At 66.7% G+C, this 44,559-nt stretch carries 66 protein-coding genes and 1 pseudogene (1 of these 67 running past the window's edge); 20 read left to right on the forward strand and 47 right to left on the reverse strand.

The window, feature by feature from the left end; all coding sequences use genetic code 11:
- Nucleotides 1-89, forward strand: the 3' portion of a protein-coding gene (locus IE307_RS38635) for a hypothetical protein (RefSeq protein ID WP_191304430.1). Its footprint begins 160 nt before the window's first position; only the last 89 of its 249 coding nucleotides appear in the window; the start codon falls outside the window, past its left edge; it ends in the stop codon at nt 87-89.
- Here the strand turns inward: IE307_RS38635 and IE307_RS38640 are convergent.
- The 42 genes from IE307_RS38640 to IE307_RS38845 form a co-directional block, all read right to left on the reverse strand.
- Complete coding sequence (locus IE307_RS38640; RefSeq protein WP_229905497.1) at nt 86-1,480, reverse strand: phage terminase large subunit; 1,395 nt, start codon at nt 1,478-1,480, stop codon at nt 86-88. The two genes, IE307_RS38635 and IE307_RS38640, sit on opposite strands and share 4 nt — an antisense overlap.
- 10 nt (nt 1,481-1,490) lie before the next feature.
- Nucleotides 1,491-2,054 (reverse strand): hypothetical protein, encoded by a 564-nt coding sequence (locus IE307_RS38645; protein WP_191304431.1) that lies wholly within the window; start codon nt 2,052-2,054, stop codon nt 1,491-1,493.
- A 310-nt stretch (nt 2,055-2,364) separates the two neighbouring features.
- The gene (locus IE307_RS38650) at nt 2,365-2,616 is read right to left on the reverse strand and encodes a hypothetical protein (protein WP_191304432.1); all 252 of its coding nucleotides are present in this window, start codon (nt 2,614-2,616) and stop codon (nt 2,365-2,367) included.
- A gap of 41 nt (nt 2,617-2,657) precedes the next feature.
- Nucleotides 2,658-2,825: a hypothetical protein gene (locus IE307_RS38655; RefSeq protein WP_191304433.1), complete on the reverse strand. Its 168-nt coding sequence runs from the start codon at nt 2,823-2,825 to the stop codon at nt 2,658-2,660.
- On the reverse strand, nt 2,822-3,028 hold the full coding sequence (locus tag IE307_RS38660) for a hypothetical protein (RefSeq protein ID WP_191304434.1): 207 nt from the start codon (nt 3,026-3,028) through the stop codon (nt 2,822-2,824). Before IE307_RS38660 ends, IE307_RS38655 begins: the two co-directional genes overlap by 4 nt.
- A complete protein-coding gene (locus IE307_RS38665; RefSeq protein ID WP_191304435.1) occupies nt 3,025-3,459 on the reverse strand; it encodes a hypothetical protein in 435 nt (144 codons plus the stop codon). The genes IE307_RS38660 and IE307_RS38665 overlap by 4 nt, the downstream gene beginning before the upstream one ends.
- Nucleotides 3,456-3,986 carry a hypothetical protein gene (locus IE307_RS38670; protein ID WP_191304436.1) on the reverse strand — a complete coding sequence of 177 codons (531 nt, stop codon included), beginning with the start codon at nt 3,984-3,986 and terminating at the stop codon, nt 3,456-3,458. Before IE307_RS38670 ends, IE307_RS38665 begins: the two co-directional genes overlap by 4 nt.
- Before the next feature lie 230 nt (nt 3,987-4,216).
- The gene (locus IE307_RS38675) at nt 4,217-4,459 is read right to left on the reverse strand and encodes a hypothetical protein (protein WP_191304437.1); all 243 of its coding nucleotides are present in this window, start codon (nt 4,457-4,459) and stop codon (nt 4,217-4,219) included.
- Entirely contained in the window at nt 4,456-4,767 is a 312-nt protein-coding gene (locus IE307_RS38680) for a hypothetical protein (protein WP_191304438.1), read from the reverse strand. Before IE307_RS38680 ends, IE307_RS38675 begins: the two co-directional genes overlap by 4 nt.
- Before the next feature lie 423 nt (nt 4,768-5,190).
- Nucleotides 5,191-5,670, reverse strand: coding sequence for a hypothetical protein (locus IE307_RS38685; protein WP_191304439.1), 480 nt, complete (start codon nt 5,668-5,670; stop codon nt 5,191-5,193).
- On the reverse strand, nt 5,667-6,722 hold the full coding sequence (locus tag IE307_RS38690) for a hypothetical protein (protein WP_191304440.1): 1,056 nt from the start codon (nt 6,720-6,722) through the stop codon (nt 5,667-5,669). The genes IE307_RS38685 and IE307_RS38690 overlap by 4 nt, the downstream gene beginning before the upstream one ends.
- A complete protein-coding gene (locus tag IE307_RS38695; RefSeq protein WP_191304441.1) occupies nt 6,719-7,027 on the reverse strand; it encodes an immunoglobulin domain-containing protein in 309 nt (102 codons plus the stop codon). Before IE307_RS38695 ends, IE307_RS38690 begins: the two co-directional genes overlap by 4 nt.
- A complete protein-coding gene (locus IE307_RS38700; RefSeq protein ID WP_191304442.1) occupies nt 7,027-7,596 on the reverse strand; it encodes an HAD domain-containing protein in 570 nt (189 codons plus the stop codon). Before IE307_RS38700 ends, IE307_RS38695 begins: the two co-directional genes overlap by 1 nt.
- Nucleotides 7,596-7,838: a hypothetical protein gene (locus IE307_RS38705; protein ID WP_191304443.1), complete on the reverse strand. Its 243-nt coding sequence runs from the start codon at nt 7,836-7,838 to the stop codon at nt 7,596-7,598. The genes IE307_RS38700 and IE307_RS38705 overlap by 1 nt, the downstream gene beginning before the upstream one ends.
- Nucleotides 7,835-8,107: a hypothetical protein gene (locus IE307_RS38710; RefSeq protein WP_191304444.1), complete on the reverse strand. Its 273-nt coding sequence runs from the start codon at nt 8,105-8,107 to the stop codon at nt 7,835-7,837. The genes IE307_RS38705 and IE307_RS38710 overlap by 4 nt, the downstream gene beginning before the upstream one ends.
- Complete coding sequence (locus tag IE307_RS38715) at nt 8,107-8,541, reverse strand: hypothetical protein (protein WP_191304445.1); 435 nt, start codon at nt 8,539-8,541, stop codon at nt 8,107-8,109. The genes IE307_RS38710 and IE307_RS38715 overlap by 1 nt, the downstream gene beginning before the upstream one ends.
- The gene (locus IE307_RS38720; protein ID WP_191304446.1) at nt 8,541-8,897 is read right to left on the reverse strand and encodes a hypothetical protein; all 357 of its coding nucleotides are present in this window, start codon (nt 8,895-8,897) and stop codon (nt 8,541-8,543) included. Before IE307_RS38720 ends, IE307_RS38715 begins: the two co-directional genes overlap by 1 nt.
- Nucleotides 8,897-9,223, reverse strand: a complete 327-nt coding sequence (locus IE307_RS38725; RefSeq protein ID WP_191304447.1) for a hypothetical protein — start codon at nt 9,221-9,223, stop codon at nt 8,897-8,899. The genes IE307_RS38720 and IE307_RS38725 overlap by 1 nt, the downstream gene beginning before the upstream one ends.
- Before the next feature lie 67 nt (nt 9,224-9,290).
- Nucleotides 9,291-9,500 (reverse strand): hypothetical protein, encoded by a 210-nt coding sequence (locus tag IE307_RS38730; protein ID WP_191304448.1) that lies wholly within the window; start codon nt 9,498-9,500, stop codon nt 9,291-9,293.
- The gene (locus IE307_RS38735; protein ID WP_191304449.1) at nt 9,500-9,940 is read right to left on the reverse strand and encodes a hypothetical protein; all 441 of its coding nucleotides are present in this window, start codon (nt 9,938-9,940) and stop codon (nt 9,500-9,502) included. Before IE307_RS38735 ends, IE307_RS38730 begins: the two co-directional genes overlap by 1 nt.
- Complete coding sequence (locus IE307_RS38740) at nt 9,937-10,932, reverse strand: hypothetical protein (RefSeq protein WP_191304450.1); 996 nt, start codon at nt 10,930-10,932, stop codon at nt 9,937-9,939. Before IE307_RS38740 ends, IE307_RS38735 begins: the two co-directional genes overlap by 4 nt.
- A complete protein-coding gene (locus tag IE307_RS38745) occupies nt 10,929-11,273 on the reverse strand; it encodes a hypothetical protein (RefSeq protein WP_191304502.1) in 345 nt (114 codons plus the stop codon). The genes IE307_RS38740 and IE307_RS38745 overlap by 4 nt, the downstream gene beginning before the upstream one ends.
- Nucleotides 11,270-11,770 carry a WDGH domain-containing protein gene (locus IE307_RS38750; protein WP_191304451.1) on the reverse strand — a complete coding sequence of 167 codons (501 nt, stop codon included), beginning with the start codon at nt 11,768-11,770 and terminating at the stop codon, nt 11,270-11,272. Before IE307_RS38750 ends, IE307_RS38745 begins: the two co-directional genes overlap by 4 nt.
- A gap of 88 nt (nt 11,771-11,858) precedes the next feature.
- Complete coding sequence (locus tag IE307_RS38755; RefSeq protein WP_191304452.1) at nt 11,859-12,515, reverse strand: hypothetical protein; 657 nt, start codon at nt 12,513-12,515, stop codon at nt 11,859-11,861.
- 1 nt (nt 12,516) lies between these two features.
- Complete coding sequence (locus tag IE307_RS38760; RefSeq protein WP_191304453.1) at nt 12,517-13,014, reverse strand: hypothetical protein; 498 nt, start codon at nt 13,012-13,014, stop codon at nt 12,517-12,519.
- Nucleotides 13,014-13,349 carry a hypothetical protein gene (locus IE307_RS38765; RefSeq protein WP_191304454.1) on the reverse strand — a complete coding sequence of 112 codons (336 nt, stop codon included), beginning with the start codon at nt 13,347-13,349 and terminating at the stop codon, nt 13,014-13,016. Before IE307_RS38765 ends, IE307_RS38760 begins: the two co-directional genes overlap by 1 nt.
- 247 nt (nt 13,350-13,596) lie before the next feature.
- Nucleotides 13,597-13,836: a hypothetical protein gene (locus IE307_RS38770; RefSeq protein ID WP_191304455.1), complete on the reverse strand. Its 240-nt coding sequence runs from the start codon at nt 13,834-13,836 to the stop codon at nt 13,597-13,599.
- On the reverse strand, nt 13,833-14,090 hold the full coding sequence (locus IE307_RS38775) for a hypothetical protein (RefSeq protein WP_191304456.1): 258 nt from the start codon (nt 14,088-14,090) through the stop codon (nt 13,833-13,835). Before IE307_RS38775 ends, IE307_RS38770 begins: the two co-directional genes overlap by 4 nt.
- Nucleotides 14,087-14,365, reverse strand: coding sequence for a hypothetical protein (locus IE307_RS38780; protein WP_229905498.1), 279 nt, complete (start codon nt 14,363-14,365; stop codon nt 14,087-14,089). Before IE307_RS38780 ends, IE307_RS38775 begins: the two co-directional genes overlap by 4 nt.
- A 405-nt stretch (nt 14,366-14,770) precedes the next feature.
- Nucleotides 14,771-14,998 (reverse strand): hypothetical protein, encoded by a 228-nt coding sequence (locus tag IE307_RS38785; RefSeq protein ID WP_191304458.1) that lies wholly within the window; start codon nt 14,996-14,998, stop codon nt 14,771-14,773.
- Between the two features lie 14 nt (nt 14,999-15,012).
- Entirely contained in the window at nt 15,013-15,543 is a 531-nt protein-coding gene (locus IE307_RS38790; RefSeq protein WP_191304459.1) for an NUDIX hydrolase, read from the reverse strand.
- Nucleotides 15,533-15,886 carry a hypothetical protein gene (locus tag IE307_RS38795; protein ID WP_191304460.1) on the reverse strand — a complete coding sequence of 118 codons (354 nt, stop codon included), beginning with the start codon at nt 15,884-15,886 and terminating at the stop codon, nt 15,533-15,535. Before IE307_RS38795 ends, IE307_RS38790 begins: the two co-directional genes overlap by 11 nt.
- Before the next feature lie 460 nt (nt 15,887-16,346).
- Complete coding sequence (locus IE307_RS38800; protein WP_191304461.1) at nt 16,347-16,694, reverse strand: hypothetical protein; 348 nt, start codon at nt 16,692-16,694, stop codon at nt 16,347-16,349.
- The gene (locus tag IE307_RS38805; RefSeq protein ID WP_191304462.1) at nt 16,691-17,056 is read right to left on the reverse strand and encodes a hypothetical protein; all 366 of its coding nucleotides are present in this window, start codon (nt 17,054-17,056) and stop codon (nt 16,691-16,693) included. Before IE307_RS38805 ends, IE307_RS38800 begins: the two co-directional genes overlap by 4 nt.
- Nucleotides 17,049-17,495 carry a DUF6221 family protein gene (locus IE307_RS38810; protein WP_191304463.1) on the reverse strand — a complete coding sequence of 149 codons (447 nt, stop codon included), beginning with the start codon at nt 17,493-17,495 and terminating at the stop codon, nt 17,049-17,051. The genes IE307_RS38805 and IE307_RS38810 overlap by 8 nt, the downstream gene beginning before the upstream one ends.
- Nucleotides 17,488-17,751 carry a hypothetical protein gene (locus IE307_RS38815; protein ID WP_191304464.1) on the reverse strand — a complete coding sequence of 88 codons (264 nt, stop codon included), beginning with the start codon at nt 17,749-17,751 and terminating at the stop codon, nt 17,488-17,490. The genes IE307_RS38810 and IE307_RS38815 overlap by 8 nt, the downstream gene beginning before the upstream one ends.
- Entirely contained in the window at nt 17,744-18,034 is a 291-nt protein-coding gene (locus tag IE307_RS38820) for a hypothetical protein (RefSeq protein ID WP_191304465.1), read from the reverse strand. The genes IE307_RS38815 and IE307_RS38820 overlap by 8 nt, the downstream gene beginning before the upstream one ends.
- Entirely contained in the window at nt 18,027-18,470 is a 444-nt protein-coding gene (locus IE307_RS38825) for a hypothetical protein (protein WP_191304466.1), read from the reverse strand. Before IE307_RS38825 ends, IE307_RS38820 begins: the two co-directional genes overlap by 8 nt.
- The gene (locus IE307_RS38830) at nt 18,467-18,706 is read right to left on the reverse strand and encodes a hypothetical protein (RefSeq protein WP_191304467.1); all 240 of its coding nucleotides are present in this window, start codon (nt 18,704-18,706) and stop codon (nt 18,467-18,469) included. The genes IE307_RS38825 and IE307_RS38830 overlap by 4 nt, the downstream gene beginning before the upstream one ends.
- Nucleotides 18,707-18,771: 65 nt before the next feature.
- Nucleotides 18,772-19,041: a hypothetical protein gene (locus tag IE307_RS38835; protein WP_191304468.1), complete on the reverse strand. Its 270-nt coding sequence runs from the start codon at nt 19,039-19,041 to the stop codon at nt 18,772-18,774.
- Entirely contained in the window at nt 19,034-19,240 is a 207-nt protein-coding gene (locus IE307_RS38840) for a hypothetical protein (protein WP_191304469.1), read from the reverse strand. The genes IE307_RS38835 and IE307_RS38840 overlap by 8 nt, the downstream gene beginning before the upstream one ends.
- Before the next feature lie 6 nt (nt 19,241-19,246).
- Nucleotides 19,247-19,423 (reverse strand): ribbon-helix-helix protein, CopG family, encoded by a 177-nt coding sequence (locus IE307_RS38845; RefSeq protein WP_191304470.1) that lies wholly within the window; start codon nt 19,421-19,423, stop codon nt 19,247-19,249.
- Nucleotides 19,424-19,531: 108 nt separating this feature from the next.
- Between IE307_RS38845 and IE307_RS38850 the strand changes: the two genes are divergently transcribed.
- The 4 genes from IE307_RS38850 (at nt 19,532) to IE307_RS38865 (ending at nt 21,122) form a co-directional block, all read left to right on the forward strand.
- Nucleotides 19,532-19,864, forward strand: coding sequence for a DUF6011 domain-containing protein (locus IE307_RS38850; protein ID WP_191304471.1), 333 nt, complete (start codon nt 19,532-19,534; stop codon nt 19,862-19,864).
- 41 nt (nt 19,865-19,905) lie between these two features.
- The gene (locus IE307_RS38855) at nt 19,906-20,448 is read left to right on the forward strand and encodes a hypothetical protein (protein ID WP_191304472.1); all 543 of its coding nucleotides are present in this window, start codon (nt 19,906-19,908) and stop codon (nt 20,446-20,448) included.
- Nucleotides 20,449-20,531: 83 nt separating this feature from the next.
- Nucleotides 20,532-20,756 (forward strand): hypothetical protein, encoded by a 225-nt coding sequence (locus IE307_RS38860; RefSeq protein ID WP_191304473.1) that lies wholly within the window; start codon nt 20,532-20,534, stop codon nt 20,754-20,756.
- 81 nt (nt 20,757-20,837) lie between these two features.
- Entirely contained in the window at nt 20,838-21,122 is a 285-nt protein-coding gene (locus IE307_RS38865) for a hypothetical protein (RefSeq protein WP_191304474.1), read from the forward strand.
- A gap of 77 nt (nt 21,123-21,199) precedes the next feature.
- Here the strand turns inward: IE307_RS38865 and IE307_RS38870 are convergent, their stop codons facing one another.
- Complete coding sequence (locus IE307_RS38870; protein WP_191304475.1) at nt 21,200-21,415, reverse strand: hypothetical protein; 216 nt, start codon at nt 21,413-21,415, stop codon at nt 21,200-21,202.
- A gap of 516 nt (nt 21,416-21,931) precedes the next feature.
- On the opposite strand from IE307_RS38870, the gene IE307_RS38875 reads away from it, so the two are divergent.
- Both IE307_RS38875 and IE307_RS38880 read left to right on the forward strand, forming a co-directional pair.
- The gene (locus tag IE307_RS38875) at nt 21,932-22,891 is read left to right on the forward strand and encodes a tyrosine-type recombinase/integrase (protein WP_191304476.1); all 960 of its coding nucleotides are present in this window, start codon (nt 21,932-21,934) and stop codon (nt 22,889-22,891) included.
- The gene (locus IE307_RS38880) at nt 22,884-23,585 is read left to right on the forward strand and encodes a hypothetical protein (protein WP_229905499.1); all 702 of its coding nucleotides are present in this window, start codon (nt 22,884-22,886) and stop codon (nt 23,583-23,585) included. The genes IE307_RS38875 and IE307_RS38880 overlap by 8 nt, the downstream gene beginning before the upstream one ends.
- Nucleotides 23,586-23,776: 191 nt before the next feature.
- Here the strand turns inward: IE307_RS38880 and IE307_RS38885 are convergent.
- Nucleotides 23,777-24,943 (reverse strand): annotated as a pseudogene (locus IE307_RS38885) (IS3 family transposase).
- A 492-nt stretch (nt 24,944-25,435) separates the two neighbouring features.
- Here IE307_RS38885 and IE307_RS38890 point away from each other — a divergent pair.
- The 4 genes from IE307_RS38890 to IE307_RS47535 all read left to right on the forward strand — a co-directional run bounded on the left by IE307_RS38890 (nt 25,436) and on the right by IE307_RS47535 (nt 29,498).
- Nucleotides 25,436-26,560: a hypothetical protein gene (locus tag IE307_RS38890; RefSeq protein ID WP_229905500.1), complete on the forward strand. Its 1,125-nt coding sequence runs from the start codon at nt 25,436-25,438 to the stop codon at nt 26,558-26,560.
- Between the two features lie 1,410 nt (nt 26,561-27,970).
- On the forward strand, nt 27,971-28,606 hold the full coding sequence (locus IE307_RS38895; protein WP_191304477.1) for a hypothetical protein: 636 nt from the start codon (nt 27,971-27,973) through the stop codon (nt 28,604-28,606).
- A 21-nt stretch (nt 28,607-28,627) separates the two neighbouring features.
- Complete coding sequence (locus IE307_RS47695; protein ID WP_191304478.1) at nt 28,628-29,038, forward strand: restriction endonuclease; 411 nt, start codon at nt 28,628-28,630, stop codon at nt 29,036-29,038.
- On the forward strand, nt 29,010-29,498 hold the full coding sequence (locus IE307_RS47535) for an FtsX-like permease family protein (protein WP_308436435.1): 489 nt from the start codon (nt 29,010-29,012) through the stop codon (nt 29,496-29,498). The genes IE307_RS47695 and IE307_RS47535 overlap by 29 nt, the downstream gene beginning before the upstream one ends.
- A 41-nt stretch (nt 29,499-29,539) precedes the next feature.
- Here IE307_RS47535 and IE307_RS38910 read toward each other — a convergent pair whose 3' ends face one another.
- The 3 genes from IE307_RS38910 to IE307_RS38920 all read right to left on the reverse strand — a co-directional run bounded on the left by IE307_RS38910 (nt 29,540) and on the right by IE307_RS38920 (nt 32,457).
- Entirely contained in the window at nt 29,540-30,772 is a 1,233-nt protein-coding gene (locus IE307_RS38910) for a hypothetical protein (protein ID WP_191304480.1), read from the reverse strand.
- A gap of 16 nt (nt 30,773-30,788) precedes the next feature.
- Nucleotides 30,789-31,619: a protein phosphatase 2C domain-containing protein gene (locus IE307_RS38915; protein ID WP_191304481.1), complete on the reverse strand. Its 831-nt coding sequence runs from the start codon at nt 31,617-31,619 to the stop codon at nt 30,789-30,791.
- A 121-nt stretch (nt 31,620-31,740) separates the two neighbouring features.
- On the reverse strand, nt 31,741-32,457 hold the full coding sequence (locus tag IE307_RS38920) for a vWA domain-containing protein (RefSeq protein ID WP_191304482.1): 717 nt from the start codon (nt 32,455-32,457) through the stop codon (nt 31,741-31,743).
- Between the two features lie 102 nt (nt 32,458-32,559).
- Between IE307_RS38920 and IE307_RS38925 the strand changes: the two genes are divergently transcribed.
- The 9 genes from IE307_RS38925 to IE307_RS38965 all read left to right on the forward strand — a co-directional run bounded on the left by IE307_RS38925 (nt 32,560) and on the right by IE307_RS38965 (nt 44,546).
- Nucleotides 32,560-35,016 (forward strand): ATP-binding cassette domain-containing protein, encoded by a 2,457-nt coding sequence (locus tag IE307_RS38925; protein WP_191304483.1) that lies wholly within the window; start codon nt 32,560-32,562, stop codon nt 35,014-35,016.
- 186 nt (nt 35,017-35,202) lie between these two features.
- Nucleotides 35,203-35,391: a hypothetical protein gene (locus IE307_RS38930; protein WP_191304484.1), complete on the forward strand. Its 189-nt coding sequence runs from the start codon at nt 35,203-35,205 to the stop codon at nt 35,389-35,391.
- A 115-nt stretch (nt 35,392-35,506) separates the two neighbouring features.
- Nucleotides 35,507-37,621, forward strand: coding sequence for an ATP-binding protein (locus tag IE307_RS38935; RefSeq protein WP_191304485.1), 2,115 nt, complete (start codon nt 35,507-35,509; stop codon nt 37,619-37,621).
- Nucleotides 37,622-37,669: 48 nt separating this feature from the next.
- Nucleotides 37,670-40,441 carry a toll/interleukin-1 receptor domain-containing protein gene (locus IE307_RS38940; RefSeq protein ID WP_191304486.1) on the forward strand — a complete coding sequence of 924 codons (2,772 nt, stop codon included), beginning with the start codon at nt 37,670-37,672 and terminating at the stop codon, nt 40,439-40,441.
- A 681-nt stretch (nt 40,442-41,122) separates the two neighbouring features.
- Nucleotides 41,123-41,572, forward strand: coding sequence for a hypothetical protein (locus IE307_RS38945; RefSeq protein ID WP_191304487.1), 450 nt, complete (start codon nt 41,123-41,125; stop codon nt 41,570-41,572).
- 35 nt (nt 41,573-41,607) lie between these two features.
- Entirely contained in the window at nt 41,608-42,291 is a 684-nt protein-coding gene (locus IE307_RS38950) for a Crp/Fnr family transcriptional regulator (RefSeq protein WP_191304488.1), read from the forward strand.
- Nucleotides 42,292-43,369: 1,078 nt separating this feature from the next.
- Nucleotides 43,370-43,894, forward strand: a complete 525-nt coding sequence (locus IE307_RS38955) for a YbaB/EbfC family nucleoid-associated protein (RefSeq protein ID WP_191304489.1) — start codon at nt 43,370-43,372, stop codon at nt 43,892-43,894.
- Nucleotides 43,891-44,190 (forward strand): hypothetical protein, encoded by a 300-nt coding sequence (locus IE307_RS38960; RefSeq protein WP_191304490.1) that lies wholly within the window; start codon nt 43,891-43,893, stop codon nt 44,188-44,190. The genes IE307_RS38955 and IE307_RS38960 overlap by 4 nt, the downstream gene beginning before the upstream one ends.
- A 44-nt stretch (nt 44,191-44,234) precedes the next feature.
- Nucleotides 44,235-44,546, forward strand: coding sequence for a hypothetical protein (locus tag IE307_RS38965; protein WP_229905502.1), 312 nt, complete (start codon nt 44,235-44,237; stop codon nt 44,544-44,546).
- Nucleotides 44,547-44,559 lie beyond the last annotated feature (13 nt).

Here is a 44,559-nt window from a genome sequence, read left to right on the forward strand (position 1 = left end):
AACCGCTGGCCCTGTCGATGCACGAAGCGACCGAGTTCCAGAAGAAGATCCGCCAGGCTGTCGTGGACGCGTCCCAGCGCCAGTTCTAGATGAACCGCACCCGCGTGCGCACGCCAACTTCCAGCTCGACCACGAGATACCGCTTGGCGTCACAGCCGTGGTCGTTCATCTTCAACGGCTCCTCGCCCTTCTTCTTCGACGGATCCCAGATGTAGCCGGGGATCTCCTCTGCTGTGCAGCACGGCTTCTTCGCGTCTTCGAGCGCCTTGTCTCGATACAGCACCGAGTCTCGAAGGATCATCAGCCGCGGCTTGCCCGGCTTCTCGCCTACGAGCTTCAGCCTGGACTGCACCGCCTGGATGCCGTCGGACACGGATTTCTTCGCCGCAGTCGTGCCCATGTCGAGGTGCCGTTCGAGGGTGGCGCGGTCCTCTGCGTCGTGGTCGCACACGATCAGCCTGGGCTTGGGTTCGGTCCACTCGCGGCGGCCGGCGCGGACGTCGTCGCGGAGTGCCTTCGTCGTCTCGTAGTGAGGCTCTGGTGTCTTCCCGGTCCACTTCGTGACGGCCTGGAGGATGTCCAAGGCGTGGTCCTCGACGAGGCGTTGAGTGCGGTAGAGCTCGCGGTACAGGTAGAGGCGGCCGTCGCCGTCTTCGGCCCAGCACTGGAGGACGAACGGGTTCGTGTATCCGAAGTCTACTGACCAGTAGCGTGTCCACTCCTTGGGGATGTCGAAGCGGTCGATGAGGTGGACGTCGGCGCTGTCCCACGTCTCGTAGATCTGCCCCTCGGCGGCGACCCACTTGCCGTGTCGGAGACGCAGGTTCCGGACACCGGTGAGGGCGTCGAGCTTCCCGATGTACTGCTCACCGACCGGGGTCTTCGCGCCGTCGCTGCCGTAGAGGACGGGGTTGTCCTCGTGCCGGGACTCCAGCATGGTCGTGGTGCCCTTGTCGGAGCGGACCTTTAACCAGTGGGTGGGGACGTCTGGGTTGCAGTCGGCGATGATCTGCTGGAACGACACCTTGCCGTTACGCAGACGGGTGGTGCACTTCTCCCAGTCGTCCTCGGTGAGCTCGGTGGCCTCCTGCACGTAGATCAGGTCGTACTCCGACGACATGACCTTGGTGGGGTTGTCCATGCCGCCCACGACCAGGCGAGCACCGTTGGTGTAGCGGTAGGACGCCGGCTCGCGCGCTGACCCGCCGAAGAACTTCACGTGCCCTGCGGCGATGGCTTCCTTGGCAACGTGCTCCTCGTAGGTGACAAGGCCGGTGCTGGTGAGCGACACGAGCGTCTTGCGGACCACCAGCGCGCGCATGCCTGGGTTGAGCAGGCACATCAGGTGCACCTTCTCCAGGCACGCCCGGGACTTGCCCGTGCCAGCCGGGCCGGACAGCAGCACCTCTGGTGCCCGGCACTCCATGACCCGCTGTGCAGTGCCGCGCGGGTGGTAGCGGTGCTCGACAACGGTGGTCACGGGCCGAGGCTCACTTCATGGTGTCGGTGTCCACACCGACCACTGTGTACTGGACGTCCGCGTTCACGGTCAGGTCCGTCTTCACTGGCGCGTCCAGGCCGAGGAGCTTCGCTCGCCGCGTCTCGATCTTCAGGATGGTGTCGATCGCGCTGAGCTTCGGCGCATCGTCCAGCATCGGCGACCCCGCGCCCTCCCGGATCACAGCCTCACCGGTTTCCTCGTCGATCTCCGGCTCGCCCACCCGCACAACCCGACCGTGCGACACCAGCACGTGGTCACGGCCGAGGACAGCACGGGCCTCACGCAACAGCCAGTCCAGGCGGTCCTCCTGCTCGCGCCGGTACTCGGCGACCTCGTAGCCGGGGATCTCCTTCAGCAGCTCCGTGTAGCGGCGGTGGGCGTACTGCTTCGAGAAGCCCAGCTCAGCGCCGATCTGCTCGAACGTCGCGCCGGTGCGCCGGAGCCTGATGATCTGCGCATCGCGGTACGCAGCGACTTCTTCCGGCGTGAGCGTGTCAACCGCCTCAGGGTCAACTGGACGGCGGGTGGCCTCTGGGAGGTCCGGGGTGCTCATGGTTCCTCCACGAGGTCAGGGGATTTACAGGACGATCCAGGCGGTGGCGAGTACGCCGAGCAGGCAGATGGCGCCGATGAGGGCGGCGAGCGCTAGCGCGAACAGCAGGCCCGGCGGAAGCCCGCCGCCGTTCACCGCGACCACCTGTGCACGAAACGAGCAGAGCGCCAGGTTTCGTGGTCACCGCCGTGGTTGAGGCGCAGGGTGCAGTGGTACGAGGTGGTGGTGTCCTCGGTGCCACATCTCCTGATCGGCAGAAGCGGTGTCAGCGGGGCTACCACCCGGAGCGGCCAGAGAGCTCGTCTGATGCTCATGGCAGGTACCTGATCTGGGAGTCGCTGGCGATCGAGCGGCCGTACTGGTCGGTTGCCGTCCACCAGGTGTAGACGAACGGGTCGCCAACGTACGGGGCGAGTGCCCAGGCGCGGTCCTTGACGAGTGCCGCGCAGTCGAGTCGGTCGGGGTAAACGGACGGCTCGGTGACGAACCGCACGCGGTGTGGCACGGGCACGAGGTAGGTGTTCTGGGTGCCGTGCGTGAGCCAGTCGAGCAGGTGCGTCATGCCTCGATACCAGGGGTGCCACTCCAGCGGCGCGGGTGGCGTCACGACGCACCCACGAAGCAGAAGAACCCGGAGCACCACAGCACGAGGAACCCGGCGATGCCCGCGGCCGCGCGGGTGCCGCGGTCTGCGGCGAAGCCGAGCCCGAGGCTGAGCAGGGCGGCCGCGCAGAGGACGAGACCGGTGATCCAGAGGACCCACTGGTTCATGGTTCGGTCACCACCTTGTTGAGCGGGACGAACACCGCGCTCGTCAGGTCGACGCGGGCTTGGAGTAGCGCCTCCTTCGCCTCTGCGACCGACTCCCAGTCCTTGAACGGGCCGTAGACGACGGGCACGGCAGGCGCGGTGGCGGGAACGAAGATGACGAGCTCCTGGGAGCCGCTGATCTGCAGGTACATGTCGTTGCTCACGGCAGCTCCGTTCCGGGGTAGTCCTGGACGCCGAGCACGTAGCCCAGTCGGGAGAGGCGCGCCCAGTTCCAGCACGTTGCGTTGAACGCGTCGACCGTGTTCTGCAGCACGAGCTCGCGCGGCGTTGGGTATGAGCACGCGGCCCACAGGAGCCGCAGCCACTTGGCGTCGACGCGGTCGGGGCCGTGCGGGTGGTAGCTGCCGCCGTGCCGCGTCTCGCCGACTTCGAGCGAGGGCGGGCAGATCAACTCGACGAGGCCGCCGGAGTAGCGGGCGAGCAGCAGGTCGCACCGCGGGTGTTCAGCGCGGTGTTCGGGCAGCAGGCTGAGGGCGGTGGCCTCGTCGCGGACGTCGCGGGAGCCGTGGATGAGGCGGGAGGTCTCGATCGCGGGGTCGTGGCCGAGGCACAGGAAGCTGAAGGTGCTGCTCATCTGCTGCCGCCGGCGTGGACTCTGGCCATCGCGGCCGCGGCGTTGGACTGAGGCGCGGGCTTCGCGGTGACGCTGTCGAGGAACCGCTCCGCCTCGTCGTCGGCGAACGTGCGCAGGCGCCGATCACCGTGCTGCGCGTGGCCTTCCGGCAGGAGGGCGACACGGAAGTCGCCGAGGCGCTCGATGCTCTCCCACCGCCGCGCCCACCGGCCATCGCGCGCCCGCACCAGGACAGCGATGCGGTCGTTGCCGCTGGCGGGGTTGATGGTCACGACCCAGGCGCGGGCGCCGCGGTCTGCGACGGCCGTGGACTCGAGGTACGTGCACTGGATGACTTGCCTGTCACCGGTCACGACGACCTGCCTTTCGTGCCGGGTCGCGCGGCGGTGTGCCTGCGCGGCGGCGAGTCTGATCACTGAGGGGGAGAGCGCCATGCCGGTGGCGCGGGTGTTGCGGCCGAACCATTGGCCGGTTGCGGGGTGGTGGACGCGGGCGCCGCCGCAGGGGCAGCGTTCGAGCCAGAGCATGCCGGTCTCGTTGGTGTGCCAGGACTGTCGCCAGCACTCGTGGTCGGAGGCGGGGACTGGTGCCTGGTACCAGGGGACGTGTTCGAGATGTGCAACGCTTGCGGGGCAACAGGTCTCGACCGTGCTCATGCGCGATTCCACCCTCCGAAGAACGGGGTGGACTCCTAGCTCGTGGCAGCCCCCACGATAGAGCGCGCGGCGGGATCGCCTGTGGCGCAGCGCCGTCACGGTCATGTCGGCACCTCGGTGATCCGCTCGTAGATGCGCCAGTCCTCGCCGTCGTTGCGGACGAAGCGGTAGCGGTAGAGGCCCTCGGTGTCGAGCCGCAGCGTGCCGTCCGGCTCGACGGCGTCGACATCCAAGTCGTCGGCGCGGAGAAGGTCGGTGGACACGCGGATGACGGTGCTGGCCTGGGTGACGACGCGGGTGCCGTCGCTCAGACGCTGGATGGTCACGGTTCCGGGTTCGGTCACGTGGTCACGCTCCTGCAGCAACCGTCGCAGCTGTGGATGCCGAAGCCCCATGCCTTGTCCTTGCCGAGAGTGCGGCGCTTGAACGCGAGGTCGTCAGGGTCGGGGTGACCGATGCCGTGCGGGCAGACGCGTTCCATCGTGATGGTGTCGGAGCGCCAGTTCAGCGGGGCGGTGTCGAGGGCGTGCGTGCTCGGGTTGTGGATGCAGCACGTCTGGCCTTCGCACGCGGCGGGCAGGTGGACCACCATCGTGCGCCCGTCGTGCAGGCCGATGATGTCGCTGCTCAGGCTCGTCGGTTCCTCAGTCACGCCAGCCACCTCCGGGCGCGGTAGTAGGTGCGCCTCCACCAAGTCCACGGGTGACGACCAAGGAGCGTCACGCGGTGGGCGTTGCGCCCGCCCGCGTGCTCGGCGCGCCAGCGGCGGGCAATGCGCTCGTACTCCGAATCGGAGAGGGTCCGAGGCATCGCAAGGATTCGGCCAGGCTGTACAAACAGAGCATGGGCGTCGGGCTGGTGACACACGTCCGAGCGGTCACCCGCGACCTCAGCTGGCCACAGGACGCACCAGCAGTTGGCTGAGTGCTTGCGACACAGCCCGCAGTCGGTGTGGTTGCCGTAGCTCACGATCCGATCACCGCCGACACGATGACGATCGTGAGGATGCCCAGCACGGCGAGCGCACCGAGCGCGTAGGCGGTGACGGTGCACCAGGCCTGAACCCTGCGACGGTTCATCGCATCTCCAGCGGAGCCCACTCGGCGACTTCTTCGTCGGTAAGGAGGGTGACCGTGAACTGCCCGTTCGGGGTGTCCACGGCGTACCAGCGCTGCTCGCTCTCGTTGTCCCACACGCTGATCGCGATGTGGATCCGGAAGGCGACGCGGCCGTCCGGTGCGAGACGCGCCTCGGTTGGGTTGGTGGGCTGCGTCCAGGGCAGCGGCACGGTGCGGCGCAGCATGAGCCCGCCCTGCTCGGCGTAGCTGCGCGCCGGGCCGTCCAGGTTCGCCGGGAACTGCGGCCGGTACCACTCGTGGGTGGCGGGCGTCTCCTGCGGCACCTTGTAGAACTGCGAGGTGGCTTCCTTGTCGCAGCCGGTCTCAGGGCAGGGCATGACGTGTGGCGTGGTGCCGTCGTCGCCGTTGCGGGTCCACGTCGTGTGGCCGTCGGGGCACACGTACGCGTTGACCATCCCCGCTTCCTCGGTGTTCACAGGTCCATCCACCTTTCGAGGCAGGGGGTCGATGAGTCGGGGTGGTGCACGAGATGCACTGGGCGGGACACCATCTGGAAGATCTCGCCGCCTTGTTCGAGGAGCTGATCCCAGTTGTCGGGCAGGGTGAACCAGAGGACGCGCGACATGCGCTCGATCTGCTGCTGGGTCAGGTACAGCGGATCCCTGCGGAGGGTTCCGCGGTGGTCGAGCTGCGTGACCCCTCGGAACGCCTGCTCGAACGTGAGCGCCCAACCCTCGGCGTGCGGGGTCGACTCCTCGACCGTCAGCACCTCGACCACGGGGATGCCGTCGAGCAGGAACGCGGTCGGTGTGAACGGCCGCTCGTCCGTGTCGACCTTCGGGATCTGGTCGATCTGCTCGCGGGTCAGCTTGAACGGCTCGGTGCGGCGAGGCGGGCGCGATGGGCCGAGCATCTTGTTGTACGCGGCCATCACGGTCTCGAAGAGATTGTCGCTGGGCGGCAACGGATCGGGGTCGGGCAGGTTGAGGCATGCGGTGACAGCTCTGTCCAGCGCGTCTCCGAACGCGTCGCGGTCCCGTTGCAGTTCTTCGGCGCTCCAGCGTTCCCAGGCGTGGCGGTGCTCGGCCTGGTCGACTGTGCGAGAGGTTCGGAGGTGGCCGCCGAGCACGTCCATGCTGCCGGGCAGCCGGGCCTCGGCTGCGGCCGCACGGACGAGCGGCACAAGCTCGCGGGTGATGCGGTCATCCTCGATCGCGCTCCGGTTAGGAGGAACCGAGGATGACGGCCGGCGCAGCGCTGGCGGGGGCGTGCTGGTCGGGCGAGCCGATGCCAGTGCCATGCGGACCGGCGAGACGCCTTGGAGGTCTAGTTCGTCTGCGAGCCACGGGGAGACGTCCACGCCGAGGATGCCCAGCGGCTTCCAGTCGACGACGTTGCCGAAGTAGCGGTCCATCGCCGCGTCCATCGCCTCGGCGTAGTGGTCGAGCAGGAGTTCCTCGACCCAGGTGGGCGGGTGGCCGTGGTCCTCGGTCCAGGCCTGCTGCAGGCGTGCGCGGAAGTCGGTCATCTGAGCCACCCCCGCACGCGGTTGTAGGCGCGCTTCCACCACGGCAGCGGGGCCTGTGGTGCCAGGTGGATCACGTGGGTGAGCTTGCCGCCGTGCTCGGCCTGCCAACGCGTCATCGCGGGAACCCCCGGATGGTCGGGCAGCACGCGGGCTGCGACATCGACGAGGCGGTCGTACTCGTGGGTGCGGTAGCCCCACTCGCGCATGTGGTACGCCTGGGCGCGGAGCTTGCGGGCGAGGTGCGGGTCGACGGGCGCGACAGCAGCTGCGGCGTCGTCGAGCAGCAGGCAGGACGGCGGGGGCATCAACCGTCCCCCTTGCGCGCTGTCCACCCGGTGGCGTCCTGGACCCGCTTCGGCGTGAGACTGGTGGCGTTGGCCCCGCCCAGGGAGTACTTCCACGCGGCGACCGTGTGGAGGTCTTGGGCGGTAAGGCCGACGCTGGGGCTGATGAGGTGAAGCAGCGTGGGTGTGTCGCCGCGCTGCTCGTCGAACCAGGCGCGTTCCTTCGGGAACAACGGGAAGTCGTCGTCGAGCCACGCCAGCGGGCGACCGGCGGCGTACTCCAGGACGGCGTTGAACTTCCACTGGTGCGCGGTGAACCCGAACTCGATGACGGGCAACTCAGGTAGGCCGATGTGCGGGCCGATGCACACGTTGGCGTCGTGCTCCCACGTCGTGCACCACACGAGCTCGACGTCGTGCTGGTCGGCGAAGTCAAGCAGCACGCGCCCGTGGTCGTGGTTGAGCCACACGTTGAACGTCTGCCCCATGCTCGGCTGCTTGTGCATCGTGTACCCAGGCGGCTTGGTCGCCCGGAACGGGTTGAGCGGCCCGTCCACGTCGAGCAGCAGGAGCGGCTTGCGGTCGCCCATCAGTCCTCCTCGTTCGGCCAGCGACGTCCGGCCAGCAGGCGGGCCGCCCACTCGCGCAGGTCCCACCAGCGCTCCAGTGCGCGGTTGCGTGCGCGCCGCCACGTCCATGGCACGGGCGTCACCACGCGGGGCGGGTGCTGGCAGTGGTTCTCCCCGGTGCTGTCGGTGAGGTAGCAGCACGACACCGGTATGAACCCCTGCAGCTTGCGCGCCCTCAGAGGTTGGGCGGAGCGCTCGTTCACACGCTCACCCACCCCTCGTACGGGGTGACTGGGTGGTGCGGAGCTGGCTCGGCAAGCACTGGCGCGTCAGGCGGCGCGGCACGCCGAGGCTTCGCCCTGGGCTGGTCGTCGACACCCGGCACCCAGCAGAAGAAGTCGCCCGGCAGGTGGAACCAGACGTCCGGGTTCGGCCCTGGCTTGCCGTCGCGGTAGTAGGGCTCGAACACGATCGGCTTGTCGCAGGTCGCGCAGTCGGCGCGTGTGCCGCGCCGCCACTTGGGCTCGGTCATCAGGGCCGCTCCTTGCCGAGCAGGTAGGTGCGGCGCCCCTTGGCGTGACCGGAGAACGACGTCGTCTCGACGAGCTGGTCGCCCTCGCGACGCAGGATGCCGCCGAGCTTGCCGTTGATGACGATCGACAGCGTCTGGTCGCCGAGCACTTCCTGGATGCGTCGGGCAAGCTGGTCAACCTGCTCGTCGTTGGCGTCCTCGCGGGACTCGAACACGATGACGTCGCCGGGCCGCACGCCGACAATCGCGACGCGCTCGACGATGTCGAGGTCGTCGCGGTCGCCCTTGCTCGCCCAGTGCGTGCCGCAGTCGCACTCGTGGTCACCGTCGTGGTTCGGCTCCCTGAAGCAGATGCACGGCAGGTCGTTGTGCTGACGCTGCCCAGCGGCCGGGCGCGCCTGCGCCTCGCACACGGGCTCCATCACGATGGACATCACGCCACCTCGCTGTCGCGCGCGGCCGTGGTGAGCCTCCACCAGGACCACCAGGAGTCCGTCGGCTTCTCGACGAGGCCGCCGGCGGTGACGGCGTCGTCTTGGGATAGGCGTTCGACGTGCCCGTCGAGTACCAGGTCGTTGAGCATCGGGTCGAGCTGGTCCCAGTGCTCCTGCAGAGACCAGGCCGGGTAACGGTCCTCGCGCAACCGCCAGAACATCTGGTCCTTGTTCAGCGGACGCTCACGGAGGAGTTCGAGCGTGCGCGCCCGCAGGTCCCATCCGCAGGCACGCGCCTCGTTCCAGCGGCGCCGGATCGGGTGGTTGTTAGCAAGCCGACTTCCCCAGGGGTACATCACGCCTGCCTGTCAGCGTCGGGCGAAGCCTTGGCGAGGACGGTGAGCAGGACGCGCGCGATCTTGCGGTCCGCTTCCGCGGCGTCGCGGCATGCCTGCGCCGCACCCTGCGCGTCCTCGTGCACCAGGCCTGCCGCGGCCAGCGTGTCGAGGATCTTCGCGGCGAACTCGTGGAACAGCGGTCGGATGAGGATGCGCTCCTCGTCAGTTTCGGCCGTGACCCTGTACATCTCGGCCGGGGTCACCCCACTGCGACGAACCAATGTTCCGTCGGGCTTGGGCTCGCTGCGGAGCTCAACGAGATCAGCGCGGATGTCGAACTGCATGGTGTCTCCCGTGGACCCGCGACGGCCGCTGTACGCGCGGCCGTCGCGAACCTGTTGGTGGTCGGAGTTACCAGGAACTGGAGTCGCTGGAGGACGACGAGCCGCTGTCGAAGGACGAGCTGGACGGAGAGGTGTCCGGCACGTAGTAACTCTCGGACTCGGTGTAGGTCTCGGTGTCCCAGTACGGCTCGTAGGTGAAGCCGCCGGAACCGTTGGGCACCTGGCGCTGCTTCTGCACGCGGCGGGTCTTCTGCACCTGGCGGGTCTTGTACCCCATTACCGGGTCTCCTTCGTTTCGGTTTCTTCGCGGGACGAGGTCACTGCCTTAGCGGGCAGCAACGGGATGGACAGGCCGAAGACGCGGCAGGCGATCCACCAGGCACCACCTTGGGGGAGCGGCGTGCCGGGCTCCCATGAGCAGGTGTCGGCGCGCGCGTCGCGCTCAGGCACCGAACGGGGCTGGACGGCCTGCAGCGACCACTTCACGCCGGAGTGGGTGAGGATCGTCCGCTGCTGCCGGGCGACCTGCAGGACCGCGATCTCGCTCACGTGCCGCGCGAGGGTGTCGAGGTCCGCCACCTGGCTTGCCACGCCCTCGGGGACGAACTGGACCTCGTGCCACGGCTCGGCCTGACGCCACGCCAGCTCAAGTTCGGTGAGGGCCGTGTCGGGGATGGCGACCATGAGGCCGTTGTTCCAGGTGGCGTAGCGGTTCACGGTGTCTTCTCCTCGATCGTGGGGATGGACCAGCCGGACATGCGACACACCAGGCGGTAGAGACCGGCGACGTCGGCGCCGAGCTGGGCGGTACTCGGCGACTCGCGGGGGAACAGCCGCTCGTGCTTGTCTTTCTGCTCAGGCGGTTCGCCAGCCGAGTACGCACGGACCGTCCACTGAGGTCCGGTACTCGTCAGCACCGCGCGTCCGTCCCGCTGCAGGAGGTCCTCGACCTTGAAGGCGAGCTCACGCTCGGCGCGGTCGAGCAATTCGGGGTGTGTCAGGGAGATCTCGCCGTCGACAGGCACGAGCACGTGCCACCGCTTCCGCTGCGCCCACGCCTTGTCGAGGCGGTCGAGCAGTTCGTCCGGCAGCACCGGTTCGGTGAGGGCGCGGGCTTCGCGTAGCTCGCGGAATGACGGCGGTGCCGACGCTGTCTCGCCCTCGACCGGCACGAGGTCGCCCTCGATGCGGAACCGGATCTTGTCCGCGTTGAAGGCCTCGTAGGAGTCGCTGATCGAGGTGCGGAGGTTCGCGATCCCGCGCCCTTCGAGCGAGAACCCCAGCTGCTCCAGCACCAGCGCGAGGTCGGCTGGCCTGTTGATGCGCTGGGCGATCAGCCCCCGGTCGAGGAGCGCGGCGAGGAGCCTGCGCGTGGCGCGCCCGGCGCCCGCGGTCGGTTCCTCGGCGGCCACGCGGTCAGCGATGTCCAGCGCCTGCTGTTCGGTGGCCGCGGTCAGGTTCGTGAGGGCGCACGCGTTGTCCGGCAGCAGCGCCTCGTCCCCGATGGACAGGACGGCTTTGCGGTTGCCGTCGATCTCAAGGAGCGCGCCGGGCTGGAACGCTGCGGGCGCGGTGGCGTCCTGGCCCAGGGGCACGGCGATGCGGTCCAGGTAGTAGTCGAGCAGCACGGTGCCGCACCACGCGCAGCACTGCCTGGTGCGTTGGCCCACGTAGGTGACGGTGCCGACGATGTGCACGAGCGCCGTCACGAGACACGCTCCGGCCAGTGCCAGGTGCCGCTGGCGTGGTTGGTCTCGTCGTGCTTGCAGGCGTGCCGAGAGGATCCGGTCGGGTGCAGCACGGTGAGCGTGACGGCGTCGTCGTAGAACCACTGCTCGACGTGCCGGATGGGGCGGCCCTCGCTGCGGCTGAAGCTCTCGGCTTCGATCGTGGCGACCGCGATCCACGCGCCGGCCTCGGAAACTATCGCCGCGCGGCACTCTGATGGGAAGACCTGCGTGCCGTCCTCGCGGATGGGGGAGCCGTGGCTTACATAGTGGACGATGCGCCCGACACTGGGCCGCTGGACTACCGGATGCTGATCGGTCATGACGTGGCCGCCTGGACGAACGCGCGAACGCGGCGGTACTTCTCCTCTGTGTCGTGGCCGTCCCACGCGACCGGGTGCTGGGGCATGTGCCACGACACCTGTGCGTCCGGCAGTTCGATGTAGACGACTGGCCACTCAGGCTCGTTAGGGTCGATGCGGATGCCCGCGTCGTAGCCGACATCACGCGCCAAGCCGGCGGCCTGCCACACCAGGCGATAGCGAACGTCGTAGTTCTGGTCGTGCTCTTCGATCTGCGCCAGCACACGCACAAGTTCCCTCTGTGCGATAACCGCAGGCCCGACAGCGCCGTCTCGCGACGTCAGCAACCGGTCCAGCGGTCCAGCGAGTGCCCGATCATCGGGTATCGAGTCGATGAGCTCGGCCGCGAAGACGCGATACATGTGCGCGACACTGTGCACGGGGGTTGGCAGGTGGCCGAACTCGAAGTCCCGTGCGAGCTCTTGGATCTGCGGGCTGCGACCCTCGGCGTTGATCACGACGCGGTCACCCACTCGCAGCCCGGCATGATCTCTCGCGTGATGCAGCGGCGGTCGTGGTCGCGAACGAACACAGTCGGGATCTTCTTCATCGCCCTCTCATCTCTGCACGCTCGGCCTGGTACTTCGCGAACAGGCGCTCGCGCTCGGCCTTGACTTCTTCAGGCAGTCGAAGGCCACGGCCGCTGTAGGCCATGGTCATTTGCATTGAGATCAGCAGGTCGGCCAGCTCTGGCTTGATCACCAGGTGCGGGCGAACTGCGACAAGTAGCGCCGCCAAGCGCGGGCCCTCGCACGGCCACTGGTAGACCTGCAAGTGGTGCGCGCGCGGCTTCTGGGCAGGAACTGCGGTGCCGCCGAGGCGGACCTGCAGCCACGCAATGACCCGCAGTGAGGTGTTGGCGATTCGCAGGATGCACCTGAAGTGCAGGCCTCCTCGGCTGTCCTTCTTGCGGTAGATCAGCAGGCAGCCCTCGCCATCGATCAGGCCCGCGATATACGCCAGTTCCGCCGCAGACAACGCAGCAACGCTCGCATCCGGCTCCACCTCGGTGCGCGCTGGAAGTGACTGCCCGACGGTTTGCCCCACGCGGAGCGTGATGCCACGGGCGTCCAGAACGCGGCGCACGGTGGAGCCGCCGACGCCGAAACGAGTGGCAATCTGCCGTGCTGAGGCGCCCCCTGTGTAAGCCTCGACGACGGCGTCCTCGTGGGGTGCGAGGACAGATGCAGGCTTCTTGCGCACGTCAGCTCTCCTCGCTGGGGTACACGTAGTTGTGGATCACGTGGTGTGTGGTGCCGAACGCCCGGTACTTCCGGCGCGCCTGCCGCCGGCGGTTGATCTGCCACCACGGGATGTTCTTGATCTGGTCGTCGATCCGGTTGAACTCCGAGATCACGAACGAGCTGACCGCGTAGCACTCCGACGACGTCGGCTGCCGGTGCCGCGTGCGGGCCGGGCCGACCTCGTCGTTGAGCGCGAGCTCCAGCAGCTCGTCCTGCATCGAGGCGAGGCGCCGCTGGACGACGGACCAGGCGACGCGGCACATGCAGCTGTGCGGGTGCCCCGGCATGCCGTGCTGGGGGTCACCGAGCGGGGCGGTGCAGCAGCGGTGCACGCCGTCGGTGAAGTAGGTGCAGCCGCCTGTCATCACGACAGGGCAGGAGAAGTCGTCGGCTGGCATGGCCTGGCCCTCGGCCGCGAGCGCCGCGGCGACGTGATCGTCGCGGGTCTCCTCGGGCATCACGGCCGCCTGGTGGCGATGTCGAGCAGGGCGCCGGTGAGCTTGTCGACGCGTCCCCGCTCGGCGTCGTAGTCCGCGCGGAGCTGCCGCGAGTTACTGGTGCCGCCGAAGTGCTGGACGAGCGCGTCGCACAGAGCGCGGCCAGCGTCGACCGGGATCTGCAGGGGCGTAGGCATGAGGCTGGCCTCGTCGACCACCTGCAGCTCCAGGCCCATCGAGCCGATACCGATCGCGGCGTGGATCCGGCCGTCGACGATGCACCCGATGCTCAGACCGAGGGTCATCGCGATCGGGTTGTCCAGCACGCCCGCGCGCCACGCGCCAGCTTCGAACATCAGGGTCTCCTAGTGGGGTTCTGAATCGAGTACGGCCTGCGAAGACTCGGCACTCTGGCGAGCCTGGTTCTGGACGATCAGGCCCTTCTCCGAGAACCAGGCCTTGCACAGGCAGCGGTGTAGGTCGTCGTGTGCCGGGAGGTCGGTGCACCAGTGCCGGCCGTCGACCGACGTGGGGCACTCGGCGACCATCGGCTCGGCGCTAGCGGTGCACAGGGCGGAGAACCACATGGCCACGGCCGCCCCCTCAGCACGCGCTGATGTGGACGAAGGGGCTGAGGCCTCTCGTGTGCGGGGCGAGGGTCATGGACAGCCGGATGTCGGCCATGAGCAGGGCCCGGACCCGGTACGCACAGAAGCCGCAGACCGGGCCTTCGGAGAGCAGCCACAACCGGCTGTAGCAGTCGCGTGTCCGGCACAGCTGCTCGCCGGACTCCAGCGCGTCAATCCGGCGGAGCAGGGCGGGGAGCTTCGCGTAGGCGTTCACGGCGCGAGGTCCACAGAGATCGGCGGCATCCCGCCGTAGAACGACATCCACACGCACTCGCCCGCGGCAAGGCGCTCCAGGTCACCGGACTCAAGGACGCACCGCACCGACAGCCGCTGCCACCCGGTCGACGACCGATCGACCAGCGCCTCGACGGATGGGATGTCGCCGGCCAGGTCACCGTCAGGGGCTGAGACGACGATTCGCGTTGCGCCGGGCCATACCGCTCCGTCCGGGATCGGCGCGGGCCTCACGACGCCACCTCAAGCGGCGTGTAGGCCAGGCCACAGCGGCACTTGTGCGTTCGCGACGTGTGCCCGTGATCGCTCGCGCAGTGGTGGACGTGGTGCTGGAACCTCCCGAACGGCAGGACCACCGGCAGCCGCAGCCCGCACCGCTCCTGCACTCGGCAGAAGGCAAGCACCACGAAGACGACGGCCCACACCGCGGCGTTCAGCAGGTCTTCCCAGCCATCGGCAACCACGAGGTACCGCACCGAGTTGCCGAACGCCATGAGAAGCGCGATCACGCGCCACTGCGCCCCGGTCACGCGCGCGCCTCGAAGACCGCGCGGCCGCAGCAGGTCGGGTTTCGGTCGGGGTCTCCGATGCTGCTGCAGTTCATGCCCACCACTCCGGTGCCTACGGGGGACACCAGGCGGCGGCGTCCACTGTGGTGACTGTAAGTCAGAACGTCCGGTTTTGGCGACATTCAAACCGGACGAGGCGGCCCCGCGCCTCGGGGGACGAAGCGCGGGGCCGCTGGGGGGAAGTGTCAGCCTCGGGGGGCGTGGGCCGACGGGTTCGAGACTAGCGCGGTCAGAACGGCCAGGTGGCGTTCTTGCCTGCTTCGAGCAGGGGAATCATCTGCAAGGCCTGGTCGGTGTGGCCGCCGAAGGTGTGGCGGTTGGCTCTGCCGGAGCGTAAGCGTCCTGTTAAGGCGAATGAAAAGCGGACATCGAGGCCTGGTGGTGGTCCGGGCTCTTCAGTGCGTCGGGCGCGTCGCGGAGTTCGTCGCCGGCCAGGTCGACGTTGGTCCACTTCGGGTCGGGCAGCGTGAACCAGCGCATGTCGCGGGCGAGGTGCACGCGGCTGTCGTGGACGCGAAGCCAGCAGGGTTCGCCGTCGAGGCGTTGAGCGGTGCACACCAGAGCGTTCGTCACGGGGCCTGGCCTCCTCAGTCGATGATCAGCGGCTTATCGCTCAACGTTCCCGCAAGGACGTCGTCGAGCAGGCCGGCCAGGTTCGCGGGCAGGACCTTGTCCGCGCACTTGTGAAGGTCGGCGGCCGTCCACCAGCGGCGCTCGATCACGCCGGCCTTCTCGTTCTCGGTCGGCTGGAGCGCAACGGTCGGCGCCGCGTCGGCTACGCGGGCGAGGAACACGAGGTCGATGCGGTGGTGGTCGCGGCCCATGTAGTGGAAGCGGGACTCCCGCGTCCACAGGTGGCGGTCGACGCGGGGGAGGACGATGCCGGTCTCCTCGGCGACCTCGCGGCACGCGGCGTCCGTGGGCTTCTCATCGGGCTCGACGCCACCGCCGGGCAGCTCCCACCAGTGATGGTCGGCGTCCTGCGGGTCGCGGGCGTGCACGAGCAGCACGCGGTCCTCGGCGTTGAGCAACAGCACACGTGCACCGAGGCGCGGAGCATCGAGCTGCTCGGTGGCTTCGATGGCGGCGAGGATCCGCTGCGGCAGGTCAGGCGTCATGGCTGGCGGGCTTCGCGTAGCCGACGTGGTAGTAGGCGATGGTGCCGACGTCAGGGCCGAGCGAGGCGTGGCCCTCGGTCACGTCGTTGGCGGCGATGAGTTCGAGGCCTTGCTCGGCGCATCTGGCTGCGAGCTTGTTCTGCAGCGTGGCGCGGATGAAGCTGCGGTACCAGTCAGGCATGACGAAGTCCGAGGTGCGTGGAGGTCGGGCCACCAGTTGCGCCTGGACTCGCCGGGTTCCTTCTGGCGCCGTGTCCGTAACGGGGGCGGAGACGGGGTCCATGGTGGCGTAGGCGTGGTCCTCGGGGCCGAGGAGGCACTGGGCGATCTGCTCGTTGGTCATCATCGGGGTGTACCGCCTTCGGGGCGTTGACGGGAGGGGTTTCCTGTTGCCAAGTCGCTGGCGTGGATGCCTGGCCACCGGGGCGTAGTCGCCGACAACTCTTCGATGTGTGGGGTCTGGTGGTCGAGGCCTGGTGCATGGGGTCGGGTGCGGACGGCGTCGCGGGTGCCGGTGTCTTGGCGCCACTGGTGGTTGCATTCGCGGCACTCGCGGGGGAGGAGGCGGGCGCGTTCGATGCCCGGCTCGATGTGCCAGGGGAGGTGGGTGACTGGCTTCGGGTTGCCGGGCTCCATCAACGTTGCCGTGGGGATCTCGTGGAGAACGGCGACGTCTACGGTGCGGCCGGTGGGCTGGTGTTCGAAGTCGCCAAGGTGGTGCCATCGCTCAGACCCGCAGGCGGGGCATCGTGGCCAGTCGATGACGGGCTCGAGATCGCCGAGCTGGCTGACGTTGGGCGTGGTCATGGCAGCCAGTCGACTTGGATTTTGGGCAGATCGAGCTTGGCCAGGCGTTGCAGCTGCTCGTCGCGGGCGCGGAGCCGGGCGAGTGCTTCGTGGGAGTCCGGGACCGGGTAGGAGTGCGGGGCTTCGCCGTACAGCACCCGGTAGGCCACACGATCACGGGTGACTTCGTCGACGCCCTCTGCAGCGAGCGCCGCGTCGGTGGCGGTGAGCATCTTGCGGATCATCTCGACGCTGGCGCGGAACGTCGGGTCGTTGTTGAACGCGTTGCGGTCGACGGTGCCGCCGGCGGCGTAGCGCTGGTGCACGCGGTGCGTGAGGTCGGCGTAGCGGTCAGGTGTGGTCACGTCGGCTGCTCCTCGATCTCCGTCCAGTCCTCCAGCACGACGACCGTGCGGCGGTAGAGCTTGCCGCCGTTCCGCTGCTCGTCGCGGATCCACTCGGGCACCGGGTAGATGCGCTCGATGTCCGGGTGCGGGTTGCGGACCAGCATGCTTCCGCCGGCGTAGCGCTGGGCGTGCTCGACCATCTCCTGGCCGTTCACGTGGGCAGCCTCGGCGAGTTGCTCGTCGGTTGCGCCAGCCTCCTTCGCCCTCGACAGGGCGAGATCACGGTTGCCGCAGAGGACCCCCACGCGCTGGGCGGCGTCCGCTACCTGCTTGGCTAGGTAGCGGGCGATCTCGAGCCTTCTCGACACTAGGTCATCCACTGCGCCACTCCTCTCGGAAGCCGGGGCGGTGCTGGTAGGCCAGGCCGAGCTGGCGGATCACAGCCTCGGCGAGGTGGTCGGCTGTGAAGTCGTCGGAGAAGTGAACGTCGCGGACACGCACGCACTCGTTGAGGATCGCCTCGTGTGCGTCGCACTGAGCCAGCACAGCCACAGGATCATGGAGGGCGATGTGCTCGCCTGCGTGGTTCAGATGGCCTCCCCATGGTGCAACCGCCACCAGCCCGGACCTCGCCGTGCCCGCACACACAGAGCCGTCGGCGTCCCGGTATTTCCACCGCGAGGCCCACTCGATGGGGTCGTGCACCACGGCGTTGAACGTCGGCCTGGCGTGCATCTCATGCACGGACTGCGCCGCCTTGGTCGCTGCCGTGCGTGTCTCGGCGATCTGCTGGCGCAGCCACTCGACGAGGTCATCCACGGCGACCCTCCTGCTCTCGCGCGGCTCGGATGGCTGCCTCGCGCCAGGAGGCGCCCAGAGCGCGGGCATCCTCACCGAGGGCGTGCACGACCGGTGCCAGTGCTGCTGCGTAGTTCTGGATGATGACCTCCACGGCAGCGTGCACCGATGCGGCCGATGGCATCGGGTTGGCGTCGAGGATCTTGCGCATGCCCTCGCCGGTCGTCTCCAGGGCTCGGCGTCCCTGCTCGGACGCGTGCCTCATCACCTCATCCACGGTCGAACTCCTTCCATGCTTCGCCGTCGTGCCGTCGATCGCGGACAAGCGCCTCTTCCCAGGTCACCGCGAACTGGAAGTAAGCCTGACGGGCGTTGCCAGCGTCGACATGGTCGACGATCTCGGCGACGCGTTGCTTCAACCGCTCCAGGGCGGCCAGCTCAAGCTCGACGAACCACTCAATGACCTCGTCCTTGGTTGCGTCCCACAAGGCGATGGTGTCGGTGTTCGAGTTGAGCACGGCGAACTTGCCGTCCGGCTGCTTGATGATCTGGTTACCCACAGTCGGTCTCCTCGGTGTGAACTGACTGGGCCTGCGGGTACTTCTTGCCAGGCGCAGGCTTCGGACTGCCGGTGAACGTGACCCGCGTGCCGACCGGCAGCGACAGGAGCGAGCCGGGCAGGGAGTCGCGGGAAACGAACCACGAGGTGCCGCTGGTGTCGGTGATGAACCCGCTGGTGGCATCGGGCTCCCAGCGGGTGACCGCGCCGACGTGTCGTTTGTCCTGCCGGCCAGCGACGGCAAGGTCGAGCTGTGCGATGAGCATCGCGACCTCTTGGCGGCCGACCCGGTTCGCCACGCCCGTGTATCGCAGGCGGGGTGTGGCGTGCTGGCGTCCGAACTCTTCTGCTTCGGTGGGTGTGTCGAATGGTCCGCAGGTGAAGCTGCGGCGTCCATCGGTGAACTGGGCGTCGAACCAGCGTGGGGTGCCGGTCATCGGTAGCGCTCCGCCTGCTTGTCCCAGCGGACCTCGCCGCGCGCGGCGGCGAGCGCCAGCCTGTTCAGGTCCGACACCATCTCGGTCGTGCCGTTCGGGTGGGTGAACGGCGTCCACCAGTCCCACTCGCGGCATTCGAGATCGCCCGGCCATTCGCCGGTCCAGATGCCCTGACCAGAGGACGTGTGGTCGCCGCACTGGAGCGCCTGCGTGCCGCACTCCGGACAACGTGACACGTCGCATCCGTCAGCGTGCCGAGTGCCCGGCGCGACTCCGCAGTCGGGGCAGGTGTTCGTGTCTCTCATGAGCGACCGTCCTTGGCGTCGGTGGTCTCACCCAGCACGGCGCGGGCGAAGTTAAGTGCTGCAGGCGACGGGTGGTCGAACGACCCCCTGAGCCACTCGACCAGCGGCGGGCCGATCTCGTCGGGCTCCTCGAACAGCCCCAGCCAGTCCTGCCACTCGCTCACGCCGTCGATGCCGTGCATGCCGCCGTAGGCCGGGACAGCGGCCGCGCGGGACTCGATCAGCGCCGCTGCTCTCTCCAGCAGGGCAGAAGGAGACTCAGCCACGACGGTCCCTCCGGTCGATCCACGCGTACAGCTGATCCAGCACCACCATGCTCATCACGGAGGACGCAAAGGCCCACAGGACCTCAGGGCCGAACCCGCCTGCCAGCACGGCGACAGCCGGGCCGACGACAACGGCCGCGAGCAACACCGGGATCCGCACCTTGAGCGGCAGGTAGCCGTGAGTCTTCTGGCTGGTCATGCCGCATCAGCTCCCTTCGTCGCGCGGCAGTTCGTGGTCGTGTGCCCGGACGTAGTCCTTGAGGGCGTCGCGGATCAGCTCAGAGACGTTGTCGCCCCTGTGTTCTGCGATTGCCTGGACACGCTTCATGCGCGAGGGGCGCTCGCGGAACTTGTACTGCTCCATCTTCTCTGCTGCTGCCATGCGCTTATGTAACCACACGTGTGGCCACATTTGTAGGCCCAGATGCTTGTGTGTGGCCACAGATGTGGGTACAGTTCTGGCATCGGCAGGACGACGAAGGAGCCCCGGATGACCGCCACGCAGACCACCACCAAGTGCATCTGCGGCCGCACGCTCCGCGCGGCCAAGTCGGTCGCCCGCGGCTACGGCCCCCGCTGCTTCGCCAAGATCCAGAAGGCCGCCAAGGTCGCCCCCTTCAAGCCCGCCGCGATCGAGAAGGCCCAGGAGCTCATCGCCGACGGCGGCATCCTCCCCATCCGCGGCCGCCGCGTGTTCCGCGTCGTCTCCTCGGACGGTGCCGCCACCTACCTCGCCGCCCCGCAGGCCTGCAACTGCGCCGCCGGCCTCAAGTCCAAGCACGCCTGCTACCACCGCGTCGCGGCCACCCTGCTCGCCGCCTGACCACCACGCCAGCGCCGCCACTCATGCCACCTGGAGATTTCATGCGCACCACGACCGCCGCCCGCGCCGCGTCCACCGGCTACCCGCACCGCACGGGCGGCTACTGCGGCGATCCGCACTGCGCGGGCAGCAGCACCCACACCTACGACGGCCACCAGGTGTGGAGGACCGTCGAGGCATACCTCCGCGACCACCACACCGACGGCGAGGAGTGCCCGAACCCTCTCGGCTGCAGCACCGACCCCGCCTGCCGGAAGCGCTCCGAGCAGGTGCTGTCCCGCGAGATCGTCGCCACCGCCCAGGCGCACGGCGGCACCCGCGTCATCGAGTTCTCGGTCATCCGCCACACCCACGGCAGCCTGACCTGGACGACCTACCGGACCGCGGCTTACGACTCCAACCACCGCGACCGCCACCACTCGACGGGCAGGGGCCCGGCGGACACCCCCGACCAGATCGAACAGGCCCGCGCCGCCGCGGGGATCCTCCTCACGCCCGTCAGCGACTCGACGGGCTGCGACTGCTGGGCCGGGTGGGACCCGCACTGCGGTACGCCCGGCTGCTGGGGCACCGACCGCAGCTGACTGAGTCGTCGTGGTGGGGCGCGGATCGGGACGCGCCCACGCCACGGCTGCCCAGCCGGACTACCGCCACACGAGGAGCACCGTTGACCACCGCCAGCACCGCCGACGTCACGCCGCAGCAGACCAAGGACGACATCCACCAGCTCATGCAGAGCATCGTCCTCAACCTGGCCGTCACCGGTCAGTCGATGTCGCGCTCCGGGCTCGTCCGGGTCGAATGCGCGCTCGCCACGGTGTTCTCCATGCGCGACCAGGAGACGGCTCGGCTGCGCGCGGAACTCGACCTCGCCCGGTCGGCTGGTACCTGACAACGACCGCTGGACGAAACGCCGTGAGGCGTCCCTGGGATCGAGACCAGGCTGATGAGTCCCCATCGCAAGGAGCACGCCGTGAAGATCCGCATCGTTGCCGACGCCGCCCGCGAGATCGCCCAGCACGTCACCACCTACGTCCGTCCGACCAGCGGCTGGTCCGAGGTGCAGGTCATGCGCGAGTGCCGGCACGGCTGCAAGCTCCACGTCCGCCGCCGCGGCGCGATCCTGCAGTACGCCCTGCATCACGGCGCGGCCTACGGCTGCCAGCTCGGCCGCGACGAGGCGACCCGCGTGGTGCCCGTCAGCGTCGCGCCCAAGGCCAAGGCTCGGTGGGTCTGCCCCGGCGACTGCGGCGAGTAGCTCGCGCTGGACGAAACGCCGCGAGGCGTAGCCGGGAAAACCCCCAGCGCTTCCCTGTGACGCTGGGGGTTCGTTGTTCAGGCGTCGCGCTGGGCGGCGTCCTGGATGACGGTGCGGAGCTTGGTGACGAGCTCGGTGGCCTGCTGGGTGTTGAGGATGGGCACGTGTCCCGATGGGTAGAGCAAGACGACCTCGCCTCCTCGGGTGGCGCCGGCGCCGACCTTGATCGGGTTCCCTCGAGCGTCGCGGCAGTCAACCAGTTCGCGGAACGGGATCTCTGGGTCGGTCGGCATAGCTCTCACTCCCCATCGCAAGCTCGCGCGGGAGCGTGGCGGATCCGCGCCCCGCCGCGAACTCCATGTCTGTGACTAACGAAATGAGAGCTGTTCGCGTTACTAGGCCGACCGGGTGAGTCGGACAATGTCCATGAATTGTCCATAAACGGCCGAAGTACCCAGACCGTACGGGTGCGGCTCGCCCGCCCGCGGCCGACGGTCCTCGATGGCGCGATGAGGCGGGGCTGCTGGGGAGAAACCTGGGAGACGGGGACCGCTTGATGACCACGCGAGACCAAGCGAGACCAACACAGGCCAAGGGTCTGACCAGGACGTACGCTGGGAGAGCAGGTCGATGGTGGTGCGGGGACCTTGCTGGGGGTCAAGGGGTCGCAGGTTCAAATCCTGTCGTCCCGACGGCCAAGAGGGTTCTCGCAGGTCAGATACTGCGAGGACCCTCTTTTTTTGATCTTGCCGAGTTCTGCCGGGTCGAGCACGCCGCTCATCGACCCCTTTACTCGGAGGGCTTTCACAATGCCTCTTCTGGACCTGAACAAGCTCTCAAACGGTCTCTCGAAGACGTGGACGGGCTATCTGCGTGATTGGGACCGCACGCTGCGATCCTCGAGTCATCCGGAGACCACTCGCTACAACTACCTCCTGGCCGCCGCCCAGCTCGCGCGCTACCTCGCCGAGTACTCGCCCGACCCGGACGCCGACGATGCCGCCGACGACCCGTGCGAGGTGACTCGTGCGCACATCGAGTTCTTCCAGGCCTGGATGATCGAGACGCGGTCTGGCGCCACGGCGCTGAACAAGCACAAGGGTCTGCAGCAGTTCTTCAAGTGGCTGATGCTGGACGCGGAGGACATCGACCGCTCGCCGATGGAGCGGGTGAAGCAGCCCAAGCCGCAGAAGAAGCTCATTGCCGTCATCCGTGACGACGACACCAAGAAGGTCCTCGGCACCTGCAAGGGCAAGGACTTCGTCCAGCTCCGCGACGAGGCCATCATCCGGCTCTACTACAACACCGGTGCCCGCCTGTCCGAAGTCGGCAACCTCAGCCTTGAGGACCTCAACCAGGACACCGACTCCGTGCACTACCACGGCAAAGGCAACAAGGACCGCCGCGTCCGCTACGGGCCCAAGACCGCACGAGCGATCAGCCGCTACCTCCGCGCTCGTGCGAAGCACAAGGGCGCCGAGCTGCCAGACCTGTGGCTGGCCGACCGTGGGGGCAAGCCGCTGAAGCCCAACGGCATCAAGATCATGATCAAGCGTCGTGGTCTCTCTGCCGGGCTGTCAGGAGTGCACGCGCACCGGTGGCGGCACAACTTCGCACACGAGTGGAAGCGAGCGGGCGGCGACACCGGCGACCTGATGTTGCTGCTTGGCTGGACGTCGGAGGACATGCCGCGTCGCTACGGGGAGAGCGCGGCAGCGGAGCGGGCGCAGGAGACGCAGCTGCGGATGGGGATCGGTGAACATGTCTGATCAGATGCGTGTCCGCCAGGCCGTTGAGGTGATCATGGGTACGGTCGTCGGGCTGACGTTTTTGTTCGGCTTTGGCAACGTGTTGAGCCTGGGGTTGAGGCTCGGTGTTCCCGGATGGATTGCTCCGCTGGTTGCTCCTGCGGTCGACCTGTCGGTGATGGGCCTGCTGCTCGGTCTGCGGCAGCTGACGGCGAACGGTGCCGGTGAAGCACAGCTCAAGCCCGTCCGACGCTTGTTGATGTTCTGCAGCCTGGTCACGCTGGCTCTGAACGTGGCCGATCCCGTCATTGCTGGCGAGTACGGCAAAGCCGCCTTCGATGCGGTCGGGCCACTTCTGTTGATCGGGTGGTCTGATGTCGGGCCGTGCCTGTTGCAGGGCATGAACAGCGCTCAGCTCGTTGACGCTGCCGTTGATGATCGACCGGTGCCGCTACCAGCCGCTGTCGACGTTGTGGGTGACGAGACCAAGTCCGTCGAGGCGGAGCCGGTTGTCGTCCGCGACGACCTGTTGGAGCGCGCGAGGCGTGAGGACATTCGCCATCGAGAGCTCTACCAGCGGCCGATATCGTCGGAAGCGTTGCGGCAGCGGCTTCGAGTGGGCTCGGCCAGGTCGAGAAGGCTGGTCAAGGCGGTTCGGTCGGTGGAGTTCGCCGGCGTCGCAACCGCAGGTGCGTCGTCCTCAGCTCGTTGTTGATCGATATGCCACCCTCCTCGACGTGGGTGTGCTCGATAGTCCGTGGGAAGATCAGCCGTCGCATGTGCGGCTTGGCGAGTTCGTCCGCCGTCTGCGTCGGCAAGCTTCAGGCGTGAGGTCAGGGCCCGACGGGCACGCGACGCCGAGCATCTTCTCGATGGGTCTGCTGCACGAGTAGGTGACAGTGGTAGTCACGCAGCACGGCTGGCTGGCGTGGCCATGATTGCTTCGTACTCGATCGGGGTCAACCTGCCGAGAGCTGCCTGGCGCCTGCGGCGGTGGTAGGTGCGCTCGATCCAGGTCACAATCGCGATCCGCAGTTCCTCGCGCGTGGTCCAGGTACGCCGGTCGAGAACATTGTTCTGCAGCAACGCGAAGAAGCTCTCCATGGCCGCGTTGTCTCCGGCTGCGCCGACCCGGCCCATCGACCCGGTCAAGCCATGACGAGCGAGTGCGCGGACGAATTTCCTGGAACGAAATTGCGATCCGCGGTCGGTGTGCACCACACAGCCGGCGACCTCACCGCGGCGGGGCGAGAGCGTTGGTGAGCGCGGTGACGGCGAGCCGGGACTTCATCCGGGAGTCGATGGAGTAACCGACGATCCGGTTGGAGCAGACGTCCTTGACCGCACACAGATACAGCTTTCCTTCAGGGGTGCGGTGTTCGGTGATATCGGCCAGCCACAACAGGTTCGGCGCCGCGGCGGCGAAGTCGCGGCGCACCAGATCGTCGTGGACCGGTGGGCCGGTCTTCTTGCCGTTGCGTCCGCGTTTCTTGCCAAATGCGCTCCACCAGCCCATGGACGAGCAGATCCGCCACGCGGTCCGGTCCGCCATCGACTGGCCGGCGTCGCGGGCTTCGTCGGCCAGGAACCGGTAGCCGAACTCTGGATCGTCGCGATGCGCGTCGAACAACGCGTTCGCTCGATGAGCCCGCTCGAGCTCGGTGACGGTGACCGGCGCGGCCAGCCACCGGTAGTACGGCTGTCGAGCGATGTTCAACACCCGGCACGTCACCGCGACGGGAATCCCGTCCGCGGCGAGCTCGGTCACGAGCGGGTAGAGCCTTTTCCCGGCAGGTTCGCCTGCGACAGATACGCAGTCGCGCGACGCAGGACCTCGTTCTCCTGCTCGAGCAGCTTGATCCGTTTGCGGGCCTCGCGCAGCTCCGCCGACTCGGTCCGGCTCGCACCGGGCTTGGCACCTTCCTCGATCTCGGCCTGGCGCAGCCACTTGAACAACGTCATCGGGTGGACCCCGAAGTCCTTGGCGATCTGCTCGACGGTCACACCGGGCTCGCGCTCACGCGCGACCCGCACGACATCGTCTCGGAACTCCTGGGGGTAGGGCTTGGGCACAGCGACATCCTCCCAGCTCACCATCACGGCAAGCCAACTCAGATGTCACCAATTCGTGCAGCAGACCCGGCGACCTGATGTTGCTGCTCGGTTGGACATCAGAGGACATGCCTCGTCACTACGGTGCCAGCGCTGCAGCCGAGCGAGCGCAGGACACGCAGCTGCGACTTGGGATCGGTGAGAATGTCTGACGACCCGAAGAAGCCGGTCCCACGTGGCCTCACCGCTGAGCAACGAAGCTTCCGAGCACGGATAGCCGCACATGCGTCCTGGGCGAAGACGTCTGATCGGCGGGCTCGTACGTCCCGAGCAACAGAGGGTTTTCTCGAACGGCTGGAGCAGGAGATCGACCCGGGAAACGAACTTCCTCCCGAGTTGCGCCGCACGATGGCTCTTCATGCGCGGACCGCCCACATGCTGAAACTGGCGCGACCGTCGGCGGCTGCGCGCCGCCGGCGGAAATAGTTGGCGTTGATCCGCCAAGATGAGCGTATGACGAAGTACGCCTTCGACGAGGAACGCCAGGCTCTGATCGCGACCTGGGAGACCGGTGACGGCTACCTCGCGCGCACGGTCGCGGTGTTGTCGGCGTCCGTCGATCAGGACGGCGCGCTGCGGCTCGCAGCGAGTCTGACGACGATGTCGCGCATGGCGTGGTGGACGTACACCCACCCAGCGAGCGGTGCGGAGAGCGTCGATCCGAACAGCGAGGGATGGCGCCGCCAGGGTGAGCGGGAGGCATTCGTCGAAGTGCTAGACCACGTGAGGAAGCCCTACCTGCCGAACGACCAGGGCTACCTCGTGCAGTCATACGTTCGAGTGGAAGAAGCCGCGCACCGCGTTGGACGCGCATTGCACGCCATCGGCGATCAGGAACTCACTGACGCTGTCGCCACTGATGTCCAGCAGGAGCTGGCCGCGGTGGAGCAAGCCGAGCTGGGCGACTTCTCGGGCCGTGCTCGGCAAGCGGTTCAGCTCAGTCGCGCTGATACTTCACCGCTTCAGGTGAATGCCGCCCATGACTTCCTGCACGCCCACCCGTTGTGGTCGAGCAAACTCTTCGAGGAGGTCGACCCGACGGCGGCAGCGGTGGCTGCGGCGCACTGGTTGCAGGCGGCGGCCGAGATTGCCGGCGAGGCGTCGGGCGTCAGCCCTGCAAGCGTCGTCATGGAGGCTGACAACATCGAGGCGCTGGCCGTCGAGACGCCGACCTTGGTCCTCGAGCGACTGATCGCCGGCGAGAGCCCGCGGCGCGTTGTTGTCGATTTGGTCGCCGGAGCGATGATCGCTGCCGAGGGCAAGTTGCCGGATCCGGATGGCCTGGTGGATGCGATCGAGAAGGCGAGGGCGCAGGCCGAGCAGTACGGACCGGGCGACGAGGAGCTTCTTGCAGGACTGATGCCGCGCGTCACACCTCTTGACCCGGCCCGTCCCGCGCAAGACCTCCTCGAAGACCTACTGGACGGAATCCGCGGGTGCTGGTTGCTGTACCGGTCGCACGCTGAACTCGGTGACGACGTGGACCTCGACGACGAAGCTGCCGATGAAGAGATCGATGAGGAGTTCTTCGCAGCCGTTCGTGCCGAGGCTGAAGCCAAGCATGACCGGCTCCTTTAGAGAACTGGATGTGGAGACGGGAGCCTCTTGACGGCTTACCCTCGGTCTGTGATCAACTTTGTAACAGGCCAAGGGTGAAAGCTTCCGTCATTGGGAACTGTGTCATCGACCAGCTGCGGAGACGTCATGGCAGCGGCTTCAGGTCGATTCTGCGGTCGAGAAGCGTGGCGAAGGACGCGCGGCCGGGCGAGCACCGGGACGGTGTTAGTGCTAGAGCTGCTACGAGTGCAACAGGCGAGTTGTGGTTAGCGGCATGTTCATTGTGTCGCGATCTGGCGTAGATCTGGATAGCCGACGTGCGCTGACCAGCACTCTGTGGTGCCTCCTTGCGGCAAGAGGTCGCGTGTCAACGACACCGGTGCGATCGCCAGGTAGTTCTTGAGAACAACGCGCTCGACGTGCAGTGCGGTGGCACGGTCGCGCACCGGTATGAGGTCAACCAGAGCGCCGCCGTTGCGGACGTGGGCTTGCAAGCGGCCGTCGTGTGCGCTGTGGGTAATGCCGATCTTATAAACGCCATTGGTGCCTAGGTGAGGGAAGTGGAAAAGGTATACCCGGTGCGGTGCAGTTGGATCGAGTCGGGCACCGTCGCAGCGTAGGCAAGGGGGAGCACCAGAGCAGACCGATGTCCATAACACCGAACGTGGGGCATCGCAGCGAATGCACCTTGCTGCCAATGTTCGAGTCGGGTCTCCTGGATAGTGTTCGAGTAGATCAAGGCCCAGCTCTCGGAATCGGGCGGTGACGGTGGCTGTTGTCGGTCGGAAGCGGGCGGCGTTGCAGTGTTGGCACGGCAAACCAGGACGGTCTCAGCCCCTCAGCTATGCCGAACAGGCAGTCTGCTCCAGCGCCCCCGCACTCGTCACACTCGTAGTTGATGGGCTCGTCGCCGTCGGCGTCGCCGAGCGGCAGCAAGGATCGCATGCCGGCCGCCCGCAGCAGTTGTTCTTGTCTGGCGACCGGCCACCACTCCGTAACCGCTCCGAGAAGCCGGTTTCGGGGGCCAAGTTCGATCCACTTGCACATTTGGCAGGTCCATCCGCCGCGCCGCAGCATGGGCAGCGACACGTCCACGATCGCAGAGCAGGGGTTGTGCCGTGTCCTGAACCGGGCACGTGCGTGATCGCCCAACTGAACAACGGTGGCGTTGCAGCTCGCCACCAGAGCCGCAAGACACTGATCGCAAAAGCCGATGGCTCGATTGCGTCGCGGCCATCGTGACTGTCGCTGACAGTCGGCAGTACTGCAGACCCCGTTCATGTTCTTCAGACCTCCGCGCGCTGCCGACCGAGCCTCACGGCGTGAAGAACCGGGCGGCATCGGTCACCTGGCTGCTCACACAGACATGATCGTGATGTAGGTGTACATCGTTAGCTACCTGCCATCTCGCGGCTGGTACAAATTGACGCCATGGGCGCTGGGTTGTCGCTGGCGGAACAGATCGAAGAACATCGGAAATCTGGCGTGAAGTTCCGCGCTGGAGATCACTGGTCAGGGAGGCTCGAAGAGTGGCTAAGTGCAGCGCTGCCACCCGGAGCGTACGAGCGATACGGGTGGCTCGAGGACGGCCACGCCGTGGAGGAGGAAGATGGGCCTGGTGCAGACGAGACAGTGCTGGAATGGACTGATCGCCGCCGCGAGGGAGTGCAAACCTGGTCGTTTCCAACAGACGAGCTGCGCTCGGAGTACCTAGCGTCGGTGGCGGAGCGCCCGGAATCAGAAGTGCTTGCGTTGCTGCGGCTTTTCTTGTTCGAGGAATCGTGTTTTGCTCATGATACCCAGTACCTCCACGAGGCTGTAGTACTTCGTCGCGAAGTCGGAAAGCCGCAAGGGATGCCCACCGAGTACTGGCGGCGTCTGGTTGCGTGGATCGGAGGCGACGTAAAACCGCATCCCAGTATTCGATGGGTCCTCGACCTGCTGCCGAAGCATCCGCAATCAGCTGTTGACGCCGTTGCCGGGTATAAGAAGGTCTACCGTTTCATTCGCCCAAGCGGACGTGATCGCGGACTGGAGGACGCAATTGCGATCATCCGCGCGCGATGAATTGAGCATGCGAAGCCGGGTGTGGAGGCGCTATTCCACATCAGCCCACGGGAGTTCGAGCTCCTGGTAGCCGCCCTGTATGGACAACTTGGTTACAAGGTTGAGGTCACACCGGCCGGGCGGGACGGTGGGCGCGACGTGATCGCGAGACGTAACCTGGCAGGTAGATGTGAGGTCGTTGAGATTGAATGCAAAGCTCATACGTCGGCAATCGGTGTTCAGATCGTTCGGGCGCTTCGCGGAGTGGTCGGAGGCAGTGGTTCGAATCGGGGCGTTGTGGTCACGACCAGTCGGTTTACGCGAGGAGCGCTGAAGATCGCAGCTGACGACCACCGCATCGAACTTGTAGACGGTGCCACCTTGGTTCAGATGCTCAACTCCGTCTTCGGCGCGCGATGGATACATGATCGATCATGGGTCTGTCGGGCCTGAAAGGGCTGCAGGCGGCCTGTCGGCTGTCGCTCAGCACAATTCATGGATTAATGCTGTCGGGCCAGTCGCAGAACTCGCAGCAGGTAAACTTTATCGCGATCACCCTCCTGTTCGGCATGGCCATCCTCCACACGGGAATTCCCTCGCGAACACCCTCGCCATGTCGATGGGCGAGCGGGCAGAAGAGATCAGGCTGATGCGCTGCATCGGCGCCACCAGCGGGCAGATCACCGGTGTGATGCCGGGAGAGATCGTGGCCGTCGTCCTGGTCGACGTGGTGCTAGGTCTGCTCGTCGCCGCCATCACCATCGTCGGTGTGTGGCTAGGACTGGCGTCCGCCGACGCCGAAGCGGTGATCGGCGTGCCGGTGGCGACCTGGGTGGTGATCGCGCTGGTCGGCGGGATGCTGCCGACGGCGCGTGCTCTGCGAGTGACGGCGGCGGCGCGGCCCGTCGAGTAATCGTGGTGTGCGCCGGCCTCCCTTCGGCGCACCACCGCCCTTCACCGCCTGAGTTCGTACGCGACGAGCGCGGCGCCGACGAGCACACCGATCGCGACGACGAGGATGACGAACCAGAAGCTCGCCCGCCGCAGGCGTTCGTCGGGGTCCGGAGCGGGCGGCGTCGGTGGCCGGGTGACGGTCGGCCGGCTTGGTACGGGCACGCGGGTCCAGACAGGAGTGGCGCTGACCGTCGGCTGCCTCGGCGCGGTCACACGGGTCCAGACGGGAGTGGCGCTGACCGGAGCAGGAGGGTGCGGCTGCAGGGAATGGACGGGGCTGGTGGCCTCCTGCTCGTACGCGCAGGACGGAGCGCCGAGCCAGGGTGTGAGCACGAGTCCGCTGTTAACGCGGGTCTTCTCCTGCCCGGAACCCGTGACGTAGCCACGCCACACGTCGGCCATCGCCTGCAACGACCGCGCGGACGCGTGCTGGTTCTCGAACAGCAGGAAGTCTTCGAGGACCTCTGAATGGTCAGGGGTGAGGTGCCGCCGGACGTCGTTGACGACCGCTGCCAGCGCCGCGTCCTTGCCGATGCACGCGATGGACATGGAAGCGAACTTCCAACAGTCCGTTCGCTCGTCCAGCAGTTGCGGCCAGCCCTCGACATCGTCGGGTCGCATCGTCTGTGCTTCCGCCGCGCGCAGCGCGCTCACGCCGTTCAGCACCATGGCGTCGCAGTCGATCAGGTAGGTGGCCGGTGTCTGCGAGATGCCGCTGGCGAGGGTGTTCTGTAGCCGGAGATCCCCGACGACGACGTTGTTGATGTGCAGGAAGGACAGGGTGCGCAGCAGGTGCCCCAGTCGAGCGATGGTCTGCGGAATGCTGGAGTAGTCTCTGCCCCGCTCCTTCGCGTCGTGCGCGGTGAGGGTCAGACCTGCCATGTCCCTGGGGAAGGGCGCGTCCTTGTGCATGCGCCAGAACGGATCCGGCGCTGGCGGTACGAGTACTCCGGTGACCTCGCGGCCCTGCATCACGACGTGCCGAACCCAGCTCGTCCGCGCGTCGAGGAAGGCACGGTCGGCGAAGCCGAGGGACCGCCGCCATTCGGCCATGGCCGTCAACCCCTCGGCCGAGGCGCCCTGAGCGGTGTCCGGCAGGTATCGCTTGTACAGCAGCACTTCGCCCGGACTCCTGTGCACCCAGCTCAAGCCGCTGCTCTGACCGCCGAGCGCGAAGTTCCCGTCGGACAACGTCCGCAGGCTTGTGCGCTGAACCTGGATGGGGTCTGTCATGGCGTCCTGCCCCGGGCTACCTGGGCTGCCACACGAGGAGGATCGTGCGGTCGTCCGCCATCCCCTGCACGTCGAAGTCCAGCAACGTGGTGAACTTCGCGGCCGACATGGCCTCCAGCACTGAGCTCGTGATCGCCTCCGCGAACTCGCCAGGCATCGCCTCGATCGCCTCGGCGACTCCGTCCGTGGCGATCACGAACACGTGGTCGGGCTCCAGCACGGTTTCGCCGTGCGTGCCGTTCTCGAGCGGACCCGGAAGTGCGTGCGTCACATTGCTCCGGCCCTGTTCGTTTCCTGATAGCCAGGTCCAGTGCCTGTCGGTGAGGGACAGCGTGAGGACCGAGGTGTCTCCGTATGCCAACCAGTTCACCTCCGTGGTCGCGTCGTCGAGCGTTCGCAGCGCCGCGACGGAGAGAGTGGTGGCGGGCGGGTTGTTCTTGGACGCGGGGTGTCCTGCCCTGGTGTCCGGCACCTGGCGAACTGCGTCGCTCGTTCGGTGCACGAGCTCCATGCACTGATCAGTCCAGGAGGATCTTCTGGTGTCCGCCCACCGGACCACCTCGGCCACAGCACACAGCGCTGCCGCGTTCGCGGCCATGTGCGCGTTGATCGCGGAACCCACGCCGTCCGCCACCGCGACACCACAGGAGTCCTTGCCGGCGGCGAACGCGTACGCGTCCTCGCGCACTTCACCGTTCTGACGGTGCCGTGAACCGATCAAAGACGCGGCACTGAGCTGCAGCGGGCCGACGCCGCAGCGGTGACCCACCACGTCCGGCACGCTGTCACGCCCGGCGCCCGCCGGTGCTGTCAGCACCGGAAGGGCGTCTTCGTTGGCGGGTTTCACCGGGTGCTCCCGCGGATCGATACCCGGTGAAACCTTCCGGAGAGAAAAGGACGTCAACGTTTTCACGGTCGTCCAGATCGGTTTCCCGGATGCCTTGTCACCCTTGCGCCGCTTGCCCACGTCATACCGTTCCGGCGTCGAGGCGGGTCATCCCGACCGGCGTTGGGACCATGAACGAGCCCTGTGCCGCCGAAACCGTGATCGACTGGATGATGACCTTGATGATCGCCTTGAGCAGGATGCTCGCCGGTTCCCCGGGATTCGCCAGGAACGCGGCACCCTGCGGGTCGGTGGACCGCAGCGCCCGCACGGTCGCCTGGTCGACGCTGCCCATGCCGAGCGCCACCACCAACGGACGGTACTCGTGGTCCGGCGTGCAGAGCTCGTCCCTGGGCACGGACCACTCCGCTACTGTCTGGGTGTGCTTGCTGTGCCCGGCGTTGCCATCGGTTAGGAAGAAGACGACCGGCCTCTTCGGACGGAAGTTCTGCTCCACCAACTGGCCGACGTCCGCGCGGATCGTGTCTCTCAGGTGCTCCCAGGCAGCCACGAAGTTCGTCCAGCTGCCTCGCGGCAGTGGATCGAGCCGACCGGGTTTGCCGATCGGGGTGAGCGGGTAGTGGGTCGTCGCCTTGTCGGCGAAGGTGATGACCGAGACTCTGCCGATGGCCGACGCCTCGATGTCCTCGGCGAGCTCTTCCAGCATTAGACCGAGCGAGTCATTCATGACCGACAACGGCGCCGATGCCTTGACGGGCCAGGAGTCCTCATCCCACATCGAACTCGAGACGTCGCACACGATGTAGAACGGCCAAACCTTGCGGGTGGATCCTTCCACCCGTTTGACGCTATCGAAGCCGACCATGTTGCCTCCTCAGGGCGTGAGCAGACGGTTGATCGCACGACTCGTCGTGATCGTTTCATTCCAAGCGACATCGCCTTGTGGTTGTTGCGTTTTCCCGATGTCTGGCGATGTGCACTGGGACGACAGGAGGTGGGCATGGCTCCGGATCTGCCGCTCATGGTGGTCGTGGATGGCACACGCCATCGACTTTCCCCTGACGAAACAACGGTTCTGGGCAGCGGCGCGGATGCGGGGATCCGGGTCGAGGTAGGACCGGCCAGGTGGGTGAGGTTCCGTTACGCGGCGGGGTGGCGTCTCTACGTGCTGGAGCGCGGTAGCCGGTTGGAAGTGGACGGAGTCGACGTCGAGCCGCTCGGTTCCAGCGACGTGATCGGTGTCGAGTTCGCCGAAACCGGTGTGGTGGAAGCGGAGTTGAGCCTGGGCAGGCATCGGCTGCGCCTGATCGTCGAGATCGGGGACTTGGCACCACCGGTTCGGCCCGGTCCGCGCTCGCCGGTGCTGGCCGCGCCTCCGGTACCGGTGAGGCCTCCGATACTGGTCGCGCCCGCGACGCCGGTGACACCCGCGATGCCGGCCAGACGCATCCGGCTCGGTGACGTCCCACTCACGATCGGCAGACGAGGCGGTGGTGCCGACGTTGAGGTGGACGGGCTCGACGTGGCCTTGCGGCACACGGTGGTGCGCCGGGGATCCTCGGGAGTCCTCGTCCGCGATCTCAACGCCGGCACCGGCACGTTCGTCGACGGAAGACCGGTGTTGCATGCCCCGGTGAGTCCGGGCGGGTGCTTTCTCGTGGGACACCACGTCTTCAGGGTGCTGGGCGGCGACACGATCGCTTGCGAGAACCTGGCAACGCCTCCGTCACTGATCTTGTCCGGGCTCACGATCCGGCACCACCGCAAGGAAGTGCCGACTCTTCGCGACGTGTCCGCGACCCTGCCCAGCGGCGGAATGCTTGCCATCATCGGCCCGTCCGGACTTGGCAAGTCCACGCTGTGTGCGGGCCTGCTCGGCGAGGCCGTGGTGGAGGCGGGATGGGCCGAGGTGGACGGGATGCCGCTCGGTGGTGCGCATCGGGTGAACCCCGCGCTGGTGAGCTTCGTGCCACAAGCTTCGTCCATGCTCGACGAGCTCACGGTCAAGCAGACGATGTGGCACGCCGCACGACTCCGCCTCGCCGCCGACGCCACTCCCGCGGAACTCGCGGGCAGCGTGCGGGACGTGCTGGAGAGGTTGCACCTCCACCCGTTCCAGGACCAGACGGTGAGCAAGTTGTCCGGCGGGCAACGACGCAGGCTCAGCGTTGCCGTGGAGTTACTGAGCGATCCGTTGCTGTTGATGCTCGACGAGCCGACGTCAGGTTTGGACGAAGGTTTCGACCGCATGCTGATGAGTGATCTCGCGGCGGTCGCGCGGGATGGTTGTGCGGTGGTCATCGTGACCCACACGATGGCTCACCTGAACGAGAGTTCGGCGGTGCTCGCGATCGCGGCCAGCCCGGCAGGGGAGAACGCACCGTCCGGAATCGGCTACCTCGGCCCGCCAGAGGAGTTGCTGAGCAGGTTCTCGGCGGTCTCAGCGGCGGATGTGATGGACGCGTTGAGAGAAGGCCGCACCGCGGAAATGCCTGTACGGCTAACGGCACCGCGTCCGGTCGCGAGGTCGGCGGCCACACCCGCCCTGCCACGCAAAGGCCGCACACAGCCGTGGCAGCATGTGCTGGCGGTGAGTCTGAGGCGAGAGTTTCACCGGATGTGGTTGCGCAAAAAGTTGCTCGCCGGCCTCGCACTCCTGGGACCTCTGGCCGCCGCGGCGATCGCGACATGGACGAACGATCGCGGCCTGGTCGGCTCTCCCGATCAGCCCAATCCCGATCTGGCGATGTCGATCGCGGTCACGGCGATCTGCCTGTCCCTGCTCGCGATGGCCCTGTCGTTGACGTCGATCGTCAACGACAGAGAAGTGCTTCGGCGGGAAAGTCGTTGGGGTGTACCGGATTCCGCCGTCGTCCTCTCTCGAGCCATCAGTCGCGGAGTGCCCGCGTTGGTGCAGGCCGTTGTGGCCACGGTGGTGCTGAGCCTGGGGAACGAGCTGCGCCAGGACACCCTGACCGGTCTTCCAGCTGGTGTGGAGACAGGGCTCGTGTTGGCAGGGCTTACCTGGTGCTCGATGTGCCTGGGGCTGCTCGTCAGCTGCCTGTCGGCGACGGCGGAGCAGGCCGTTGGCATCATGTCGGGGCTGTCAGGAGGAGCGGTGGTGCTGTGCGGCCTGGTTCTGCCGCTCGGTGTCTCGTCCGGATTCGAGTTCGTGCTCGGGTGGGCTTCGTATCTGTTCCCCACCCGCTGGGCGATCAATGCCCTGGCCTCCTCCGTGGATCTACCGCACGCGGCGATCGTCCACACCGATCTGATGTGGAGCCACGACTTGACGCATCTGCTGGCTCCTCTCACAGTGCTGTTCCTGATGAGCGCCTTGTTCTGCGCGGTCGCGCCGTTCGCACTGCGAAAGGGGCGTGCGAGGCCTCAGCGCTGACGTGATCAGCGTGGGGTGGTCGCTGGGCCGTGGGCAGCGCTGAGGACCGCGCAGGACCAAGCCGGTGTGGAGTCGACAAGCCAGCCTGGCTGAACAGCCAAGGCTCCTTCGCCCTGTAGCCGTCGAGCAGTTCGCTTGCCCGGAGGGACGCTCGACGGGAGCCCGTAGTGGTTGGTGGCTCGAACCGTGGAGATCGAAGAGTTCGTCGGCGTCGTGTACCTGTACGTGCCAAGGCTCAGCGGCCTGCTCACGGAAGTCGGGATCGGTGAGGAACAGCCTGCCGGCAGGGACCCGCACCAGAACCCGCTGTCGCGGGCGCAGCCACTCCCGAGCATCATCGGCATGAACGTTGGTTCGTCGATCCAGGTCGGGTAGGTGCAGGGAGGAATGCACAACCAGAGCTGGCAGCCGTGGAGTCCCCGGTACGGACGCAGCGATCCTCGCCAGTTGTCGGTCACGATGGACGTGTCGACCAACGGGAGGAGGCGGAATGGGCGAGTCGGTGCCACTCGACGGCACATCGGTGTTCAACCGCATACAGCGCAACTTCGGGGTTGCCGCGCAGATCGGAGTCGTCCACGGCAACCTCACCGTCTCCTCGGCGGGAGACGCGACTCCGGTGCCACAGCAACTGCCAGGCGACGTCACGCATTTCACTGGACGCGATGCGGAGCTGAGGAGGCTCGATCAGCACCTGTTGGGCAGCTCGCCGGTCCCTGCCGTGGCGGTGATCTCGGGTCCAGCGGGGGTGGGGAAGTCCGCGCTCGCGGTGCACTGGGCGCACCGGGTAAAGGAACGTTTTCCCGATGGCCGGCTGTTCGCGGACCTGGATGGGTTCGGGCCAGATGCCCCAGGGTCGCCCGCCTCGACGGTGTCCTCCTTCCTGCGCGCGTTCGGCGTGGCGCGGCCGGACGAGTGGGTTGACCTCTCCGAGCGCGCGGCCCATCTGAGAACGATGCTGAGCGGTCGCCACGTGCTGCTCGTGCTCGACAACGCGCGATCAGCTGAACAGGTCCGTTCACTCCTGCCTGGGTGCGGCACGTGTGCTGTCATCGTGACCAGCCGCAACCGCCTGACGAGCGTCGCTGTCCAACAGGCCGCGGTCAACGTCGAGCTGGGCCTCCTACCGGTGGAGGAAGGCGTCGAGTTGCTGCGGAGAACCGTTGGCGCTCGTGTCGCGGCCGAACGACCGGCTGCCGCGGAGATCGTCGACCAGTGCGGGGGACTGCCGCTGGCCTTGACCGTGCTCGCTCATCACACGGCTGCCCGTCCTGCCTTGCGGCTCGCCGACCTCGCCGCTGAACTGGTGGACGAGAAACGCCGGCTCGACATCCTGAGCACCGACGACCCGATGTTCTCGGTCCGCGCGGCGCTGTTCAAATCCTATCGCGGGCTTGGGATCCGGTCTGCTGCCACGTTTCGGCTGTTCGGCCACCTGCCTGGTCGGCAGCTCAGCGTCGAGGCGTTGGCGGCGGCGCTGGGCACGGACGGCGCGACGGCAGCATCGACGCTGAACGAGCTGGTGAGGGAACACCTCGTGATGGAGCCGCAACTCGGCAGGTACTCGATGCACGATCTTCTCCGGACGTACGCGGCGGAGGTGGGACACCAGAGCTCCACCGGATCGGCTCCCGTGCGCCGGATGTTCGACCACTACCTTGCGAGCGCGGTGCGAGCGGATCGGCTGATCACGCCGGGCCGCTTCCAGGTGGCGGATGCCGCCGCCGACCTGGAAGCGGGAGTCGCCCATGCTGACGCGGAGGCCGCGAGGAACTGGATGCGGGCGGAACTGCCGACCCTCATCGCCCTGTTCCAGGTCGAGGACCTCGCTCTGGATGCTCATCTCTGGCAGCTCGCCTACACCCTGCGCGGGTACTTCTACCTGGCGCGTGAGCTGGACGCGTGGTTGCGGACGCACGAGGTCGCGCTCGGTGCGGCCACCCGACTCGGGGATCGTCGTGCTGAGGCGATCACCCGCAACAACCTCGGCATGGCGTTCGCGGCGGTGCGGAGACTGGACGAGGCGGCCGTGCAACACCGTGCTGCCCTGGCCTTGTTCGACGCGCTTTGTGACGGGCGTGGCGCAAGCGACAGCGTCGCCAACCTCGGTGCCGTGCTGAGCCGGCAGCAGAGGTTCGAAGAAGCACTTCTGCACCAGCGGCAGGCGCTGCGTTACTACCTCGACGAGGGGCTGGTGCGCAACAGTGGCATCACGTTGCGGAGCATGTCCAACGCCCACGCGGCGCTCGGGCAGCTCGACGACGCGGCCCTTTGTGCGGAGGAGGCGTTGAGCCTCGCATTGGTGCGCGAGCACGACATGGACATCGCCCAGGCTGCCAACACACTCGGAGCCGTGCGGGAACGAGCGCAGGACTACGTCCACGCGGAGATCGCGCTGCGGCAGGCGCTGGCCCACGCGGAGCGGGGAGGCAGTGCCCATGAACAGGCGAGAGCACGGTGGGCGTTGGGCAGGGTCGCCATGGCCACGGGGCACACGGCCGACGCGCGGACCTTTCTCGGTGCGGCAATGGCGTTCTACCGGCGAATCAACTCACCTTTCGCGGATTCCGTCTCAGATGTACTGAAAGGACTCTCTGGGCGATGAACGCAATTCTTGTAGGGATACGAACGATCACGCACTATTGTCCCGGCTGTGACGCCTGCCGCGAACCTCCATCGCAAAAAGATCTTCTTCTCCTATTCGGGTCCGTCGCGAGAACGCGTTGAACAGATACTCGAACGTCTGAAGCGCAAGGGTTACGACACGTACCTCGATCGGCGGGGCAACCGCCTCGGGGACCCGGTCTCCGCCAAGGTGGAGTCCGAGCTGCAGAGCAGCACTCTCTGCCTGGTCTACTACTCGGCGCGGTACGCGGTGCGCCACGCCTGCCAGTTCGAACTGATGCAGGCGCTCACCGCGGACAGACGTTCGGGCGGTGAAGCGCGCACCCTCGTGATCAACCCTGAGACGAGCAAGGCACACATCCGCCCGGCGATGTTGAAGGACAAGCTTTACGTCAGCGACGACTCCACCGACGAGGCCCTGGAGCAGATCGTCAAGGAGGTCGAGCTGCGGCTGGAGAAGCTCAGCGGGACGTACCAGGGCATCAACTTCAATCACCTCCCGCGGACGGTCCGTGGGCGTTCCAGCGTGACGCCCCGGGTACGCCGGTACGGCTCCATGTGGGCGCTGGAGTCGGCACTGCACGCACGGCGGTATCCGCTGACGCATCAGCCCACCAACGGAATCGCGGTGCTCACCGGTCTGCGGGGCGTGGGCAAGACCAGTCTGGCGGACGACTACGTCTCGCACTTCGCCTACGAATACCAGGCCGTCGTCCGCGTCGACCTGACCGACGCGACCGGTACCACTGCGGAAACCGCGTTGCGCGAGGCCATGACCGACGCGAACAACGAGCTCGAGGCCTCCAAGGGCAACGTCCTTGTCATCGTCGACAACGTTCCCGCCGGCGTGCCGTATCAACACTTCTCCGCCTGGATCGACAGTCCCGAGCTGCTGCTCCTCGTGATCTCCGAGCACGCCGAGTACGCGAAGCTCGGACAGGAGGTCCGGCTCGCCGGCCTGACCGACGACGAGGCGATCGCCCTCTTTTACCTGCTGCACAGCTTCGACCAGGACGACGACGCCGCGAAGGAGCAGGTGCGCCAACTGGCGGACGCCGTTGACAACCACGTGATGGCGGTGTCGGTGCTGGCCGCAGCGGCATCCTCGAGCCTTGGACTCACCACGCTGACGGAGCACGTCGGTCGCGTGATCGACGGATCGTCCGACACCACGGCCAAGCTCTCTGATCTGTTCGCGGACCGTTTCAGCGCGCTGGACGAGTACCAGAGTTCGGTGCTGCGCTTGCTGGCGGCTTGCGGTCCCGCAAAGGTGCCGGCCCGTCTGATCCGCGACGTTCTCACCAAGGTGGGAATGGACGGATCACGTGTTCCGGACGTCATGGAGTCCTTGCGAGCGAACATGTTCGTGCGCAGGCAGGGCCAAGCGTGGCAGGCACACGGCCTCGTCCGGCAGGCCGTCCGGCGTCACCTCGGGGAACAGGCAGTGGACTGGCTGGCCACATCGTGCGCCGAGTACCTCGCCGCCGTGCTGTGCGAAGGACCCGAGGGCCACGATCCAGCGTCCTGGAAGCTGTTGGTCCGCCACGCCAGGTACCTCCTCGATCAGCCGGTCATCGCGGAGGCCACCGTGAAGGCGCTGCTTCCGATAGTTGCCGCGGAACTGCGCGAAGAGGGACACCCGGCCTCGGCGGCCCGCCTGCTGCAGCGCCTGATCGCGCTCGGTGCGGAGACCCCGGATCTTGCCGTGGACGCCGCCTCCGACCACTACGACGCCGGGGAGTACGAGGAAGCCGAGATGATCGCGGGGAGGACGCTGACGGCGGAACCGACTCGTGCCAACGTGTTGCTGAGCTGTGTGCGCGCGGCGTCGCTGGATGCGTTGGGACGTTACAACGACGCTGAGCCGTACTGGCTGCGCGCGACCGTGTCGCAGAGCCTGGGCGTGCTGAGTGAAGCTGAACGGGTGAAGGTCCGGCTGCGATGGATCCGCGGGCAACGGCTACGGGGAGTCCTCAAGGAAAACCTGCCGGAGCTGGAGAAAGTGCTCGCGGCCGCCTCAGACCTGCCTGAGAGCCTCGGTCTGCTGGCACGGATCGAACTCGCGCACATCGAGATGGCGACGGACGAGCAGGAGAAGGCACGAACGCATGCCAAGCAGGTGCTCGACCATTATCGCAGCGTGGGGCGGCAGAACCACGCTGCGGCGATCGAGGCCGCGTACGTGCTGGCGACGGCGCAGTTGCGCCTCCAGTTCACGGAGTTCAGGGCGGCACCTGACCGCTGGAAGGAAGCCGAAGACACCTTCCGCCGGCTTGCCGAGAAACAGGAGGCGGACCTCGGCTCGCGCAACGTGGACGTGCTCGCCTGCAGAGTGAACATCGACTTCGCGCTCATGTCGCGGGGCAAACCCAAGGAAGCGTTGGAGAGCATCAAGAAGCTGCTCCCGGTGTTGCACGGGAGGCTGGACGAGCGCCACCCGATCGTCCTGCGCGAGTACTTCGTGCAGGGGCTTTCCCATCAGCAGCTCGCAGACTTCGACAAGGCCGTTGACGTCTTGGAACGTGCCCACAGCGGGCAGTTGGCCGTGCTCGGGATCGCCCATCCCGAGACCTTGCAGACACAGTTCGAGTTCGCCATGGCCCTGAGGCTTCGAGATCACGGAAGCGACCAGCGACGCGCGATCGCGTTGCTGGACGAGGTCGTCGAGCGGGCGAAGAAGATCACCGGATGGCTCAACGACCTGCCGTGGCAGGCCTACACCGGGGCGTTCGCGGCACGCTGGGCCCCGTTGTGGCTGCTTCGCCGTGCGCACAAGGACAACCACAAGCATAAGTGGTGAACCGCCGACGGTGTTCGGGTCCGTAACGACCTGGGTCGGGACTGCCGCATATGACTCACTTTCCTTTTTTCTGCACCAGCACGCGCGTGTTCGACTGGCGGTCGTAGGTCACAGACCCGCAAGGAGCGCTTGGTGAACAAGGAACTCGCGAGAACCGTAGTTCGTACGTCAGCGCAGTACCTGATCCACAAGAAGCACTTCGGGCCCGGGGCGATCAATGCGGATCTGGAGATCCTGATCCATCACCTCGAGAGCCTGCTCTCGGAGGCGTACCTGGGCGAGACACTCGCGAGGTTCACGGAAGAGCCTGGCGACTCCGTTCGTGAGGAGACCCTTCGCCTGCAACTCCTTAACTTCTTGCGCGCCAACCCGGAGGCCGCGCGAGTATTGGCCGGCGCTCTCGCGAAGATCAGGCCCAGGCCGTGGTGGGATCGCCAACGCGGTTTGCTCATAGGAGGCACGGCGGTGGCGGTGGTCGCTGTGATCGGTCTGGTGGTGTGGCTGGCCGCACCCGGAAGTACGTCCACCGGTCCTCGTGCCGAGCCGATTCCGTCGAGCGCGACCGCCACCACCACGACGACAACGACGACCACCACGACAACGTCCAGCGTTGTCCCGTCGTCGTCAGCTCCACCATTGACCTCGATCCCCGTGTCGGGGCAGCCAGGAGACGGAGGATCTGTGGCTTCGGGAACGAAGATCTTCGTCGACGGCCTGCCCAGACCCCAGAACACGTGGATCTTCCGCAACGGTGACCACGACGTGCAGCTGGTCCAGTTCAACAACTCGATGTGGGGCAGTCTGAACTCCTGCTACACCAGCGAGCGGAGCGTCAGGCAGGAGTTCAAGCTGCGCAACTTCAAACGCCTCGAGGTGCCGGCCGTCGACACCGACAGCACCTCGGACACGAGCATGAGCGTGAAGTTCCAGGTGTTTGCCAACGCGGAGCAGGTCACACCGCTCTTGGAGGTCGTGACCGGGCCGGGGGAGACGAAGAAGATCGAGCTGGACTTGCCCGCCAATGTCTTCTCCCTGACGTTCCAGGCTTCTTTGCTGACTGCCGATGTGAAGAACTGCGTGCGGGGCAACGCCGTGTGGGGTTCACCCCACGTGGTGGCCGGCCGGAGCTGAGCAGCCATTCCACTCTTCGATGATCGGGAGCACCCGTGACGAGCAGCCTGTGGACGCACGAACTGAGCGCACGATGCGCTCAAAGCACTTTCTGGGGCCGCCTCAAGGATAATGAGAGAGCGGCCTTCGCCAACGTGGCCAAGGTGGAGCGGTACAAGCGCGGCATGAGCCTGATGAACGTTGGCGACCCCGGCAGTTGGCTCGCGGTGCTGTGCGTCGGCCGAGTGCGCATCCTCGATGGAACAGGTGACCGGCTCGTGGCGATCCGAGTCCCTGGTGACATCGTCGGTGAGCAGGCGATCATCGACCAGCAGCGAAGATCGGCGGTGGTGGTCGCGGACTCGGCCGTGCGAGCGGCTCAGGTGCGGGCGAAGGAGTTCGAACGGCTGATCAGTGCTATGCCGCGGCTGCTCCGGGTGGTCTGCACGGTGATCTCGGAGCGGCTTCGTGAGGCGACCCTCGCCAACGCCAGCCAGAACGACTCTTTCACCAAAGTGGTGCGTTATCTCGTCAACGAGCTGGAGAGAGGCGGGGGACTGGCCTCCACCAACTCGGCGGTCCACATAAAGTCCCAAGATCAGCTGGCAGCACTGCTGGGGTTGTCCCGCGAATCGGTGGTGCGCGCTTTTCGGCGATTACGCGACCTCGGCGTGGTGGCGACACGGAACGGCGTCGTGACCGTTTGCGATCCACTCCGGCTGCGTGTCCTGGCACGTTGATCATCTCCGCAATAACCTCTGGTTCCTGCAGGGTCTGACGGCGCAGGCGTGGCGTGGTCGTTCAAGTCCGCGGCGATGACCGTGTCGCGGCTGGCGGGAATGACAGGTCGTGCTCGGCCGATGGTTGCCACCGTCTATGCAGCTCGGTCATTGCCTGTCCTACGGCTTGCGACGTGACGACTGGGCAATCCGCCAGGTCGGTACCGTCCAGTACGCGTCGAAGCGAATACCACCCCTCAGGGCAGGAAGTGTTGAGAGCACCACCGCACACATACACACACCTGTACGTATTCGTCGTAGAGCGTGCGGTTGCTGCGGACATCGCGACCTTCGAGGAAGCCGGAACCTGTGGACTGGTTGGTTCCGGGACATGATCAACAGGCCGAGTTCTTAGACTCCTTTACTCGGCCGGTTACACTTGGAGGTGACCTGGAAGAACAGGCCGGAGCACGACGCTCAGTGGTTCCACGACTGGGGTCAAGGGGTCGCAGGTTCAAATCCTGTCGTCCCGAGGGGCAAGAGGGTTATCGCAGGTCAGGCACTGCGAGGACCTTCTTTTTGTGATCTTGCCGAGTTCTGCCGGGTCGAGCACGCCGATCATCGACCCCTATACTTAGATAGTTATGCCTGTATTCCGGTGTCTTTCGAGCGGGCTCGGCGGGAAGAGCGAGGCATCTTCATTCGATAGGAAAGTCATGGACCCCTCTGCTGGTCAGTGGCAGGAATCAATGGGGGCAAGCCCTCTAGTCGCATCACGTTCATGGGAAGAGTCAGGCGGTGGCTGAACTGGGCCGTCCGGTGGGGCCCGCTTCGCGGCGACTCACACGCATGTCGCACTGAGCCAGCGTCGCAGATCCGAAAAGGTGGGCATGAACTTCGAAACTTCGTGAGGCGTATGGCATGTTCAGTCGCGATCCGGTTCCTGCTGACCAGTCGTTGCCGTGGACTCGAGTGGTTCGCGATGCTCATTGGTCTGGTCGTGAACCCGCCATATCGGGATTACGTGATTGAGCTGCATGCCGTAGCACGGTCCGTTACTCTCTGCTCGCGTTGAGTAAGAGGTGACCCTGGGGGACGCATGATCGATCCTGAGCAGCTGCTCAGCCAGTACGAAGGCAAGCTCGTGCAGGCGCAGGCCAAGAGCGATGCCATCCGCGAGAACCTCGCCCACCTGCAGGTCACTGAGCGCAGTCCTGACGGTCAGATCACGGTGACCGTCAATGACGCAGGCAACCTGGTCGCATTGCAGCTTGGCCAGGCGTTGCAGCGCAAGGACGGTGCAGCCGTTGCGCAGGACGTCATGCGCACCCTGCAGGCGGCGCAGAGCCGTATCGCGGGCGTTGTCCAGGAGTCGATGGCACCGCTGCTGGGTGCCGACTCCGAGACCATGCACTTGATGATGGACAAGCTGCGCAGCGCGCAGCCACCGCCTCCTCCGGAGCAGTACGTGCCGGGAAACGGAGGTTGGGGGCCGACAGAGCCCCGCTTGGGCTCCATTGAGGACGACACGCCACCACCGCCGCGGTCGCAGCAGGCTCCTCGTCCACCACAGCATCGTCCGATCGATGATGACGACTTTGGCAACGGGAGCATCCTGCGATGAACTACCGCATCGATCTCGCCGAGATGGACGCTCACGCCAAGCGTGTGAACGAGATCGGCGGGCGCATCGGCACCGCCATCGGAGCGGGCAACGCGGCCTCGAACCCCGAGGCGTTCGGCCTGCTCGGCATTCCGCTCGCGGCACTCTGCTCGGCCGCGCAGCACATGGCGATGAACACCCTCAACGACGCCGCCGAGGCCGCGCTCGATCACCACAAGCGGGTCAAGGCATGGCGTGAGGACGTCAAGAACAACGAGGAAGAGCAGGCCAGCCGCTTCAAGACGGGCGATTCATGAGCACTCCGAGCATGGGGCCTGCTCCGGCCCCCGCCGAGAACCCGTTGATCCGCAAAGGCCAGGACACCCCGAAGACCGAGGGTGCCGGGCTGTTCCACGACGTGACCGAGGCAGTGAGCGGCTTCTCCGATGGCAACTGGGCCGAGGGCTTGCTCAACCTCGCCAGCGCGGCGGGTGACATCGGCAAGATGCTGACCGATCCGCTGGCATACCTGTTCAGCGCGGGCTTCGGCTGGATGTTCGAGCACATCGGCTTCCTGAAGGAGCCGCTTGACTGGTTGACGGGTGACCAGCAGATACTCGATGTGGAGTTGTCCCCGGTTCCCGGACACGGGGTGTTCACGCAGCGTAGGTGATGCGTGTTTCGGT

Origin of the sequence: Lentzea cavernae (assembly GCF_014653695.1) — a bacterium.
In the GTDB taxonomy this organism is placed as follows: Bacteria; Actinomycetota; Actinomycetes; order Mycobacteriales; family Pseudonocardiaceae; genus Lentzea; species Lentzea cavernae.

Bases quoted from the DNA above. Each gene is read 5' to 3' on its own strand.
- IE307_RS38645 (WP_191304431.1), bottom strand. From the start codon at position 2,054: ATGAGCACCCCGGACCTCCCAGAGGCCACCCGCCGTCCAGTTGACCCT.
- IE307_RS38650 (WP_191304432.1), bottom strand. From the start codon at position 2,616: ATGACGCACCTGCTCGACTGGCTCACGCACGGCACCCAGAACACCTAC.
- IE307_RS38655 (WP_191304433.1), bottom strand. From the start codon at position 2,825: ATGAACCAGTGGGTCCTCTGGATCACCGGTCTCGTCCTCTGCGCGGCC.
- IE307_RS38665 (WP_191304435.1), bottom strand. From the start codon at position 3,459: ATGAGCAGCACCTTCAGCTTCCTGTGCCTCGGCCACGACCCCGCGATC.
- IE307_RS38670 (WP_191304436.1), bottom strand. From the start codon at position 3,986: ATGCTCTGGCTCGAACGCTGCCCCTGCGGCGGCGCCCGCGTCCACCAC.
- IE307_RS38690 (WP_191304440.1), bottom strand. From the start codon at position 6,722: ATGACCGACTTCCGCGCACGCCTGCAGCAGGCCTGGACCGAGGACCAC.
- IE307_RS38695 (WP_191304441.1), bottom strand. From the start codon at position 7,027: ATGCCCCCGCCGTCCTGCCTGCTGCTCGACGACGCCGCAGCTGCTGTC.
- IE307_RS38700 (WP_191304442.1), bottom strand. From the start codon at position 7,596: ATGGGCGACCGCAAGCCGCTCCTGCTGCTCGACGTGGACGGGCCGCTC.
- IE307_RS38710 (WP_191304444.1), bottom strand. From the start codon at position 8,107: ATGACCGAGCCCAAGTGGCGGCGCGGCACACGCGCCGACTGCGCGACC.
- IE307_RS38715 (WP_191304445.1), bottom strand. From the start codon at position 8,541: ATGTCCATCGTGATGGAGCCCGTGTGCGAGGCGCAGGCGCGCCCGGCC.
- IE307_RS38720 (WP_191304446.1), bottom strand. From the start codon at position 8,897: ATGTACCCCTGGGGAAGTCGGCTTGCTAACAACCACCCGATCCGGCGC.
- IE307_RS38725 (WP_191304447.1), bottom strand. From the start codon at position 9,223: ATGCAGTTCGACATCCGCGCTGATCTCGTTGAGCTCCGCAGCGAGCCC.
- IE307_RS38730 (WP_191304448.1), bottom strand. From the start codon at position 9,500: ATGGGGTACAAGACCCGCCAGGTGCAGAAGACCCGCCGCGTGCAGAAG.
- IE307_RS38745 (WP_191304502.1), bottom strand. From the start codon at position 11,273: ATGACCGATCAGCATCCGGTAGTCCAGCGGCCCAGTGTCGGGCGCATC.
- IE307_RS38760 (WP_191304453.1), bottom strand. From the start codon at position 13,014: ATGCCCGAGGAGACCCGCGACGATCACGTCGCCGCGGCGCTCGCGGCC.
- IE307_RS38765 (WP_191304454.1), bottom strand. From the start codon at position 13,349: ATGTTCGAAGCTGGCGCGTGGCGCGCGGGCGTGCTGGACAACCCGATC.
- IE307_RS38790 (WP_191304459.1), bottom strand. From the start codon at position 15,543: ATGACGCCTGACCTGCCGCAGCGGATCCTCGCCGCCATCGAAGCCACC.
- IE307_RS38795 (WP_191304460.1), bottom strand. From the start codon at position 15,886: ATGACCAACGAGCAGATCGCCCAGTGCCTCCTCGGCCCCGAGGACCAC.
- IE307_RS38825 (WP_191304466.1), bottom strand. From the start codon at position 18,470: ATGACCGGCACCCCACGCTGGTTCGACGCCCAGTTCACCGATGGACGC.
- IE307_RS38840 (WP_191304469.1), bottom strand. From the start codon at position 19,240: ATGACCAGCCAGAAGACTCACGGCTACCTGCCGCTCAAGGTGCGGATC.
- IE307_RS38845 (WP_191304470.1), bottom strand. From the start codon at position 19,423: ATGGCAGCAGCAGAGAAGATGGAGCAGTACAAGTTCCGCGAGCGCCCC.
- IE307_RS38850 (WP_191304471.1), top strand. From the start codon at position 19,532: ATGACCGCCACGCAGACCACCACCAAGTGCATCTGCGGCCGCACGCTC.
- IE307_RS38855 (WP_191304472.1), top strand. From the start codon at position 19,906: ATGCGCACCACGACCGCCGCCCGCGCCGCGTCCACCGGCTACCCGCAC.
- IE307_RS38870 (WP_191304475.1), bottom strand. From the start codon at position 21,415: ATGCCGACCGACCCAGAGATCCCGTTCCGCGAACTGGTTGACTGCCGC.
- IE307_RS38875 (WP_191304476.1), top strand. From the start codon at position 21,932: ATGCCTCTTCTGGACCTGAACAAGCTCTCAAACGGTCTCTCGAAGACG.
- IE307_RS38880 (WP_229905499.1), top strand. From the start codon at position 22,884: ATGTCTGATCAGATGCGTGTCCGCCAGGCCGTTGAGGTGATCATGGGT.
- IE307_RS38890 (WP_229905500.1), top strand. From the start codon at position 25,436: ATGACGAAGTACGCCTTCGACGAGGAACGCCAGGCTCTGATCGCGACC.
- IE307_RS38895 (WP_191304477.1), top strand. From the start codon at position 27,971: ATGGGCGCTGGGTTGTCGCTGGCGGAACAGATCGAAGAACATCGGAAA.
- IE307_RS47535 (WP_308436435.1), top strand. From the start codon at position 29,010: ATGATCGATCATGGGTCTGTCGGGCCTGAAAGGGCTGCAGGCGGCCTG.
- IE307_RS38910 (WP_191304480.1), bottom strand. From the start codon at position 30,772: ATGACAGACCCCATCCAGGTTCAGCGCACAAGCCTGCGGACGTTGTCC.
- IE307_RS38935 (WP_191304485.1), top strand. From the start codon at position 35,507: ATGGGCGAGTCGGTGCCACTCGACGGCACATCGGTGTTCAACCGCATA.
- IE307_RS38955 (WP_191304489.1), top strand. From the start codon at position 43,370: ATGATCGATCCTGAGCAGCTGCTCAGCCAGTACGAAGGCAAGCTCGTG.
- IE307_RS38960 (WP_191304490.1), top strand. From the start codon at position 43,891: ATGAACTACCGCATCGATCTCGCCGAGATGGACGCTCACGCCAAGCGT.